We start from the raw sequence: 57671 nt of genomic DNA on the forward strand, positions 1-57671 counted from the left end.
CTTCGATGGTGTCGTCCTCCTCGGCGAGGATTTCCACGAGGGTGCCTGCGACCGGGGAGGGGATTTCGGTGTCGACCTTGTCGGTGGAGACTTCGAGCAGTGGTTCGTCGACCTCGACGGTGTCACCGACGGACTTCAGCCAGGTGGTGATGGTGCCTTCGGTGACGGATTCGCCGAGTTCCGGCATCTCCACATCGGTAGCGTCGCCGGAACCAGCCGCAGGCTTCTCTTCCTGCTTGGGTTCCTCTGCCTCGGCAGGCTTTTCGGTCTTGGGCTCGTCTGACTTCGGCTTTTCCTTGGCGGGTGCTGCGTTGGCGTCGCCGATGCGGGCGATGACTGCGCCGACTTCGATGGTGTCGTCCTCCTCGGCGAGGATTTCCACGAGGGTGCCTGCGACCGGGGAGGGGATTTCGGTGTCGACCTTGTCGGTGGAGACTTCGAGCAGTGGTTCGTCGACCTCGACGGTGTCACCAACAGACTTCAGCCAGGTGGTGATGGTGCCTTCGGTGACGGATTCGCCGAGTTCCGGCATCTCCACATCGGTAGCGTCGCCGGAACCAGCCGCAGGCTTCTCTTCTACCTTCGGTGCTTCCTGCTTCGGTGCTTCCTCAGCAGGTTCGTCGGATTTGGCGGAATCGCCGGAGTCATCGGAGGAAGGCTTCTCATCCGCGTCTCCCACGATAGCGATGACGTCACCCACTTCAACGGTGTCATCTTCTTCAGCCTTAATTTCAAGCAGAACACCCGATACAGGGGAGGGAATTTCCGTGTCGACCTTATCGGTGGAGACCTCGAGCAGCGGTTCGTCGACCTCGACGGTGTCACCAACAGACTTCAGCCAGGTGGTGATGGTGCCTTCGGTGACGGATTCGCCCAGTTCGGGCATCTCAACTGAGTGAGCCATTATGTTTAAGTCTCCTCTACAACTTTGCAGACGTTTATCCGCACCTAGCGTACCCGCTTCGCTGTTTTCGCGTTCGACTAGTGAGGGGTTAGGAATCACGTGACATAAGATGTGGTGCGTGTTCAATCTCTTTGGCTCCCGCAAGAAGCCCTCTGCCTTCAAGCCGCCGCGCGGTCCGGGGGAGACCGTGCGCCCGCACGACGCCCAGTACTTGAAGGAATGGGTGGCGGATAAAGGCTTCGTGGAGGGGTTTGTGGAGCCAGAGACGATGGTTAACGAGATGTCTGTTGTTCTCGTCGCTGAAAATGGGGAGTACACGCGCCGCAAAATTGGGGGTCCGAAGGGGATTGATGCGGTGGGCAAGTTGCTGGGTATTCCGCTTTACGACGTCGAGGAGACCGGCTACCCCGACCGCATGCGCAAACGCATTGAACAGGAACGCATCCTGCGTAAACGCGCTGAGCAAAGGGAACGCCGCGCTAAGTTTGAGCGCGGCGAAGACCCCAACCTGTAGTGGTTTAGATAGTTATTTTTCAGCCAGCTGTGTGAGCGTATCCACGATGGTGCGCACCGGAACACCCGTTGCGCGGGACGGTGTGTACCCGTGGGCGCCACCGGTGTTCCAGGCTGGGCTGGCAACGTCGATATGCGCCCACTGGATACCTTCACCCACGAACTTGGCTAGGTATGTTGCGGCGAATTCCATGCCGCCAAAGCGGTCCGCGTTGGTGTTCTTGATGTCAGCGACGGCGGACTTGATCTCCTCATCGTGCTCCTCCAACATCGGCATGGCCCAGCCCGGCTCGTCCAGTTCACGGGCAGTTTCTGCGATAGCATCACGCAGGTCATCCGAACCCATGACACCGAAGGTGCGCTTACCCAGGGCCACCATCTGTGCGCCGGTGAGCGTGGATGTTTCAATGAGATAGTCCGGGTTGTACTCGCTAGCGCGTGCAATGGCATCAGCCAGAACCAAACGGCCCTCCGCATCGGTATTGATCACTTCGCTGGTGATCCCCCCGTAATGGGTAATCACATCGCCGGGGCGCTGGGCGGATCCAGACGGCATGTTCTCCGCCATGGCCATCCACGCATCAATGCGGACCGGAATATTCAGCGCAGCGGCAGCACACGTTGCGGCTAATACAGCAGCAGATCCGCCCATGTCCATGACCATCTGCTCCATGCCGGAAGCCGGCTTCAAGGAAATACCGCCGGTATCAAAAGCGATGCCTTTGCCGACGAGCGCCACAGACGTCGTAGCACTCTCCGGCGCCCAGGTGAGGTGCACCAAGCGCGGTGGGTTCTCAGAGCCCTGGCCTACGGCCGTGATGCCGCCGAAACCCTTCGCCTCCAGTTCTTTCTCGTCGAGGACTTCTACCGTCAGGCCGGATGCCTCACCAACGGTGCGCGCGAGTTCCGCGTAATTGGAGGGGTAGAGCAGATTGGAGGGGGTGTTGACCAAATCACGAGCAAGTGTCACCGCATGGCAGATGCTCACTGCAGCGTCGAACTCAGCGTGGTTATCTTCTTTGCCCACGACGGTGATGAGGGAGGATTCATCCTTCTCCTCGTTCTTCTTCAACCCGTCATAGGCGTATCCGCCGAGCAGGAGGCCTTCCACGACGGGGCGCACACCAAAATCAGCACTAACGACGGCGCGCTCGGTTCCCTTGAGCGCACGTGCAGCAGCACCCATCGCGCGCCGCACAGCAGTGTCGGTGGAATGAGACCCATCATTATCACCCAGTCCCACGGCAATGAACAGGGTGCCGTCCACCACAACCTTGGTTACTTCACCCGCGGAACCTTTCGCACCAAGAGCCTCTAAGGCCTCAAGGAGACCCTCCTTGGTCAGCTGAGAAACCGGCAGTTCTAGACCCTCGCCGGATGACACCGGGATGATGCGTGCGGCGTCCTCGGGAACGTCGATAGCAAACTCGATCTGGGCAAGACGGCCGTGCGAGGGCAGAACGTCAATGAAATGGGGCAAAACAGCCATGGGGTGCTAGATCCTCCTTGTTATAAAGGTCTTTCTTCTTCGCCCCGATACTACTGACGGTGACCGTGTTCACCCGCGGAGTATGCTTCAAAGGCATGACACAGCTGGATTTCACCGTGACGAAGAATGAAAACCCGGCCACCGCTGAAGAGCGCGCCGCTATCCTTGCCAACCCTGCGTTTGGTAGGCAGTTCACCGACCACATGGTCAGCATTGACTGGACCCAAGACAAGGGCTGGCACAACGCACAGGTCCGCCCCTATGAAAACCTTTCTTTTGATCCGGCCAGCATGGTGTTCCACTACGGCCAGGCCATCTTTGAAGGCCTGAAGGCTTACCGCCATGCCGACGGCGCCATTGTGACCTTCCGCCCGGAGCAGAATGCTCAGCGCATGCAGAGGTCTGCAGAGCGCTTGGCCATGCCGGAGCTGCCGGAGGATGTGTTTATTGAATCCCTGCGTCAGCTCGTGGACATCGACCAGGACTGGGTGCCCGCTGCAGGTGGGGAAGCATCGCTGTACCTGCGTCCCTTTATGATCTCCACGCAGGTCGGTCTGGGTGTACACCCGTCGGACAGCTACACCTACATCCTCATCGCTTCGCCCGCCGGTGCTTATTTCTCCGGTGGTGTGAGCCCCGTCAAGGTGTGGATCAGTGAAGATTATGTTCGTGCCGCGCCGGGAGGAACCGGTGCTGCCAAGTTCGCTGGTAATTACGCAGCATCACTGCTTGCTCAGGCGCAGGCGGAAGACAAGGGCTGCGACCAAGTTGTGTGGCTCGATGCGATTGACCGCAAATATATTGAGGAAATGGGCGGCATGAACCTCATGTTCGTCTACGGCTCCGGCGATGACGCCAAGGTGGTCACCCCGGCTCTGTCCGGCTCTCTGCTGCCAGGCATTACTCGTCAGTCGCTACTTCAGGTTGCGAAGGATCTTGGTTACGCCACCGAAGAAGCCCGCATTTCTGTTGAGGACTGGAAAAACGATGTTGCCTCCGGCGCTATGACCGAAACCATGGCGTGCGGTACCGCTGCGGTGGTCACCCCGGTTGGGCACGTTGTGGGCAATAACGTTGACTTCACCATCAACGGCAACGAGGCAGGGGAGATCACCATGAAGATGCGTGAGCGCCTGACGTCTATCCAGCGTGGTGAGTTCGAAGACACCCACGGGTGGCTGCACACCCTCGTTCCTTCTAACTAAATCTAGTCAGCATGGCTAGGCGGTTTGGCTGCGCATCTCATCGCCGACCAACTCAACGGCAGAGATGATCAGCGGCAGAACGGCCGCAGCACCTGCACCTTGGCCGGTGGACATGTTGAGTGTGGCCACCGGTGTGAGGTCCAGTGCTTGCAGACAAATAGTGGTACACGGTTCGGGACTGGCCTGTCCCGCTATAAGCCACTGCTTGGTGCCTGGGGCGACGCGCTCGGCGACGTAGGCGGCGAGGGCGGTATAGGCGCCGCCGATAAGCACGGGCGTACGCCGCACCGCGCACTGCGCAATGAATGCGGTCAGCGCAACGAAATCTGGCGCGGAAATAGCCTGCAGAACGCGGGCAACATCATTGTGGAAACCGCGCGCGCGGAACATCGCATCGCGCACCGCGGACACCTTGACCTTCCACACTTCATCATTGATTCCGCTGCCACGCCCCACCGCGACAACTGGTTCGGTGAATGTGAGCGTGCCCAGAACGGCGGCCGCCACCGTCGTGTTAGCCACGCCGAGGTCACCGGCGACTAACAGGTCAACTCCAGAGTCAATCTCCCGATCCGCCGTGGCGGCACCGAGCTCAGAGGCGGCGAAGAACTCTTCTTGCGTCATGGCATCGGCGACATCAATCTGGCCGGAACCAGCGCGAATGGCAGCGGCATCATGCTTCAGGCTCACATCAACGAGGTGCACGGAAGCGTCTACGCGCTGCGCCAACGTGTTGACGGGGGCCGCACCGGAGCTGATCTCCTGTGCCTGGACGATGGACGCTTCCGGCGTGAATGCCGAAACACCGCGCTCGGCGACACCGTGATCACCCGCGAAAATGATGACACGTGACGTTGTGATTGGGCGTGGAGGAGCCTCACCCTGACACCCAGCCATCCACGCACCGATACTGGCCAAACGCCCAAACGACGCGGCCCGCGGGTTGAGCGTCATCGCCTCCTTCACCTGAGCCTGCGCGGAAAGGTCAGGGGAGGGAACCGGCGGGAAAGTGAAGCCGTCAGTGAAACGCACGGTGGGTCCTAGACGTTGTCGCCGATAGCAACCTGCGGTTTCGGCGTACGCCAGTTACGCGGCTGGGAAGCGCGCGAGAAAGCATACATACCCAAGCCGAAACCAGTCTCTGTGGAATCCGGGAACTTGGCGCGCACCGCCTTGTTTGCGCGCTTGCCAATGAAGATGCCTTCCGCGAACGTGGCCAGGATGAACACCATCGCAGCCACAGACAACACCGCAGCGACATCTGGGAAGAACTGGCCCAACAGCATGATTACCAGGAGGACAAGCGCGCCCGGCATGACAAAGTTGGACAGGAAACGCCTGGAATCAACCCAGTCACGTACATAGCGGCGGACCTCGCCCTTGTCGCGGTCGAGCAAGTAGCGCTCATCGCCAGCATCCATCTTCGCCTGGATGTCCCTATTCTGAGCACGACGCTCAGCGCGTTCCTGCTTCTTGTATTCCTTCCACTCCTCTTTGGGCATGGAAGCTTTCATTTCCTTGCGTTTCTGAGCAGCTTGAGCCCGGCTCATTGCATTCGGATCACGCACGATGCCACGCTTAATCTCCTGCTCATGGCGCTTCGGAGTCGGTCGCCCCTTCGGCGGGGTGTAGCCTTTCGGCAGCTTCTTCTCCGGCTCGCTAGCTGTGGTGGGCTCAGCAGTGGAAGAGTTAGTGCTTGCGGGGGCTTTGGGCGCATCAGATTTTTGCCAGGGGAGTTTCACGCTCTCTAGGCTACAAAATCATTTCACCCGGTTGGGAATATGGGGCAAGGGCAGATGCGTTATGGGGTACAAAGGGGTCTCACCTGGACAAGTTAGGGTGGACTAGCATCCGGGCTGGAAGCCAGCGTAGGCTCGGGACCCAACACGATAAAGGCTAAGGAGAGACGATCCATGACTGCACCGACTTCCGCCACCGGCGTAGAGCTCACTGAGGCTGCAGCAGCAAAGGCAAAGGCGCTGCTTGATCAGGAGGGCCGTGATGACCTGTCTTTGCGCATCGCCGTCCAGCCTGGTGGTTGCGCTGGCTTGCGCTATCAGCTGTACTTCGACGACCGTGACCTGGACGGCGACAAATCCGACGTTGTCGGAGGCGTACGTCTTGTCGTGGACAAGATGAGCGTGCCTTACCTGTCTGGTGCGAAGATTGACTTCGCGGACACGATTGAGCAGCAGGGCTTCACCATTGATAACCCGAACGCCGGCGGTTCCTGCGCCTGCGGTGATTCCTTCAACTAAAACTAAGCAACCGGGGCTGTCCTTGTGATTGGGGCAGCCCCGGTTTTTGTCTGTTCGGGGTGGCTCGGGGCCGCGGTACGGACAACCTGTCGCGTCGCCGCTTAGCGCCGAAGCCGGGCGGACTTAAAGGTCCACAGGGTAATCCTTCTGTTCAATACCTGGGTCGATGCGGTGTTCCACGAAGATACCGTGCCAGACCATGAAGGCGAGGACGGTCCACAGGCGGCGTGAGTGGTCGGAGACTCCATCGCGGTGCTCCTTGAGCATCTCCAGCACCGCAGGTTTGTTGAAGATCTCCTCGGTCTGGGACTCGTTGATGGTCTGCTGCGCCCAGCCGTACAGTTCATCGCCGGCTAGCCAGTGGCGCATAGGCACCGGGAAGCCGAGCTTCTTGCGGTGGAGGACGTGTGGCGGAACGATCTGCTCCATGGCCTTGCGCAATGCGTACTTCGTTGTGCCGTGGGCGATCTTCAGATCTGCCGGGATGGTCTCTGCAACGGCAAAGACTTCCTTATCCAGGAAGGGCACGCGCAGCTCAAGGGAGTGCGCCATGTTGATCTTGTCGGCCTTCACCAGAATGTCGCCGCGCATCCAGGTGAACAGGTCTAGGTGCTGCATACGTGCAACTGGGTCCATATTCTTGGATTCCGCATAGATCGGGGCGGTGACCTCACGGTGATCCCATTCCGGCTTCGCCCACGGCAGAACACGCTTCAGCTGCTGGTAATTAAAGGAGCGCGCATTGCCGTAGTAGCGGGTCTCCATCGGGGTTGTGCCACGCTCGAGCAGGGACTTACCCTTCATTCCCTCCGGGAGAACCTGGCTCAACTTGTTCAGCCCCTTTAAAAGAGGGGAGGGGAGCTTCTCAAACGGTGCGAGGGAAAGTGGCTCCTTGTAAATGGTGTAGCCACCGAAAAGTTCGTCCGCACCCTCGCCGGATAGCACTACTTTCACGTGCTTACGGGCCTCCTGCGCCACGAAGTACAGCGGCACCAACGAGGGATCAGCCACTGGGTCATCGAGGTACCACATGATTTTTGGGATCGCGTCGGCATACTCTTCAGGCGAAACAATCTTCACGATGTGCTCTACACCAATCGCCTCAGCGGACTCCGCAGCCACGTCGACCTCGGAGTAGCCCTCACGCTCAAAGCCAGTGGTGAAGGTTAAAAGATTCGGGTTATGGCGCTTGGCCAGCGTTGCAATTGCCGTTGAATCAATGCCGCCAGACAAGAAGGAGCCCACAGTGACATCAGCGCGCATGTGCTTTTCGACGGAATCCTCCAACACCGCCGCAATCCTGTCAAACAGCTTCTGTTCCTCCCCGGACTTCACCGAAATGACGTTGAACTTCGGTGCGAAGTAGCGCTTTGCCTCGACATTGCCACCGGGCTTGAGGGTGACAGTGCAGCCGGACTCGACGCGTCGAATAGCAGAGTGCAGGCTTTCAGGCTCTGGGACGTACTGGAGATCGACGTAATGCTCGATGGCACGGTAGTCCAAGTCGAGGTTCAGTCCGAGTTCTGGGGCCATTTCCAAGATGGCCTTCTTCTCGGAGGAGAAGACGGTGCCGGCTTCCGTAGTGGCGTAGTAGAGAGGTTTAATGCCGAACTGGTCACGCGCGGCGAACATGACCTTGTCCTGCGTATCCCAGATCACAATGGCGAACATGCCACGCAGGTGATTGACTACATCCGCACCCCAGTGGTGGTAGCCCACCACGATTGTTTCGGAGTCGCCCTCAGTATTGAATGTGTAGCCGAAGCCAGACAGCTCCTCGCGTAGCTCCACATAGTTGTAGATCTCACCGTTGAAGGTCAGCGCGTAGCGCTCGGGATTATCGGACGGACCCCAGCGCAGTGGCTGGTGGGAATGCTCAAGATCAATGATGGCCAGGCGGTTAAAGCCAAAAACTGCATCATCGTCATTCCACGTCCCTGCTGCGTCCGGGCCTCGGTGGCGGAAACAGGGGAGGGCCCGCTGTGCAGCATCGACAAAGCGAGGCGCATCGGAATTGCTGGTCAGCATGGCGAGTAGACCGCACATGGGTGGGTGCTCCTTAACTCACGAAAGTGATGGGAAATAGGTGGATAGCTCTCCCAACAATAGAAGCCGGATAGTCACACATGGGAATCACCGTGCGCGTGGCAGGTGAATGGGGAAGAACGCACCACCTTTAGCCCGTCCCCGATAGGGGTGCAACTTCCGGATGATGTTGTTTTGGGTATGTGTGATTGCGGTTACGTAATGGTCCCTAAAGTGTGTCATCTGTCCATGTCGGGCGTGTACGTGTGCCGGAAAGTGTGATTTGGAGAGGCCGGCGGGGGCAACCCATGTGCGACGCAGGTTAAACATGGGCGAGTGATCAACTATTCTGACGGGGTACGAATATTCTGTCTTGCTACGCGCAGCTCCTATTGCGGGGAATTGCATGCAGCATGGGCGATATTCACAGCTTTAATTAGCTGGCATACAGCGTTCAAAAGCGTTTAACAGCGTTCATCAGTGTGGACAGGAAGGCAGACACACGTGGAAACGGTAAAAAACCGCGGTCTAGCTAAGAAGTTCGGCGTCGCCGGCCTTCTGGCTTTGGCTGGCATTGCTCTTACCGGCTGTGAGGTTGCACCGCCGAGTTCCATGTCGAAGTTGCTCGACATGGGCTTCCCGGACCCGGTGACCCCTGAGGCTCACAGCATGTACAACTTCTGGGTATGGGTCTGGCTCGCAGCTTGGATCATCGGCATCATCATGTGGGCGATCTTCATCTACGCGATCTTTGCCTGGAATGGCAAGCGTCGTGAGAAGAAGGGGTATGGCGAGTTCCCGAAGCAGCTGCAGTACAACGTGCCGCTCGAGCTTGGACTCACCATCGTCCCGATCATCATCGTCATGGTGCTGTTCTTCTATACCGTTCAGGCACAGACCAAGGTCGTTGCCCTGGATAAGAACCCTGAGGTGACGGTTGACGTCACCGCATACCAGTGGAACTGGAAGTTCGGCTACGCACAGGTTGGTTCCTCGCTGTCGCCGACGGGCTCTGACTACGACGGACAGGACGTAGAGCGTCAGAAGCTCGCGGACGAGTCCAAGTTCGACGATGAGTCGATCCCCAACGCAAACCCGATCCACGGCCACTCCATGAGTGACCAGTCGTTCCTGCGTTACAACCTGATTGAGACGGTTGGTACTACTGAGGAGATTCCGGTTCTGGTTCTGCCGACCGAGACTCCGGTTGAGTTCCGCCTCGCTTCCGGCGACGTCTCCCACTCATTCTGGGTTCCGGAGTTCCTGTTCAAGCGCGATGCTTACGTGCATCCGGAAATCAACCAGCAGCAGCGTAGCTTCCAGATTGAGCAGATTGAGAAGCCGGGCGCATATGTCGGTCGCTGTGCTGAGATGTGCGGTACCTACCACGCAATGATGAATTTTGAGATCCGGGCGGTTACGCCGGACCAGTTCCGCGAGTACATGCGCTTCCGTAACGAGAACCCGGAGGCCTCCAATGCTGACGCCCTCGAGGCAATCGGCGAAGCTCCGTACGCAACGTCCACCCGTCCGTTCAACTCTGACCGCACCGGCACCCGCGATGGCAACAACGCCGTGCAGAACGTCTAAGAGAGGCTAGGGAAAAGAAATGGGAACTGGAGCAAAGATCTTCTACGCGCTCGGCACCTTCTTTGTCATCATGGCTGTCATCTACGCAGTGGCAACCAGCTACATCGGTGACGATGCTTATCTCTCGGGTTATGAGTGGGCGGGCGGTGTCGCACTGATCCTCGCCACTGCACTCGCCTTCATGCTTGGTGGCTACCTGCACTTCACCGAGCGTCGCATCGATATCCTCCCGGAGGACTGGGAGGAAGCTGAGGTTGAGGACGGTGCAGGTGTCCTTGGCTTCTTCTCTCCGGGTTCTATCTGGCCAGCTGCTATGACTGGTGGCGTTGGTCTCATGGCCCTGGGTATCGCTTTCTGGCAGCTGTGGCTTCTGGCTCTCGGTGCCGTTGTGCTCATCTGGGCAACGACGATGCTGAATCTTCAGTACGGCATCCCCCGCGAAAAGCACTAGGACTGAACGCGAACGCTGACCCCCGCACCCCATGTGGTGTGGGGGTTTCTGTATTTTGCAGGCTTGCGCCCAACCAAAGATGGAGGGAAAAGGGGTCAACCGAAAGTTCGCATAATTCACAGTTTCCGCAGGCGAAAAATATGAATCCCGTCACACTTGGGAACTACTTTCGTTTTTGAGGAACTGTGTTTCTGGGAGACTCCGAAACGCCAAAAAGGTCTCTGGGGATGTGAGTCAATTTTTGGCGCACGATGACCTGCGTGGATGGCTTTAAAAAACTCATGCCAGCAACTTCTTGATCAAAAGTTGGACGATGGCACGCTCGATGTGGAAAGAAAATTCCGTTGTTTTCGGCGGTGTTCACATGAAAAACTCGGGGGTGAACAAGGTGACTTTAGGCTTCGAAAGGGAGATACTGGTACCCGTGACGACTGCAACAACTAACCCAGGTATGGCGACTTCACCTGATCGTCTTCCTGCGCTGAACCGTCCGAACATGGTCAGCGTGGGAACGATCGTGTTCCTCGCCCAAGAATTGATGTTCTTCGCCGGACTCTTCGCGATGTACTTCACCTCGCGTGCGAACGGCATGGAAACTGGCGATTGGGCTAACCAGACTGCCCATCTGAACGTGGTCTTCGGACTCATCATCACGATCGTGCTGGTGACTTCCTCCGTGACCTCTCAGATGGGTGTGTTCGCCGCTGAGAAGGGCGATGTCTTTGGACTTCGCAAGTGGTTCACCGTAACCATTCTTCTTGGTGTGGTGTTCCTGGGGCTCGTCGCTTTTGAGTGGACCGAGATGGTTCTGCACGGTGTGACGCCGCAATCGAGCGTGTATGGCTCCGTGTTCTACATCATCACCGGCTTCCACATGGCTCACGTGACTGCCGGCATCATCGCTTTCATCGTGGTGATGCTCCGCGTGGCTAAGTCGAAGTTCACCCCGGCGCAGGCAACTGCGGCCATGGTGACCTCCTACTACTGGCACTTCGTCGACGTTATTTGGATCGGCGTGTTCGTTACTCTCTACCTCGTTCAGTAATAGCACCTTGTGTGTGATTGAACTGAACACCGATTTTCGCTAAGGGATCAACATGGATAACACCCCCAAGAAGGCGCGGAACCGCCGCAAGTTGCGCCGGTCCGCTGCTGGCGCCATGGCGCTGACCTTCGGTCTCACGGGTGCCGGCCTTCTGGCCGCAGCCCTGACTCCGGATGCTCAGGTTGCCACCGCACAGCGCGACGACCAGGCGATGATCCAAGAGGGCAAGGATCTTTACGATTACGCCTGCATTACCTGCCACGGTGCAAACCTGCAGGGTGTCAAGGATCGCGGACCGTCGCTTATCGGCACTGGTGAAGGCGCTGTTTACTTCCAGGTCAACTCCGGCCGTATGCCGATGAAGTCCAACGACGCACAGGCTGAGCGTAAGAAGCCGCGTTTCACTGAGGCGCAGACCCTCGCTATCGCCGCGTATGTTGCAGCAAACGGCGGTGGCCCGGAGCTCGTGTACAACGAGGACGGTTCCATTGCTATGGAGGAACTCCGCGGCAAGAACTACGACGGCACGATTCAGGCAGCTGACGTTGCCCGTGGTTCTGAGCTCTTCCGTCTGAACTGTGCCTCCTGCCACAACTTCACCGGTCGTGGTGGAGCACTGTCTTCTGGCAAGTACGCGCCGGTTCTGGATCCTGCTAATGAGCAGGAGATTTACCAGGCTATGCTGACTGGCCCGCAGAATATGCCCAAGTTCTCCGACCGCCAGCTGACGGCTGATGAGAAGCGCGACATCATCGCCTTCATCAAGTCCGCTAAGGAAACCCCGAGCCCGTCCGGCTGGGCACTTGGTGGCATCGGCCCGGTTGCTGAAGGCCTGGCAATGTGGATTATCGGTGTCACCCTCGTTGGCGCCGCTGCTATGTGGATTGGATCGCGCTCATGAGCAATGAAGTGAAGAAGAACTACACCAAGGCTGAGCTCGATAAGATGAGCAATGCCGAGCTGGCTGCCCTGGGCACCGAGCTCGATGACGTGACGGTTGCGTACCGCAAGGAGCGCTGGCCGATTGAGAATGATCCGGCTGAAAAGCGTGCTGCTGCTGGCATCATGACGTGGCTGATCATCTCCATTGTGATGGGTATCGCCTTTTTGGGTGTCTACCTGTTCTGGCCGTGGGAAGCTAAATTCCATGGCGATGAAGGACTGCTGCTCTTCTCGCTCTACACCCCGCTGCTGGGTCTGACCGCTGGACTGTCCCTTGCTGGACTTGGCTTCGCCATCATCCAGTACGTAAAGAAGTTCATCCCGGAAGAAGTCGCAGTTCAGCGCCGCCACGATGGTCGCTCTTCCGAGTTGGACCGTCGCACGACGACTGCCCTGCTTAATGACGCATGGCAGACTTCTACCCTGGGCCGCCGCAAGGTTATGAAGGGTCTGCTTGGTGGTGCTGGTTTGATGGCTGGTTTGGCCATCATCGCTCCGATGGGTGGTCTCATCAAGAATCCTTGGCGCGTTCGTCACGAAATGAACTACCTCGGCGATGGCACTCTGTGGACCCAGGGCTGGTCCATGGCCCGTAATGGTGCGAAGTTGTACCTCGGTCGTGATACCGGCGCTATTGCTGAGCTGCATGAGACCGGCAAGGGTGACCACTACAGCACTGCAGGCGTTTCTCGCCTGGTGCGTATGCGCCCGGAGGACTTGGACGCTGCTTCGATGGAGACGGTTTTCCCGCTCCTCGAGGAAGACGTCAACGATGGCGACAAATACGACGCCGAGCGCGATGTCTACGAGCAGCACATGCACTCGCTGCACGGTCCGCGTAATGCTGTCATGTTGATCCGTCTGCGTTCCGCCGATGCCGAGAAGGCTATTGAGCGCGAAGGACAGGAGGACTTCCACTACGGTGACTACTACGCGTACTCGAAGATTTGTACCCACATCGGTTGCCCGACGTCTCTCTATGAGGCGCAGACCAACCGCATTCTTTGCCCCTGCCACCAGTCGCAGTTCGACGCGTTGCAGCACGGCAAACCGGTGTTCGGTCCAGCAGCACGCGCTCTGCCGCAGCTGCCGATCGACATCGACGAAGAAGGTTACCTCATCGCCCGCGGGGACTTCATTGAGCCCGTTGGCCCGGCATTCTGGGAGCGTAAGTCCTAATGAGCACCAAACTCGCAAAAGCCGCGGACAACGCTGATTCGCGGTTCACAATCGCGGGCGTTCTCCGCCCACAGCTGAACAAGGTCTTCCCGACCCACTGGTCATTCATGCTTGGTGAGATGGCGCTGTACAGCTTCATCATCTTGCTGTTGACCGGTGTCTACCTGGCCTTGTTCTTCGACCCTTCCATTACGAAGGTCATCTACGAAGGTGGCTATCTGCCACTGAATGGCGTCGAAATGTCTCGCGCCTACGCAACTGCCCTGGATATCTCCTTCGAGGTGCGCGGTGGTCTGTTCATTCGCCAGATGCACCACTGGGCTGCACTGATGTTCATGATGGCGATGTTTGCCCACATGATGCGCATCTTCTTCACGGGTGCATTCCGTCGCCCACGTGAGGCTAACTGGATTATTGGTTCCACCCTGATCCTGTTGGGTATGGCAGAAGGCTTCATGGGCTACTCCCTGCCCGACGACCTGCTGTCCGGTGTTGGCCTCCGCATTATGTCCGCCATCATCGTGGGTCTGCCGATCATCGGTACCTGGTTGCACTGGGCAATGTTCGGTGGCGACTTCCCGTCCGACCTCATGCTGGATCGTTTCTACATCCTGCACGTGCTGATTCTGCCGGGCATCATCCTGGCTCTCATTGCGGCTCACCTGCTGCTTGTCTGGTTCCAGAAGCACACCCAGTTCCCGGGTCCTGGTCGTACCGAGAATAACGTCGTGGGCATCCGCATTATGCCGGTGTTCGCTGTTAAGGCAATCGGCTTTGGCATGGTCGTCTTCGCGGTGTTGGCCCTGATGGCTGGTGTCACAACGATTAACGCCATCTGGAACATTGGCCCCTACAACCCGTCCCAGGTCTCCGCTGGCTCCCAGCCGGATATCTACATGCTCTGGACTGATGGTGCTGCGCGTGTCATGCCAGCGTGGGAGCTCTACCTCGGTAACTACACCATTCCTGGTGTGTTCTGGGTGGCTCTGCTCGCAGGCGCCATGGTTGTCGCCCTGATTGCCTACCCCTTCATTGAGAAGAAGGTCACCGGCGATGATGAGCACCATAACCTGCTGCAGCGTCCGCGCGACGTTCCGGTTCGTACCGGTATCGGCGTTATGGGCCTGGTCTTCTTCCTGCTGCTCACGTTGTCTGGTGGTAACGACCTCTTCGCGTACCATTTCCAGATCTCGCTGAACGCCATGACCTGGATTGGCCGTATTGGTCTGTTGGTTTTGCCACCGTTGGCATACTTCATCACCTACCGCATTTGCATCGGTCTCCAGCGTTCCGACCGTGAAGTCCTGGAGCACGGTATTGCAACCGGTGTGATCCAGACCTTGCCTAACGGTGCATTCGTGGCAGTCCACCAGCCGATTGGTCCGGTGGATGGGCACGGGAACCAGATTCCTCTGGAGTACGGCGGTGCACGCGTGCCCAAGCAGCTCAACGAGCTTGGCTACGCAGATTCCGAGACGTCCGGTGTGTTCAAGGCCGATGACCCGGCGATTACAGCTCGTCGCAACGAGATTGCCCGCAAGAACCACTATGAAGAGGTTGAGACACTGCGTGCACTCGAGGCAGAGAAATCTGCCACTGACCGTGACGCTGGTAAGTAGAACAGTTAAGTAGTTCTGTCTCGTCAAGGCCCCTTTCCCTTCAGCGGGAAAGGGGCTTCTCGTATGTAACAGAACGATAAACTTTAGCATGTGATTAGAATCACACTACGGATTTTGTTTGAGGAAAAATGCCTCAACTAAGTGTTGAGAGTTTTTGAAATATATTGCGTAATTGCTGGTAGAGGGTTGTGTTGCGCAATGAAATCCTGAAGCCGCTATCTCTGGTGTGGTTGTGTGATTGCGAGGAAATTTAAATAACGGGAAAATAACGGGCGCGCCGCTAGACATTCTTCATGTCCATTTCGTAACCTAGTTGAGACCTTGCAGCCACAAGGCGGCAAGCGAAACCTAGACATCGTAAATACATACAGCCGAGTTCCTTATGTTTGATCACATGACATGAGGAAGCCGGGGAACCGAGAACTTCCCTGGGGTGAACGGGAGGCAAGGGGCACCAGAATGGCGCCGGAGTTTCCTGCGGTGACCTCTAGCACCGAACCCGTCAGCTAACCCGGTAGGCGACTGGAAGATATGGAGTTACATAGTGGCTAAGCATCGCCGCCAGACCACGTCCGCGTCCAAGCGTGGTCTTACTGCTGCATCCGCTGTTATTGCCGGCGCCACCCTCGTGAACCCGGCTAACGCTGACGCTGCAGAGGTTCGTGTACCGAACACCAACCTCTCTGCTGACGTCCCGGGCATTGAAAATGTGCCAGGTATTGAAAACGTGCCGGGTATCGATCAGTGGGTTCCCTCCCTCGCTGGAAAGGCTGCCCCGGGCGTGAACTTCAACGCTGCTGCGAAGGGTGCCGTTCCGGCACCGGTGCAGCCGCAGGGCCAGCGCATCGTCGATATCGCTAAGTCCAAGATTGGTTCCCCATACGTGTATGGCGCTGCCGGCCCGCAGGCTTTTGACTGCTCTGGCTTCACCTCTTGGGTTTATGCGCAGGCTGGCAAGTCCATCCCACGTACCTCTGGTGCGCAGGCCTCCGCCGGTCAGCGTGTGGCTATTAATGCTCTGCAGCCGGGCGACATCGTCGTCTACTACGGTGGCGCTTCTCACGTTGGCATCTACGCTGGCAACGGTCAGATCATCGATGCACTGAACTCTGGCACCCCGGTTGGCTACCGTCCGCTGGACTACATGCCGATTCACTCGGCTGTGCGTTTCTAAGCAAGAGAGTATGTCAACCCGGCTTCGGCCGGGTTTTCTCAATTGTCACACCTGTAACACGCTGCGAGTTTGGTGTGAAACACTGCTTGACCGAGCAGAATTAGCGCTATAAATTTATTTAAGGTTTGAGAACTTCAGGCTCTTTGGTCTGTCCGAGAAAGAGGTCGCTTTAAGTGGGCATGTGTCACGCTTCCTTCCGTTTCCGTCCGATGGTTGTGGCGGGTCTCATTGCCGGCTTTTCGGCGGTGCACTTGTCGGTGCCCGCACAGGCTGATGAGATTGAGCAGATAATTAATGAGCTCAGCTCTATCTCCGAGGAGGCTACGGCTAAGTCGGAGGAAGTGAAGAAGATTGAGGAAGAGATCTCCAAGGGGGAGGAGGAGGTTTCTTCTCTGCGCCGAGAGGCAGAGGATGCACGCCGTGACGCTGAGGATGCTAAGACGGCGCGTTCCGGTGCGCAGGGTGAAGTCGACGGCACCGCAAGAACCCAGTATCGCAACCTGTCCAATGATGCGCATTTGAACGCACTTCAGTCGGCTAACCCGCAAGAGGCGATTGACCGTTCTTCCTATCTTGGTTCGCTTTCGCGTTCAGCGCAGCGCACGTTGGAGGAGTCTCAGCGCCTGAATGAGATTGCTGCATCCCGCGCAACGGATGCCGATATTGCTGTGGCAGTTGCTGATTTCCGTCAGAGCGAGCTCGAGGGCAAGCGTGACAAGCTTGAGCGTGAGCGGGAGGACTTGGACAATAAGGTCAAGGAGATTGAATCCAAGGTTGATGGATTCACTCCGGAGGAGCGCGCGCGTTGGGAATCGAAGAATGGCCCAGTTGCGGTTAATGTGCCCGAGTCAGCTCATGCTTCGGGCGTGGTGTCAGCGGCGTTGTCAAAGGTGGGCTCGCCTTATGGCTGGGGTGCAGCTGGTCCGGATCAGTTCGATTGCTCAGGTTTGATGGTGTGGTCGTACGCGCAGAACGGCAAGTCGATTCCGCGTACCTCCCAGGCCCAGCTTGCGGGTGGAACGCGTGTGTCTATGTCTGAGCTCCAGCCAGGGGACATCATCGGTTACTACCCGGGGATCACGCACGTAGGCATGTACATTGGCAATGGCCAGGTGGTTCATGCGTCGGATTACGGTATTCCGGTTCAGGTTGTCCCCTTGAATTCAATGCCGGTGCAGGGTGCTGTCCGCTACTAGCCGGGTTCTGCTGGTTACGAATGATTACCCGCCGACAGTTGGCGGGATTCAGTCGTATTTGGAGCGGTTCGTCGCGGAGATTGTCGCGCGACGGGGGAGCGATTCCATCGTCGTGTTCGCGTCGACGCAAGATACGAAGGCTGCACAGCTTTTCGACGCTGCCCGGGATCACACCATTCACCGCTGGCCTCGTAAAATCATGCTTCCTACGTTGGCGACGGCGCGGGAGATGAAGCGGATTATCCGTGAACACCAGATTGACACTGTGTGGTTTGGTGCTGCGGCACCACTAGCGCTCCTAGCGCAGGCGGCGCGCAAGGCTGGTGCTATGCGGATTGTGTCTACCACCCACGGGCATGAGGTGGGGTGGTCCATGTTGCCTGTTGCTCGGCGAATACTGCGACGTATTGGAAACACGACGGACACGCTTACGTATGTATCCGAATACACCCGCAGGAGGTTTGCCTCCGCGTTTGGTGCACACCCGGACTATGTCGCTTTGCCCTCCGGAGTGGACACGGAGTTTTTCCGGCCAGCAACAGCTGAGGAAAAGAAGAGCACGCGTAGTGAGTTCGGCTATGGGGATGAACCACTCGTCGTCGTGGCTTCCCGCCTCGTTGCGCGTAAAGGCCAAGATCAACTCATCCGAGGGTGGAGCACTGTGCAGGCGCGGTTCCCCGAAGCACGCCTTGCCGTCATTGGGGAGGGGCCCTACCGGAAGAAACTTGAGCAGCTCGCAGACCCGTTGGGGGATGCAGTGACGTTCCTTGGGCGTCTGCCACGCATAAGCATGCGTGATCTTGTTGCAGCGGCGGACATCATGGCTATGCCGGCGCGCACCCGCGGCGGTGGGTTGGACGTGGAAGGGTTGGGCATTGTCTACTTGGAAGCGCAAGCGTGTGGTGTCCCAGTCATTGCTGGCACCTCTGGTGGAGCGCCGGAAACGGTCACGCCGGAGACCGGCATTGTTGTCGATGGAACACGAACTCAAGCGGTTGCGGAAGCGGTGGTGGAGTTGTTGGGGGACGGGGAACGTCGACAAGCAATGGGCCTCAGCGGACGTGAACATGTCGGCGGAGTTTTCTCCTGGCAAGCGTTGGGTGACAGGCTCGAAAGCGTACTCTTCGAGGGGCGGGGCTAGAATAATGCCCTATGTCTGAGGCAAAGCTGACCATCGGGTTCGATATCGGGGGCACAAACACCCGTGCCGGTGTCGTCGATGAGGGCGGCCGCATCCTTGCTGTTGAATCCACGGCAACCCCGCACACCTCTGAAGATCTCCGCAGTGCAATCGTGGGGATGGTGGATCGCCTGCGCCAGCGATACCCTTCCGGTGCGATTGGTTCTGTGGGTCTCGCCGTCGCCGGATTCCTCGACCCAGAGTGCGAAGTGGTTCGCTTTGCCCCGCATCTTCCTTGGCAGGACAACGCGCCTGTAAGGAAGATTCTGCAAGATGAACTACGGCTTCCCGTGCGATTGGAGCATGACGCGAATTCAGCGGCCTGGGGGGAGTATCGCTTTGGGGCGGCACAAGATGCGAAGACGTGGGTGTTATTCGCCATTGGCACAGGAATCGGCGCGACTCTCATGCACAACGGGGAGATCTACCGCGGTGCATTCGGCACAGCTCCAGAGTTTGGTCACCTAACTGTCGTTCCGGGCGGACGTGCGTGCTCGTGCGGTAAACAAGGCTGCTTGGAGCGCTACGCATCGGGTACAGCGCTGGTAGACACCGCTGTGTCGATTGCCACCAATGGAGGATTTGAATCCTGTGGCCTGTACCGGAAGGCCGTGGACAAGCGTGCGACGGGCAACGATGTTGTGGCTGCAGCGCGCACGGGCGACGCATTGGGATTAGCTACCATGAATCACTTTGCCCAGTGGCTCGGGCAGGGCCTTTCCCTGGTGTGCGATGTTTTGGATCCAGAGCTCATCGTTCTAGGCGGGGGAGTGAGCCGCGATGCGGATTTATTCCTAGACACAGCGCAGAAAACGATGGCACGTTCAGTGGTAGGTGCAGGCTTTCGGCCATTGCCGGCACTTCAAACGGCCGATTTGGGCTCGCAGGCAGGTATGATCGGCGTTGCTGACTTGGCCCGACACCAGATGTAGAGGAAATATGAACAACAAGTGGTACAAGTTCTTTAAGTACATCCTGATTGGGCCGTGGCTGCGTTTGTGGAACCGCCCCGAAACCCAGGGGCTGGACAATATCCCTCCGGAGGGCACGCCGGCGCTCATGGTGTCTAACCACCAAGCTGTGATGGATTCTTTCTATTTCCCGCTCGTGTGCCCGCGTCAACTGGTTCACCCGGCGAAGAAGGAGTACTTCACATCCCCGGGTTTCTCTGGTGCTGTACAAAAGTTTTTTATGACGGCTGTAGGGCAAGTCCCCATTGACCGTGAATCGAAGGACGCGGGTTCGGCGTTGTTGAAAGTGACGCAAGAGGTCTTCGACAACGGTGACCTGTTCTGCATCTATCCAGAGGGCACGCGCTCGCCGGACGGGCGGATCTACAAGGGGAAGACCGGCATGGCTCGTGTTGCCATGGCATCCGGGATGCCGTGTATTCCGGTAGCCATGATTGGTACCCGCGACGCGAACCCGATTGGCTCCTGGATCCCCCGCCCGACCAAGGTGCGTGTGAAAATTGGTGAGCCGGTGGACCCCCACCAATGGGCGCGCGATAACGGCTTTGAACCACATGATCCGGCAGTGTGGCGTCCGTTCACGGACTTCTTCATGGAGCAACTGGTCGAGCTGTCGGGTTACCCCTATGTGGATGCGTATGCAGCTGATGTGAAGAAGTCTCTCGAGGCAGGAAAGGGCTACCCGAAAGGCACTGAGCCTACGGGGGACCAGCTGAGCTAAGGCTTCTTGTGCGGTACTTCTACGACACAGAATTCATCGAGGATGGCGCCACCATCACTCTTGTATCCATCGGCATCGTTGCGGAGGATGGACGAGAGTACTACGCGGTGTCAACCGATTTTGATGGTGCGCGCGCAAATCGTTGGGTGCGGGAAAATGTACTAGCTAAGCTGCCTAATCTGGATAGCCCAGTGTGGAAACCACAGCGTCAGATCCGGGATGAGGTGTTCGAATTTCTCACTTTCGGTGGGCACCGTCCGGAACTGTGGGCATGGGTGGGCGCCTATGACCACGTTGTGTTTGCACAGCTCTGGGGGGACATGACCAAGCTTCCCAAGGATTTGCCACGCTACACCCGGGAGCTGAAACAGTACTGGGATATGGCGGGCCGTCCGTCCTTGCCACGAACACCTAGAGATAACCATGATGCGCTCGTAGATGCGCGCCACAATCTTCACAAGTTCCGAGCATGCCAGCGTGCACTTCCCCTCGATCGGCGAGGGTTTGTATTAAATAGATAGGCATACCGTCTGCGACGTGCTAGAACTTATAGAATGAGCTGGACAGTAGACATCCCCAAAGAAGTACTCCCTGATCTTCCTCCCTTGCCGGGCGATATTTTTGAATCGTTCCAGGGGGTTGTGAACCTCCCTGCGAAGCAGCAGCCCACTTGGGATGAGAATGCTGCCCTTTACGTTCGTAAGATCCTTGAATCTGTGCCACCGGTTGTTGTGGCGCCGGAAATTCATAAGTTGAAGAAGCAGCTGGCAGAGGTTGCAGAGGGTAAGGCCTTCTTGCTCCAGGGGGGTGACTGCGCTGAGACTTTTGAGTCCAACACCGAGCCTCACATTCGCGCCAACATTAAGACGCTGCTGCAGATGGCGGTTGTGCTGACGTACGGTGCATCCACCCCAGTGGTGAAGTTGGCTCGCATTGCTGGCCAGTATGCCAAGCCACGTTCATCTGATCTGGATGAGAACGGCTTGCCCAATTACCGTGGTGACATTGTTAATGGTGTGGACCCAACACCGGAGTCACGTGAGCATGATCCGGCGCGAATGATCCGTGCGTACGCGAACGCGTCTGCTGCGATGAACTTGGTGCGCGCACTGACCAACTCCGGTACGGCTGACCTGTACCGGGTGGAAGCGTGGAACCGTGAGTTTGTGGCTAATTCCGCTGCTGGTGCACGGTATGAGGCTCTGTCCCGTGAAATCACCCGTTCGCTGCACTTCATGGATGCGTGTGGCGTGAATGACCGTGAACTGCGTACCTCGGAGATTTACGCTTCCCACGAAGCACTGCTCGTGGATTATGAGCGCGCGATGCTGCGTCTGGCCAAGGATGAGAACGGTGACACGAAGCTCTACGACTTGTCGGCACACCAGCTCTGGATTGGTGAGCGCACGCGTGGCCTGGATGACTTCCACGTTAATTTCGCCGCACTTATTGATAACCCGATTGGTCTGAAGCTCGGCCCGTCCGTGACACCGGAGGAGGCTGTCCGTTACGCCGAGAAGTTGGATCCAAACCGCCAGCCGGGGCGCCTGACCTTTGTGGCTCGCATGGGGCACGATAAGGTGCGCGATGTCCTGCCGGGCATTGTCCAGGCAGTTGAGCGTGAGGGCCATAAGGTTATTTGGCAGTCTGACCCGATGCACGGCAACACGTTTACGGCTTCGAATGGTTACAAGACTCGTCACTTTGACAAGATCATCGATGAGGTTCAGGGCTTCTTCGAGGTTCACCGTCACCTGGGTACTCACCCGGGCGGTATCCACATTGAGCTCACGGGTGAGCACGTCACGGAATGCTTGGGTGGCGCGCAGGACATCACGGATATTGATTTGCCGGGCCGCTACGAATCCGCATGTGATCCGCGTTTGAACACTGAGCAGGCGTTGGAGCTTGCGTTCCTAGTGGCGGAGATGCTCCGCAACTAGAACACCGGTCGGATGAGTTCGGGGAGCTCCCCGTAGAATCCGGATCCGTACCACCAGCCACCGACGGCGACGACAGTGGTGGCTGCTGTCATGAGGAGTAAAGCGAGAAAGAGCCGGAAGCCGGATCTGTTTGTTTCCGGTCTTGGTATCGGGCGAGGTTTGCGTGGAGGAGGGGCCACGGGAACTCGCTTCGGAACTGGAGGATTCGTTGGAACCGACGGGACTTCTGGTACTTGCTCCGCAACGTGTGTGATCCTCGTGGGAATCGCAGCAACTCGGTGCGCGGCTGATTGTGTGGGCAGAGGGACCACGAAGTGGGGCAGGCGCAGGTTCGCCGAGACATCCTCAATGGCGTCGAGGAATTCACGGGCACCGGTGAAACGGTTGCGTGGGTTGCGGGCGGTGGCGGAGGCCGTTAGTTCGTCGAAAAGCTTGGGTACTCCAGCGATGCGGCTGCTGGGTGGCGGTACATCGTAGTGGAGTCGCGCGAAAGCGTGAGCAAGTGGGGTGTCACCGTGGAAGGGCACGGTGCCGGTGAGTAATTCGAAGAGGACAATGCCGGCGGAGTACACGTCCGTGGCCAGGCTCAGAGGTGTGCCATCAACCTGCTCAGGGGCGATGTAGGCCACGGTGCCCACGATCTGGTCGGTGGAGCGGTTTGATTCGCTGGCGGCTCGCACCAGTCCGAAGTCTGCCAACTTTACGGTGTGATCACCGGCGATGAGAATGTTGTCGGGTTTGATGTCACGGTGAACAAGTCCTCGGTTATGCGCGACACTAAGTCCGGTGAGCATGCCTCGCATGACCGCCGCGGCTGCATGTGGCGGCATGGGGCCGCGTTCAGCGAGGAGTTCGCGCAAGGTGCCACCAGTGATGAGTTCCATGATGAGGAAAACTTCCTCACCATCGGCGGAGAAATCATACACACCCACCAGGTTGGGGTGGCTGAGCTGCGCCATTGCCCGGGCTTCGCGGGAGAAACGGTTGAGAAACACCTCATCATCGAGGTAGCGGGAGTCCATGACCTTGGCTGCTACTTCGCGGTCCAGGCGTGTGTCTAAACAGCGATACACGGTAGACATTCCGCCCCGAGCAATGGGGCGGTCGATGACGTACCGGCCTTCAAGCACATGGCCGGACTCAAGTTCACTCATGTTTTCTAAGTATGGCGCACGGGTGGAATGAAGTGGTAGCTGACGTAGAGTGTTCACCGTGAGTACAGAAAATTACGACCTGGATGCGCTGCTTGCTGGCGAGTCACTTTTGACGTTTCCCGAGGTTGCGGAGCAGCTAGGTGTCCCCGTGACCAAAGTGCACGATTATGTCAATGCGGGCAAGCTTCTGTCCTGGAAGAAGGAAGGAAAGAAGGTCGTGCCTTCCACGCTTCTCGACGAAGAAGGGGGCCTTTCTAAATTCATCTCTGGCGCCATCACCGTGTTACTGGACGGCGGTTTCACCCAGGACGAGATCCTGGGTTACCTCTTCACCGCTGATGAGAGTTTGCCGGGCCGGCCGATAGATGCGCTTCACGGGCATGGGGCGCGTGAGGTTATTCGGCGCGCTCAGGCAATGGCCTTCTAGCCGCTAACCACGCAGCAATGGCGGTGAGCAGCATCCACCAGCCGTCGTAGAAGCGGTGGTTACCACTTCCCATGAAGGACAGGGCAACCACGACGGACGCTGCCACCGTGAGCTTGATCAGCCATGGCCGGGGCTTGAATGTGCCTACCAGCGTGAGGGATGAGGCAAAGTACCACGGCAGCGTGACGGCGTTAAACAGGAAGGCCACTTGGTACGCCAGGGTGATGCCCATGATCGCGCGGCGGTCAGACTGCCGGAAGATTGCCCACACCGCCACCAATCCGGCAAGCATGAGTAAGGAGCCGACGGTGCGGGCGCCGGTGAGGATGGTGTTGTACCTAAAGGTTTCGTCGACAAGCTGAATAAACGGCGCGACCGCATCGGCCATGAGCGTGGCGCCTGAGAGTGGGTTGACCACCTTCGAGTTGCCGGAGATCTGCGCCAACCAGCCCCACGATGTTCCGGACGCCCACGTCACCGCGGCGACGGCTGCAACAGACAAACCCACGGTAACAGCTCCGCCGAGGAAGAACACGCCACATCGTTTTGCAAGGGGAGTGCCCTGCGGTGCGTATCGGGCCAGCACCATCCACACGACAAAAGGCAACGCAATAGCTGCGGTGGCCTTCAGCGATACCGCCACGCCGATGAGTACGACACCAAAGCCAAAACGCCCGCGCAGGCAGGCCAGCAACCCCACGGAGACGAGCCCGACCATCACGGATTCGTTGTGCATGCCCCCCACCATGTGAATGATCATCACCGGGTTAGCCACACCGAGCCACAGTGCGAGCGCGGGATTGCCGCCAAGGTGCTCCGCGATGCGGGGGACAGCGAGCGCGATGGCAGCAAAACCCATGAGCGAGATGAGTTTGTACACGATGAGGCCGGCCGTGACATTATCGCCGACCAGCGTGGTTACCCCGTCGCCGATCCACAAATGAAGGGGGCCGTACGGCGTTGTGGTGTTGCGCCAGTCGTGAGACACCTCCAACAAGTACGGGCCAGGGTTGACGGCAGCGCCTTCCGAGTACGGGTCGAATCCATCGCGCACCATCGCGCCCTGCATCAGGTAGGAGTACACATCGCGCGACATGAGCGGCGCAGCAAGAATCAAAGGAGCTGTCCATGCCCACAGTGCCGTGTGAACAACCTTCTCCCGACGTTCGCTACCCAGCAATACCCATGCGGCTACCAGCAGGAATACACCTGTTGTCAGTGCCACGTCCATGAGACCGCGCGCGTGGCCATAGCTCAACGATGACCAGCCGAGCGCGTCTAGCACGCCTCCCCGGTTACGTGTCGCGCCTGCGCCAAAAGAGCCCAGCATCATCAGCGTTGAGCCCACGACACCGAGCGGGATAATCCAAGAGCGAGCTGCCAACGAACAATCCTTTACATACGTCGCGCAGTGGCTTTTTCAGCCATTGTCTTCAAGGCTTCCGCGGCATTGTGGTCCAGCTGCGCATGGTTAAGGGAGGAAAGCCCGGTTTCCGTTAAATGCGCAATTCGCTTTTCGACGTCCTCCACCGCCCCCGTTCCCTCAATAATCGCCGCGAGCTCCGCGATATCCTTCGGGTCCTGCACCACGCCGATTCCGGAGCGGAGTTTCTCCGCCGCCACCGGATCGGTCTGGTCCGCGGCCCGCAAAGCCAGGGAATACAAAACGGTGCGCTTACCCTCCCGCAAATCATCACCGGCGGGCTTGCCGGTGACCTCTGGGTCGCCGAAGACCCCCAGCAGATCATCGCGGAGCTGATATGCCACGCCGACGTCGCGACCATACCCACGCAGCGCGGTAATCGTTGTCTCATCGGCACCAGCCACGGCTGCACCCAAGTGCAGTGGGCGTTCAATGGTGTACGCGGCGGTCTTGTACACATTGACTGCGTTAGCTAGTTCCTCGCTTTCGGAGCCGGCTGCCTCCAAGGAAATATCTAGGATTTGGCCACCGATAACCTCACTGCGCATCCCGTGCCATGGTTCATGCGCCCGGTCCCGGGCAGCGGTGCTCAGTCCCGAGCCATGCCACATGTCATCTGCCCACACCAGTGCAAGGTCACCAATGAGAATGGCCACGTTCTGCCCAAAGACCTCCGCATCACCGTGCCATCCCTGTGACCGGTGGTTGGCTGCCGCTGCGCGGTGAACAGTGGGGTTGCCGCGCCGGGTATCGGAAGCATCGATGATGTCATCGTGGATAAGCGCACATGCCTGGATGAACTCGAGTGCACTGACAGCCCGCAGAACAGCTCTGGGGTCCTCCTCACCCTTTTCCAAACCTCCCGCAGCGGTGTAGCCAACCCAGCCAAAAGTCGGGCGAATGCGTTTTCCACCACCCAGAACAAAGTCGCGCAAAAGGCCCACGGCGTTTGCAACGGGGGCACCGATCTCAGCAACAGGTGGGGAAACCTGATTCAGAAATGCGTTCAGTTGGCGTTCCACCGCCGCCGGAACATCATCGAGGGTGGGGGCGGAACCGGAAGGGGTTTGTTCCACGAAACATGGCTCCTTTAACCAGTTGCGGGCGGTTAGCAATACCGCTCACTTTACAGCTAGGTGCGGGCAGTCAGGTCAGAGGCAGTTTCCTGCCCAGGATGGCAAAGGGGCGACTGTCGCCGGCGTAGGTGAAATGGCGCAAAACGTCCAGGAAGCCGAGGGAGCGGTAAAGCCCGAACGCAGCATTATTCTCACCTGGCACCTCCGGTGTGGACAGCAAAGCGTAGGGTTCCGTGGTTTTCTCCAGCAACATGTGCATGAGTTTCCGGCCAGTGCCCTTGCATTGCAGATCGGGTGCGACATGAATTTCGGCGACCTCAAAGTAGTTCCGTATCACCGTGATCATGGCAGGTGTCATCGCCTGCCGCTGAAATAAACCTCTTCTTAGCTGGAGGTCCCACCACCGGTCACGTGTGCCTTTGAAGCCATAGGCGATTCCAACCAGTGTGTCGTTTTTATAAGCAGTCACAGCAACAAAACCGGGAGAGGTGGCATCACGGCGCCACACAGCGATGCGCTGCTCACGTATTGCAGGCGGATACTTCATGGCTGCGATGTAGAGATCCACGAGTTCCGGCACCGACTCAGTGAACTGTGGTGCAGTGAGGTGGCGGAATGTCATAGGCACGTCACCATCGAACCATGACGCGACCCTGAGCGGCGTAAAAATGCATAACCTAGAACAAGTGTTCGAACATGTGAGAAGGGGTGTCGCACGGGTTTTCTAATGTGAGGGCAACAAAGCAGATCACAGTGAGGTGTTAAAGATGAACAGCATTATTTCTGCCACGACAGGTGCTACTTGTGGCACGGTTCCACGGGTAACCCAGTATGAAGCGTTTCTTGATTCTGCACGGGAACTTCTCGCGGATGCCCAATTGCGCATCGCTCGTGGTGAGTATGACCTTGCAATTGAAAGTGCTTATCGCGCCGCTTTGCGTACCGCGGGCGCTGCTATCTCGGAATCAGCAGCCGTGGCCAAGCGCAAGAGGCTGCCTACGAGCGCTTGGGACAAGCTGCGCATTACTGGCGCCCGGGGCGAGGTGTGGGCTGATGTTTTTAGTGGATACTCCGCACTGCGTGGCCGGGTTGCATCGGGTATTGAGCTTCGCCCGAATCCTGTGAAAGCGACTGCGCTTGTTGCTGATGCTGCGGATTTTTACGCAGAAGTCACCGGTGTGGGGGACGGTATGGCTGCAGCTTAGGGGCGTTTTTCGGGCGGTACTGTTATCCTGAGGAACAAACCTGCCCACTGAATCGTTATATCCTCAAAGTGGACATCGAGTGCACGGCTGGAGGAATCGTGGCCCTTTCTGAGCAAGAACAGCAGCAGCTCCGCGAGATTGAGGAGTCGCTCCTTGCGGATGACCCGAAGTTTGGGGCATCCGTTGCTTCCGCGTCTCGCTTCCAGGGTGGTCCTGAATCCGGGCGCTTAACAATGCGCTCTGTGGCTCTCATTGTGCTGGGGTTGTGCCTTCTTATTGGGGGCGTGGCTTTGGCGGCTCAAAGTCTGTGGTTTGTGAGCTTGAGCATTATTGGCTTCGTTGTCATGTTTGCTGGTGGCGTCTGGGCCCTCCACACTCCAGCTGAACCGAACGCACGCCAGACGGGCCGCGCCAAGCATCCTTCGCAGCGCGGTGGCATGAGTTCTCGAATGGAGGAGAACTTCCGTCGCAGGTTTGAAGGGCAGTAAGTAGCGCATCAATCCCCGCCTCTTGGCGGGGATTTTTTATGCGCCCACTTTCTCCCACCTATGTCCCCCACTATCACCCACCCTTAAACGGCACCTGGGAATTTATGGTTTTGTTCGCGGCGTTGAGCGCGATCTGATGGGGAGAATTGGCATTTAAGAGAATCTAGTTAACGGTTGTTATTCAAAAATGCGGACGTGTCTGCCACATTTTTTATGCCTCTTGACCTCGTATTTTTCTGGAAGTGGAAAGAAAGTTTGACGTGAGAGTGGAATTTGTGGGGGATTGTGGGTTAAAGTGGGGCGCAGTGAGAGGTTAGTGGGGCACTTCTGGCCTTTCGCGGATAAAAGTTCACAACCGGAGTCATCGAGCAAGAAAGGTGGGGCGCCGGATGTTTCTAGGCACCTACACCCCAAAGCTGGATGACAAAGGGCGCCTGACGTTGCCCGCTAAATTCCGTGAGGGTTTGGCGGACGGGCTGATGGTGACCAAGGGGCAGGACCATTCTTTGGCGGTCTATCCCCGCGAGGAATTTGCGGCACGTGCACGTAAAGCAGCCGCGGTTTCACGCACGAATCCGAAGGCGCGCGCCTTCATTCGTAACTTGGCGGCAAGTGCGGATGAGCAGACGCTCGACGGATCTGGTCGCATCACGCTGTCGCCGGCGCACCGGGATTACGCGCAACTATCTAAGGAGTGCGTGGTCATCGGTTCAGTGGATTTCTTGGAAATCTGGGACGCCGAGTCCTGGGCGAAATACCAAGAAAATACGGAAGCCGCTTTCTCTGCGGCTGATGAGGACGACATTCTCTCAGGCCTGCTTTAGAAAGTGGGCGATTAGCGGAGAGCGTGTATGACCTCTGCTCGGGGCGCGAGTCGTTCTGGTGTACTTCCCCGATATCAGAATGACCGCCCCGGGTAGGGCTCTATACGTTCCCCGCGAGTGCACGTAAGTGAACAACAAGCCGCGAATGAAGGGGGTGACCCGGTGGCAACAAACATGGCACATCATGTCAACCACGGGCACGTCCCTGTAATGCGCGATCGCATGGGGGAGCTGTTGCGTCCCGCGGTGGAAGCTTTCGGTACGAACGCTGTCATCGTTGATGGCACCCTAGGAGCCGGGGGTCACACTGAATACTTCTTGGAAATTTTCCCGCATGCTTCCGTAATCGGAATTGACCGTGATGGGAAAGCACTGCTCAAGGCCGCTGAACGGCTTGCGCCTTTCTCGGATCGTTTCCTGCCAGTGCAAGGTCGTTTTGATTGCTTAGAAGATTCGCTGGCACATGATGAAGGGGCGATTGTAAAGAAAGCGCGGGAGCATGGGCTTGCAGGTGCTTTCTTCGATCTCGGAGTCTCTTCAATGCAGCTGGACCAAGCTGAACGCGGTTTCGCATACAAGGTTGATGCGCCCTTGGACATGCGGATGGATTCCAGCAAGGGGATCACTGCAGCTGATGTTCTGAATACATACTCGCACGGGGATCTGGCGCGAGTGTTGAAGACGTATGGGGATGAGCGTTTCGCCGGCAAGATCGCATCCGCAGTGGTGGCCGAACGTGAAAAGGAACCGTTCACACGGTCCGGCCGTTTGGTTGAGCTGTTGTACCGGGTCATCCCAGCGGCGACGCGGCGCACGGGCGGGCATCCAGCGAAGCGAACTTTCCAGGCGTTGCGCGTGGAAGTAAATCGTGAGCTTGATGCACTGCAAAACGTTCTTCCCATGGTGGCTGAGGCTCTCGGTCCGGGTGGGCGTGCTGTGTTTATGAGCTACCAATCCCACGAGGACAAACTGGTCAAGCAGGCGTTTACTGAGCTCACTTCTTCTAAAACCCCGCCCGGGCTTCCCACTGAGCTGCCAGGGATGGAGGCCAAGTTCAAGGCCGTCACCCATGGGGCGGAGAAAGCCAGTGAAGAAGAAATAGAACAAAACAAGCGAGCGGCACCGGTCCGGGTGCGGGCCATAGAAAAGATCAGTAACTAACCAACCGAACCAACGATGAGCTCTGTGAAGGAAACAAGGACAATGGGAGCAAGCCAAGATCGCACTGCAGGCTACGCTGGCACCGCACTGCTCGAACGTGGACGAGGACGCACTACGCTCACCCCGCCGAAGCCCCGTTTTGCGCCGCATGTCCCGCGGCCAAGTCGGCTGGGGTCGAAGCAGGTCGTGTCGGTGCGTGGGCGCCGGGTAACCACAACGGAAACGAAGCGGAAGTTTTCGCGGATGTCTATTCTGTCGCTTCCGCTCCTGCTGCTGGGCATTTTTGGGGCTATGTTACTGTCTGCGTTGTCCACGCAGCAGACATTCACTATTCAGCAGCTGCAAAGTGAAGAGCGTGCGCTGAAGAATGAGATTGAAACCCTGAACCGTGATGTCGAAGACTCTCGTGCCGCTGCGGAAGTTGCTGCCAAAGCAGGGCAGGAGGGAATGGTTGTACCGTCGCAGGCTGGCATCATCACGGTGAATAGCCATGGTGAGGCAACTGAGGTTGGTCCGGCTGATCCGGAAAAAACCCTGCGTGTGGTGGATGTGAACGGTGACACTGTTCGTGTGGACCGTGCAACCAGTGACCGCAGCGCCACCGATAATGTTGCTGATAACCTCTCTCCATTGCCTGCTCCTGCAGTGCTGCAGTCCTTGCCGGGTGTGCAGTAATCCGATTTGTTTCCCGTCGCCGTGTGGCGGTGAACTTCTGGTGTGCGGGAGCCAGGCAAAATGAAGGGCGATTGAGCCTGAAATTTGAGAGGTAGGTGACCTGCGCCGTGACACGCATGGACCCGCAGCGGCGCCAACAACGTGGTGAGCCACAGAAAGTCATCACGGCTAAACGCATTCAACTGCTGACCGTGTTGTTTCTCGTGGTCGCTTTAGTTCTTGTTGGACGTCTTGCTTGGGTGCAGCTGAAGTGGGGGCCGCAGCTTCAAACTGTTGCTGCTGACCAGCGGACGCGCACGTTTGTGGATCCTGCGCGGCGAGGAGAGATTGTCGATAGGCAAGGCAATGTGCTCGCGTACACCATGCAGGCGCGTTCTTTGACTGTCTCGCCGGTGATTCTGCGGCGTGAGCTGGGGGAAAACGCGCGGAATGAGATGTACCAGGAAGGCGCTACCCGCGCGGAGGCTGAAGCTCAGGAAGGCGCCCGCGTGGAGGATATGCTCCGCCAAATGGCCAATGAGATTCCCCGCATGATTGGTCAGGGGGAAGACAACGAAGAAGACAAGAAAGACGGCGACAACAAGGTCAAAACCCAGAAAGTGAACTCCAAGGATATTCTGGAGAAGCTGCATGCCTCGACTGACTATGAAGTGTTGGTTCGCAATGTGGATCCAGATGTGGCGGCCGAGGTGGCTGAGAGATTTCACGGTGTTGCTGCTGATCACCAGGACATCCGCGAGTATCCGAACGGTGCTGTGGGGGAGAACATTATTGGCCGGGTGTCCATGGATGGCCAGGGGCAGTTCGGCCTTGAGGCTTCGAGCGACTCCATCTTGACTGGTATTAATGGCCGCTCCACGGAGGATGTTTCTGTGCATGGCCAGGTGATACCGGGTACGTTGCGCGATGTTGTGCCGGCCGTCAATGGTGCGAAGATCGACCTTACGATTGATCTTGATTTGCAAGCATACGTTCAACAGTTATTGGAGCAGGCGAAGGAGAACTCCCGGGCTAAGGGTGCGGAGGCGGTTGTTCTGGATGCGGCTACCGGCGAGGTGCTGGCCATGGCTAATACGGACACGATTGATCCGAATGGGGACCTTGAAAAGCAACTCAAGAACGGGCGAAGTTTTGACAACCCATCGATCTCGCATCCATTTGAGCCGGGTTCCGTGGCCAAGATCATTACGGCCACCGCGGCGATTGAAGAAGGCCTGACAACCCCGGATGAAGTCCACCAGGTCCCCGGCCAGATTGAGATGTCTGGCGTGACGGTGGCTGACGCGTGGGAGCATGGTGTGCTTCCGTACACCACCACGGGTATTTTTGGTAAGTCCTCGAACGTGGGGACGCTCATGTTGGCGCAGCGCGTGGGGGAGGAGCGCTTTGATGATTATTTGAAACGCTTCGGCATTGGCCAGGCAACAGGGGTGGAGCTGCCTAATGAGTCGGCTGGTTTAGTGCCTACCCGTGAGCAGTGGTCGGGTGGTACGTTTGCCAACCTGCCGATTGGGCAGGGAATGTCTATGACGACGTTGCAGCTGGCAAGTATTTATCAGTCGTTGGCTAATGGTGGTGAACGGATTGAACCCCGTATCATCAAACATGTGACATCCGCGACGGGCGAGGAGATTCCGCAGGAGGAGCCTCGTCGCACCCGGGTTGCCAGCGAGGAGACGGCCCGCACGATCGTGAACATGTTCCGTGCGCCGTTCCAGGAAGACCCAGCTGGTTTTAACAGTGGTACGGCGCAGGGGAACAACATTCCGGGCTACCAGCTGTCAGGCAAGACCGGTACTGCGCAGCAGGTGAACCCGGATACGGGGGCGTATTCGAACTCGGATTACTGGATTACTTTTGCTGGCATTGCCCCAGCGGATGATCCACGTTTTGTTGTGGCTGTCATGATTGATGATCCGGAGCGTGGGCCACTTGAGGGTGGCGCTGGTGGCCAATCTTCGGCGCCGGTGTTCACCCAGATTGCTAGCTGGCTTATTGCACGCGAAAACATTTCACCTAGCCGGGACCCGGGTGAGCTGATGGTCCTTCAGGCTCAGTAGAGGGGGAGAGAAAATGAGCAATCACATATCCATCAACACCATCGCGCAGATTGCGGGTGGTCGCGTTGAAAATGATGCCGCAGTAGAGATCAGCGGTATCAGTCTTGATTCGCGTGCTGTGGGATCGGGCGCGATATTCGCGGCTTTGCCAGGAACTCGCACGCATGGGGCGATGTTCGCGCATGATTCGGCAGCTTCAGCTTTCCTTACCGATGAGGAGGGCTGGGCGCTTCTGCAGGATGCGGGGGAGATACGTCCCGTGATTGTTGTGGAGAGCGTGCGGCCGATTCTGGGTCGTGTTGCTTCCGCCGTTTATGGGAATCCTTCGAGCAAGCTCACGGTTCTGGGAGTGACGGGGACGTCGGGTAAGACGACGACAACGTACATGCTTGAAGCGGGTCTGACGGCGGCAGACAAGAAGGTCGGCCTGATCGGCACGACGGGCACTCGCATCATGGGCGAAGATGTGCCAACCTCTTTGACCACCCCGGAAGCACCGAAACTGCAAGAATTATTCGCAGAGATGGTCACTCGCGGTGTCACACACGTGGTCATGGAAGTCTCCTCCCATGCGCTCGTCTTGGGGCGCGTTGGTGGGACGCAGTTCACCGCTGCTGGCTTTACTAATCTTTCGCAGGACCACCTTGATTTTCACCCGACGATGGAGGATTATTTTGAGGCAAAAGCATTGCTTTTCGACGCTTCTTTGAAGGCCTCCGTCATCTGCGTTGATGACGAGTGGGGGGAGAAGATGGCTGCTCGTGCACACAATGTGATCACCGTGGGAACGCGCAATCAGGCGGGTGTTGATTGTTCTGCACGGCTCATCAGTACCACTGATTCTGGTGCTCAGGATGTGGAGCTTGAGTTGAATGGCACTGTCCACCAATTTCGCCTTCCACTTCCGGGCGCGTTCAATGTTGCGAATGCTGCCCTGGCTGCTGCATTGGCACAGGCTGTTGGTGTAAATGTGGAGAAATTCCTCTCGGGTATTGAGGGGGCTGCGGTTCCAGGACGTATGGAACGTATTAACTGCGGACAGGAGTTCATCGCGGTTGTGGATTATGCGCACAAGCCTGCCGCAATCGCCGCTGCATTAACGACGTTGCGTGAGCAGGTCTCAGGCCGCATTGGTGTTGTTGTGGGGGCTGGAGGTGACCGCGACCAGTCGAAGCGGGCGCCCATGGGTGAAGAGGCTGCACGGCGCGCTGACCTCGTGATCATTACTGATGACAATCCTCGCAGTGAGGACCCAGCAACGATCCGGGCGGCTGTGAAGGCCGGCGCGGAGAAGGTTCAAGGGACTGAGGTCCGTGAGGTCGGCTCACGTTCGGAGGCGATACGGGAACTCGTGGCATGGGCACAACCTGGCGATGCTGTCATTGTCGTGGGTAAAGGCCACGAGGTGGGGCAGATCATCGGGGATGAAGTACACCACTTTGATGACCGTGAGGAAGTCCGTTCGGCCTTGGCTGGCGTGGGTTTTAAGGAGGATTAACCATGATTCCAATGACATTGCGTCAGATTGCGCACGTCACCGGCGGGACCTTAAGTCCTTCCGCTGATCCGGACGCAACCGTGACTGGATATGTTGAGTTTGATTCCCGCAAGATCGCTGACGGTGGGCTGTTCGTCGCACTTCCTGGCGCGAATGTTGATGGCCATGATTTTGCGGAGGCAGCCATGCAGCGCGGCGCGGTCGGTGCACTTGTTGCTCGCGATATCGGTGTCCCAGCGGTGATTCTGCCGCCAGTGGAACAGGTGGAGGGCGATAATTCGGACCTCGCAGCGGGTGATCCGGATGGTACGGCCCGAGCGGTTGTGGCCGGGATGTCGAAGTTGGCGCGATTTGTGGCTCAGGAGCTCGTCGATAAGCATGGGCTCTTAATTACCGGCGTGACAGGCTCTGCCGGTAAGACCTCGACGAAGGATCTTATTGCGAACGTTTTGGCGTGTGGCGGTGAGACCGTCGCACCACCTGGCTCTTTCAACAACGAGATTGGGCTGCCGTACACCGTGCTGCGCTGCACAGAGGACACAAAATTCCTCGTGGCGGAGATGTCCGCGCGTGGCATTGGGCACATTGAAAAACTTACACATATCGCGCCTCCCGCGATGAGCGTGGTGCTCAATGTTGGCAGTGCTCACCTCGGTGAATTTGGCTCCCGCAACAACATAGCGGTGGCCAAAGGCGAAATCGTTGAAGCGCTTCAGGCGGATGGTATTGCGATACTCAACGCCGATGATGAGTTAGTTGTCGGCATGGCTTCGCGCACTAACGCCAAGGTCGTAACATTTTCTACACAGACCAAAGCAGACTACTACGCCACGGGCATCGTCCTCGACGATGTGGCCCGGGCGACGTTCACCATGCACACTCCTGGTGGGGAGCATGAGGTTTCCTTGAAAGTCTTCGGCGCCCACCAAGTATCCAATGCTTTGGCTGCTGCCGCCGTGGGGATTGAATCTGGGATTGATGCAGCGGCGGTGGCGGAAGCATTGAGCAATGCCCACAGCGTGTCTGTTAACCGTATGGATGTGTCCACCTGTGCTGACGGCGTGACGGTGATCAATGATGCCTACAACGCCAATCCCGACTCGATGCGTGCTGGCATTGCAGCACTCGCATTCACTGCTGCCGCCCGCCCCGGTGTGCGCTCCATTGCGGTTTTAGGAGAGATGGGGGAGCTTGGTGAAGACTCCGTTGCAGCTCACACTGCGCTTGCAGATGACCTTGGCCGATACGGCATCACCCACTTGATTGCGGTGGGGGATACGCCTGAGATTCATGCGCTTATGACCGCGTCTGCGGACCATGGAATTGCGGTGGAGCAGGCAATTGATGTTGATGATGCGACCGCAATCGTCACAGGTATTCTAAGCACTGTTCCACCCGGCGAGGACCACTGGTACGAGCGGACCGACCGCGACGTCGTGCTTGTGAAAGCAAGTAATGCGGCCGGATTGTGGCGCGTAGCCGAGAAGCTGTTGAAAACGGAAAGGTAGCAAAAGGTATTCACCATGACCCAGATCATTATGGCGGGGCTGATTAGCTTCCTAGTAGCGATCTTCACTACACCACTACTGATCCGGTATTTCACCTCAGCGGGTAAGGGCCAAGAGATCCGTGAGGACGGTCCGAAGTCACACATCCGTAAACGCGGTACCCCAACGATGGGCGGCATTGCCATCTTGTTGGGCATCGTGGTCGCTTATCTTGTCGTTGGGTTTTGGGGCATGGCTACAGGCCACGGTGGGTTCGCTGCATCGGGCTTACTTGTTCTAGGTTTGACCGTGTCGCTGGGTCTGCTGGGCTTCGCCGATGATGGCATCAAGCTCTTTTTTAACCGCAACCTTGGCCTGAATAAGACCGCGAAGCTGGTTGGCCAGCTTGCTGTTGCCCTGCTGTTCGGTTTCCTGCTGCTTCAGTTCCCGAACGAACAAGGCCTGACACCGGGCTCCACGCACGTAAGTTTCATCCGCGATATTGAGACGTTTGATGTCGCTGTCGGCGGGGCCGTAGTTGGCACCTTCCTCTTTCTCATTTTTGTCTACTTCCTCATTGCCGCTTGGTCGAATGCCGTGAACCTTACGGATGGGCTGGATGGCTTGGCTGCGGGTTCGACTGCTTTGGTGATGTTCGGGTACATGATCATGACGTTTTGGCAGTTCAGAAATTCCTGCTCTGTTACACCCGGTCCTGGCTGCTACGACGTCCGCGACCCGCTTGACCTTGCAGTCCTATGCGCTGCTGGTCTTGGTGCATGCGTTGGCTTCCTGTGGTGGAATGCTGCACCGGCCAAGATCTTCATGGGGGATACCGGATCATTGGCACTGGGCGGTCTGGTTGCCGGAGTATCCATCACCAGCCGCACTGAGGTACTCATGGTCATCGTTGGCGCACTTTTTGTCATGGAGGCCGCATCCGTGGTTATCCAGGTTGCTTCCTTCAAAACCACCGGTAAGCGTGTCTTCCGCATGGCCCCGTTCCACCATCACTTTGAAAACGGTGGGTGGGCAGAAACCACTGTGGTGGTCCGCTTCTGGCTTATCTGTGGTATCGCTGTTGCCCTTGGCCTGGCAATTTTCTACGCTGACTGGCTCACCGCGACGGGAGTGAGCCTGGTATGACGCGATACCTTATTGCCGGCGCCGGTGTTTCCGGCCAAGGCACCGCAAGATTGCTTCGCGTGGCAGGGTTGCCGTTTGACATCGTCGACGATGATCCAGCAAAAACCGACATACTGCGCTCCAATGAAATCTCCTTTGCGGACTACGACACGGTGGTGACTTCTCCTGGATGGCGTCGGGATTCACCGCTACTTGTTGCCGCCAAAGAGGCTGGTTGCGAGGTGATCGGTGACGTTGAATTGTGCTACCGGCTAGATAAGCAAGGGGTCTTTGGCCCGCCGCGTGATTGGTTGGTGGTCACGGGTACGAATGGTAAAACCACCACGACCGGCATGTTGGCTGCGATCATGCAGGAGGCTGCGCACTATACCGGCAAAAAGGCCGTCGCGTGCGGCAACATCGGCGTCGCCGTGGGCGATGCGTTGATCATGGAGGAGCGGGCAGACGTCCTGGTCGCTGAGCTGTCTAGCTTCCAACTTCACTGGTCTGAGCACCTCACACCTGATGCTGCTGTGCTGCTCAACCTGGCGGAAGACCACATTGATTGGCATGGCTCTTTTGAAGCTTATGCCCAGGCAAAAGCAAAAGTCTTCACTGCGTCCACCGCTGTTGCCGGTATCGACGATGAGCGCGTGCGGGACTACGCGCCAGCTCATGCCATCGGCTTCACCGTGAACGAACCACAAGCAGGGCAAGTGGGCATTATCGACGGGGGTATTGTCTCCCGCATCGGTGACACACCCGTGCGGATCACCGCTATCGAGGGCATTGAACCGCCCGGCCGTGCTGGCGTGCTCGACGCGCTGGCTGCATCCGCAATCGCGATTACTCGAGGCGCTGCCCCGGAGCAGATTGATCGTGCTCTGCATTCCTACACGGTGGCAGGCCACCGTGGTGCCGTTGTCCACAAAGACAGTGACAACGACATCGTCTGGATTGATAATTCCAAGGCAACTAACCCACACGCAGCTGATTCCGCGTTGAAGGCAACCACGTCGAAGATCGTGTGGGTTGCTGGGGGGCAACTGAAAGGTGCGGATGTTAGCTCACTCATTCAAGACCATGGAGAGAAGTTCCGTGCGGTCGCTCTATTGGGTGTTGATGGCTTGAAAATAAAGCATGCAGTGGAAACTTTTGCTCCTTCGGTTCCCACCTTTTATACGGATTCAACTGACCCGGTTGAGGCGATGGAGCAGGTCGTAAATTTTGCCACTGAACAGGCGCTTCCTGGTGATGCGGTGATTCTTGCTCCTGCGGCGGCAAGTTTGGATATGTACACCGGTATGGCACAACGTGGAAATCTCTTTGTCCAAGCTGCGCGCGCCAAAAAGGAAAAAGCGAACGAATAGGGCAAAGTAGGCAACGATGACCACTACAGCCACATCCGCAACACGCGCTACACGGAACCAGTACTCCTCGGGCATGGCCCGCGCTCTGTCACGCCTGAACGCGTGGATGGACTCGCGCCCCCTGATTGATTACACGATGGTGCGCACCATCGTCCTTGTTCTCGCCGGTCTTGGCGTTGTCATGGTGACCAGTTCGTCGATGACATGGTCAGTGTTTAATGACGAATCCGTGTGGGCCCAACCCCTCAAGCAGGCCGCAGTTGTTGTTATGGGCTTGGTTGCCTTTTGGGTTGCCCTGCAAATCCCTCCGGAGAGAATTCGCAAGATCGCTGCGGTGTTCATGGGAGTAGCTATTCTCCTACTCATCCTCGTGCTTGTCCCAGGTATTGGTACTGGCCGTGATGAAGTGGGCTCCCAGTCGTGGATTTACATTGCTGGCTTCCAGCTGCAGCCGTCTGAGATTGCCCGCGTGGCCATATGTGTGTGGGGTGCGTCCATCTTGGCTAATAAGAATCCGCGCAAGTTGCTCAAAGTGACCAATGGGTTCACGCCATTCATTATCGTTTCGATGCTGTGCATGGGCCTCATTGGTGCTCAGGGTGACATGGGTATGATGGTGTCCTTCGCTATCGTGGTTGCTTTGATCCTGCTATTTGCTGGTGTGACGTGGAAGTTCATCGGTATCGTCGCAGGCTTCGGTGCCGCACTTCTCGTTCTCATCATGGCTGCTGGCGGATATCGTTCCAACCGTCTCCTCGTGTATTTTGATGCGCTTTTCGGGCACTTTGAGGACACTCGCGGTGTGGCGTTCCAGTCCTATCAAGGCTTCTTGTCCTTGGCCGATGGTTCTTTCTTCGGCGTCGGCCTGGGCCAGTCACGCGCAAAGTGGTTCTATCTCCCGGAGGCGAAGAATGACTTCATCTTTGCAGTGATCGGTGAGGAGCTCGGGCTATGGGGCGGCGCACTGGTGATCACCTTGTTCGCCATGTTGCTGTTTTTCGGTTTGCGTACCGCGCGCCGGGCACAGAACCAGTTCCAAGCTCTTCTGGCTGCGTCAATCACCACCGGTATCGTGTCGCAGGCGTTCATCAACATCGGCTATGTCATTGGTTTGCTGCCGGTTACGGGTATTCAGTTGCCCATGATCTCTGCTGGTGGCACTTCGGCCGTTATCACCCTTGGTGCGATGGGCTTGGTTGCCTCCGTGGCCCGCCATGAGCCGGATGCAGTGTCCTTCATGCAAAATTACGGTCGCCCGCTGTTTGACCGGATGTTTTTCCTCGCCGAACCTAAGGCGCCACGTCCTGCTGTGCGCCGAGCACCGCGTCAGGCACCACGCCGTGTCCGTGAGGTGCCAGCACCGACCCCGGTTACGGCTCGCCGTCGCACGCAATACACTGACACTCGACGCGCAAGCTAGCTACGTAGAGGAGAAACGTGTCTTTCAACGTCGTTGTTGCTGGTGGTGGGACAGCCGGGCACATTGAGCCGGCACTGGCTGTGGCGGAGGTGTTGCGTGATGAGTTTGATGCATCTGTCACTGCTCTAGGCACGGAGAAGGGGTTGGAAACGTCCATTATCCCCGCCCGCGGCTTTGAACTTGATCTTGTGGATCCGGTGCCGATTCCGCGTAAGCAGCCCCTCAAGCTTCTCGGTGTTCCAGCGAAACTTATTAAGTCGGTGAACCAAACCCGCATGGCGCTGAAGCGCCGTGAGGCTAATGCAGTCTTTGGTACCGGTGGTTATGTTTCTGCTTCCGCCTACCTTGCGGCGAAGTCTTTGGGTATTCCTTTTTATGTCCTTGAGACAAACGCGCTAGCCGGCATGGCTAACAAGCTGGGGATCCGTCTCGGAGGCATAGGCTTTAACGCGGTGCCGAATTCCGGCATGCCCGGTGAGGTTGTTGGGGTTCCTGTTCGTCCGGGTGTGGGGAAGGATGCAGACGGCGCGAAGGCAGAGCGTGGTTACAAGATGTGGAACCTTGATCCGAACAAACCAACGGTGCTAGTTACCGGTGGCTCCCAAGGTGCGCGCAGTATTAATACAGCGTTGTCCGGGGCTGTGGAGCGCCTCACCGCGGCCGGATACCAGGTGCTTCACGCATACGGGCGTAAAAATGATGCGCCTGAACCGCACGAGGGTTACACTGCCGTGCCTTATATTGAAGACATGGAAGCTGCGTACGCAGTCACCGATGTAGTGATATGCCGTTCCGGCGCCATGACAGTTGCGGAGAATTCCGCTGCCTGCGTGCCTGCGATTTACATTCCGTTGCCGCATGGCAATGGTGAGCAAGGTCTCAACTCTGCGCACCTCGTCGAAGCAGGCGCTGCAATGCGTATTGACGATGCTGCGCTCACCCCCGATGCCCTCGTCACCGCGGTCACAGAGATTCTTAGTGGCAAGGGTGAAGAAATGAAGCAAGCGTTGTCCAGTACCCAAGCTGGCAATGCATCACAGACTATTGCCCGTCGGATCATGGGAAAGGATTCATAGTGAGCGACGCAGTTGATCTTTCACGCGTTCATTTGATTGGTATCGGTGGCGCTGGCATGTCCGGCGTGGCCCGTATCCTCCTTGATCGTGGCAGCATTGTCACTGGTTCCGATGTTAAGGACTCACGCCCAGTCCGTGCACTACGCACTCAAGGTGCGCAGATCGCCGTGGGGCATGATGCACGTAATCTGACGCTCGCCGGGGACCCGCCCACTGTTGTGGTGACTAGTTTTGCCGCGATTCCGAAAGATAACCCGGAACTCGTAGCGGCAGCCGAGTTGGGTATTCCCGTTATTCGTCGCTCGGATCTTCTGGGGGAACTGATGGAGGGCTACACCCAGATGCTCTTTGCCGGCACGCACGGGAAAACCTCTACCACTTCCATGGCGGTTGTTGCCTTGCAAGCTGCAGGGGAGGACCCGTCCTTTGCCATCGGTGGGCAGCTCAACCGTGCTGGCACGAATGCTCACCACGGCAGTGGCAGTGTTTTTGTGGCTGAGGCAGATGAATCAGATGCTTCGTTGCTGCGCTACAAGCCGGACATTGCCGTGATAACCAATATTGAGCCGGACCACTTGGACTACTTCGGTGATGAAGCGTCCTATTTCCAGGTTTTCGATGACTTCGCAGACCGCGTTACGGATACGGGAACCCTCGTTGTGTGTCTTGATGATGAAGCAACGGCGCAGTGTGGTGAACGCGCTCTTGACCGCGGTATCAATGTCGTTGGGTATGGCACGGTGACGCACCCACGGATTCCCAACCATGCTCGTGTCACTAGCGAGCGCATGGAAGACACCACTACGTTTGTCACGGTGGATCTGAACGGCACGCCCTTTGAGTATTCATTGGCTATTCCGGGGCGCCACATGGTGCTGAATTCTGCGGCTGCATTGTTGGCGGGAGACATTGCGGGTGCAAACCCGGTCAAGCTGGCTGAAGGTTTGTCCGGTTTTACCGGTGTGCGGCGTCGTTTTGAATTCCGTGGGGAGCTGCCAAGTGGCACCCGGGTTTACGATGACTATGCGCACCACCCGACTGAAGTTGCCGCGGTGCTCTCCGCGGCAAAGGCTGCGCATGACCGCGTTGTGGTTTGTTTCCAGCCGCATCTGTACTCGCGGACGGTCAACTTTGCTCAGGAATTTGCTGATGCGCTCTCGCTCGCGGACGCTGCCGTAGTTCTGGATATTTTTGGTGCCCGTGAAACGCCAGTGGAGGGTGTTGATTCGCGTGTCATCACGGACAAGATGAGCATTGAAGCTATTTACGATCCGGACTTCTCACACGCACCACTATCGGTAGTAAAGGTGACGCGCCCAGGTGATGTGGTGATCACCATGGGGGCTGGAAGCGTAACCATGCTCGCAGATCCGTTGTTGGCTGCCCTAGCGGAGGCAGAACAGTGAAACGCGTAGCGGCGATCAGCGCCGCTATCGTGGTGGCACTGGCGGTGTTGTGGTCGGTGGTGTACTTCACACCACTCATGTCGGTGAAGCACTTTCAGGTTGAAGGCAACGCTCACATCAGTGAAGAAGACGCTGTGAGAGCCTCCGGAATTCGATCCGGTACACCTCTTGCCCAGGTCAAGCTGCGAGACGCAGCAGCCGGCGTTGTTGCCTTGCCATGGGTGAAGTCCGCTACCGCGTCACGCGGGTGGCCATCAACGATCAAACTGACGGTGATAGAGAATGACGCGGTGGCGTTCTTCTCTCAGGAAGATGGCGCGCATTTGCTCGATGCGGACGGGCGTGAGTTTGCGGTGGATGTTCCTCCAGAAAATGCTGTGGAACTCACGGGGGCCGCTGGCACTGATGAGGCGGTGCGTAAGGGGGCGGTAGACATCGCTGGCGCATTGAGCGACCAGGGTCGAGAAAATGTTGAAGCGATTGAAGCGCGTGGAAAGCATGACTATGTCCTGCATGTGAAAGAGGGCAGGACCGTCACCTGGGGTGCGTCCGAAGACAACCGGAATAAGTCATTGGCGCTTGATACTGTGCTGCACCGTGAGGGAGCAGAGTTCAACATTACGAACCCGCAGTTGGTCACTGTTCGTTAAAGACCCAGGTCACAAACCCTAAAGTAAAGGTTGAGGGTAACGACACGCCGAAAAAATTAGCCGAAATTCGCATTCGGTTGGTCATGATGGAAAGCGTTGTCCGAATTGTTGTACAAGAACCCTGAAAGGCGAGTTCCATCCATGACCTCTCCTAGCAATTACCTCGCCATGATCCGCGTCGTCGGTGTCGGTGGCGGTGGCGTTAACGCTGTGAACCGCATGATCGAGGAGGGCCTGAAGGGTGTTGAATTTGTAGCTATCAACACTGACTCCCAGGCGCTGCTGTTTACTGATGCGGATACAAAGCTTGACATTGGCCGCGAGGCGACACGCGGCCTTGGTGCCGGCGCTAACCCGGAGGTTGGCCGCACCTCTGCTGAGGATCATAAGCAGGAGATTGAGGAGTCTTTGAAAGGCTCCGACATGGTGTTCGTCACTGCCGGTGAAGGTGGAGGCACCGGCACTGGTGCTGCACCGGTCGTCGCTGGTATCGCGAAGAAGATGGGTGCTCTCACCATTGGTGTTGTCACTCGCCCCTTCTCTTTCGAAGGTAAGCGCCGTACCCGTCAGGCACTGGAGGGGATTGAGACCCTTAAGGAAGTCTGCGACACCGTCATCGTCATCCCGAATGACCGTCTGCTGCAGCTGGGCGACGCTGAGTTGTCCATGATGGAAGCGTTCCGCGCTGCTGATGAGGTTCTGTATAACGGTGTCCAGGGCATCACCAACCTCATTACCATCCCGGGCATGATCAACGTTGACTTCGCTGATGTGCGCTCCGTTATGGCGGATGCTGGCTCCGCTTTGATGGGGGTCGGCTCTGCGCGCGGGGACAATCGCGTGATGGCTGCTACTGAGCAGGCTATTAACTCGCCGCTGTTGGAGACCACGATGGAGGGCGCTAAGGGCGTGCTCATTTCTGTCGCAGGTGGCTCAGACTTGGGGCTCATGGAGGTCAACAACGCCGCCTCCATTGTCGAGGAGAAGGCCGACGATGACGCGAACATCATCTTCGGCACGATTATCGACGACAATCTGGGTGATGAGGTCCGCGTAACCATCATCGCGACTGGCTTTGATGAGAAAGCGAATGCCCGCCCCGAGGAGGAAGCGCCAGCCACCGGTAGCTCCCTGTTTGACGCTGAGCCGAATTCCGAGAAGAAGACGGAAGACGAGGACGAGAACGAAGCAGAGAAGCCGGTTGAGAAGGCCCCCGAGGCGCCGCGGCGGACCGAATATGCTTCACGTCACCGCTATGACGAACACCGTGGTGGCCTGTTTACCAACTCGGAGCATGATTCCCGTGGGGCCCGTGACTCCGAGCCGTACCGCCCGGCCCGCCGTGATGTGGATGACCTCGACGTCCCGGACTTTCTGCGTTAATGCACACCACTGATACCTCCAAGCGCCCCGTCCGCATGGTTTTTACTGGCCGTGCGGCGGGGAATCTTGCTTCTCACGTTGGGGATGATCCAGAAGCGGTTTCAGCGAACCGTCAACGCCTAGCCGACTCTCTCGGACTCAAGACAGAGCAGTTCGTGTGGATGGAGCAGTTGCATACGAATACGGTGACCGTCGTCGATAAGCAGCAGGATGCTCCAGTTGAGGCAACCGATGCCATCGTTACTACGGCTGAGAACCTTGCGCTGTGCGTACTCGTCGCAGACTGTGTGCCGGTCTTGCTCGCAGACCCCTATGCAAAGGTCATCGCTGCGGTGCATGCTGGCCGTATCGGTGCACGCAATGGCATTGTGAAGAACACTGTGGAAGAAATGCTGAAACTGGGCGCTGCTGCGGGCTCTATCCACGCGTTGCTTGGCCCGGCTGCTGCGGGGGAATCTTACGAGGTGCCCCAAGAGATGACCGAGGATGTGGAGAATCATCTGCCTGGCTCGAAGACACGCACCAAGAAAGGCACTCCCGGAATTGATGTGCGTGCGGGGCTTATCCGGCAACTCCTATCACTCGGGGTGACTCAGGTTGATGCGCACCCGGCAGACACGATTACAGACGAAACATTCTTTTCCTACCGGCGTGACAAAGAGACTGGCCGCCAGGCAGGAGTTATCTGGTTAACAGGGGGCAAATAATGGATCGTTTAGCGGAACTGAAAAACAACTTGGACACCATCACGCGTGAGGTGCGCGAGGCAGAACAGAAGGCCGGACGCGAGCCGGGCAGTGTCACCATTTTGCCGGTGACCAAGTTCCACCCTGCGCAAGACATTGCGCTGCTCGCGCAGCTTGGTATCACCATGGTGGGGGAGAACCGCGAACAAGAAGCAAAGCAGAAGAAGGAGGAACTAGGCGATCTCATGGAGATTGCCATGATCGGCCAGATTCAAACCAAGAAAGCAAATTCGGTGGCGCGGTGGGCAAGTTCCGTCCACTCGCTCGATTCCGTCAAACTTGCCCGCGCGCTCAACCGTGGCATGGACAACGCGGAGCGCACCGAACCGCTGCCATGCCTGATTCAGATTTCCTTTGATGATGACGCGAACCGCGGCGGGGTCGCGCGCGAGGAACTCCCCGCACTCGTTGAGGAAGTCGCGGGATTAGAGAATGTGCTTATCGACGGCTTTATGGTCGTTCCTCCAATCGGTGTTGATCCGGTGCCGGTCTTCGAAACGTCGAAAAGCATTGCGTTGCAGTATGAAAATGAACTTGGCCGTCCAATGAAGCTCTCCGCTGGCATGTCCGCAGATTTTGTTGATGCAGTAGCTTCTGGGTCCGACATCGTGCGTGTCGGAACCAAGCTGCTTGGAACGCGACCCGTACTCTAAAAACAACCATAAACCGCCTGCGAACAGGAGACTTAACCCTATGTCTTTCTCAAATAGCCTGAAAGAATTCTTTGGTCTCGGCCAGTACGATCCTTCGGTCGACCCTTATTATGATGACCCGGCATATGAGGAAACCGGTACTTCCTACAGCCGTGCTCCCCGCGACTACACCGCGGCCATTATCAGTGTCCGCCCGCGCGATTATAACGACGCGAAGGATATTGGTGAGCCATTCCGTGACGGCGACGCAGTGGTTATGGACCTGTCCTCTGTGGACAAGCCGACCGCGATGCGCCTGATCGACTTCGCTGCAGGACTGTGCTTTGCGGCACGCGGCAAGATGCACAAGCTGTCCCGCACCGGGGATGACCTGCTGGTCTTCGCTATCGTTCCGGAAAACGCCCGCACCTCTGTGGGTGAGCTGGAGCGTGCAGCTCACCTGCGTTAGGGTGTATTGCCGTGACTATGATCGGCGCTATTCTCTATGCCCTCATTGGGTTGTACACCTTCATGGTGATCGTCCGGCTCATCATTGAGATGATCCAGTCCTTCTCTAAACACTTTTCTCCGCCGAGATGGTTCATGGTTGTTGCGGAATTCTTTTTTGTCACCACAGACCCTCCGCTCCGATTTCTTCGCCGTTTCATCCCGCCCCTTCCGCTGGGTGGGGTTGCATTAGATGTCAGCGTAATTGTGCTGTTCATCGCCCTAATGTTGCTGAGTGCGGTGGTGCGACTCAGCTTTGGAATCTAAACTAATTGGATGACTCACCCTCGGGTTCACGTTGAGGGTGAGGATGCTGTGGGCTAGGCTTTACCTTGCTATCGTTCATCTATCAATTAAAAGACGTGCCTCGAGCACATCTATCCGAAGGGAACTCACATGCCGCTGACACCAGCAGACGTGCACAATGTCGCTTTCAGCAAGCCGCCGATTGGCAAGCGCGGTTACAACGAGGACGAGGTTGATCAGTTCCTGGACCTCGTCGAAGATACTCTTGCTCAATTGCAGGATGAGAACGATGAACTGCGCGCTCGCCTCGAAGATGGTGGCGCTACGCGAGGGAATCAGGTAGATGAGGCTGCTATCCGCCGCGAGGTGGAGGAGGAGCTGCGCAAGAAGTATGAGGCCCGCATTGAGCGCGCCGAACATGAGGCAAAGCAGGCTAAGGCGGCTCAGTCGCAGGCGGCCGCTTCGCAGGCTTCCGTTGATGATGAGGCAAATGTTCAGGCTGCCCGTGTCCTTGGCCTGGCGCAGCAGACTGCAGACCGTGTGGCTAACGAGGCGCAGGAGGAAGCCCGCCGTGTTCTTGAGGAAGCACGTGCTAGCGCCTCCTCCCAGCTTGCAGAAGCGGAGAAGAACGCTACTGCTACTACCAAAAATGCAGAGCTGCAGGCTAACCAGCTGCTGTCCGAGGCGCAGCGTAAGGCTGAGGAGACCACGAATGAGGCTAACTCCCGTGCCGAGGCTCAGATCCGCAAGGCGGAGGAGCAGGCAGCGCAGCTGCGTTCTGAGGCTGAGCGCAAGCACAGCGAGATTATGAGCACCGTGAAGCAGCAGCAGGCAGCCCTTGAGACGCGCATTGCCGAGCTGCGTACTTTCGAGCGCGAGTACCGCACCCGTCTGAAGACTTTGTTGGAGTCTCAGCTTGAGGAGCTGGAGACGCGTGGTTCTTCCGCACCATCTGGTGAGCAGAAGTAACACGCGGTGCTTTACCCGCCCGAAAGGGCGGGTATTTTTCTGTGCGCTACACTGTCAACTGTCCAACTGTCACGCAGTGATCCGGCTATCACCGGGGAGCGTTCCGGAAGAACGGCGCAAGCTCATTAGAACCGGAAAATCCACTAATGAAGTGGGGAACTTGTACGTTCCCAAGCGGGGTGGTACCGCGCGAGTTATCGCGTCCCCGCGGCTGAAGTGGAGGATTCATGGAAAACACTGCCCGCGTGTACCCGAAAGTGGACACGACCGGGGGGTCACAGAAGTTCCCTGAGATGGAGCAGATCGTCCTTGATTACTGGAAAAAGGACGACACGTTCCAGGCCAGCCTGAAGAACCGTGAAGGCGCAGAGGAATATGTTTTCAACGATGGCCCGCCTTTTGCTAATGGTTTGCCACACTACGGCCACCTTCTGACCGGTTACGTGAAGGATATTGTTCCGCGTTTCCGCACCATGACCGGCTACCATGTTCCGCGCGTGTTTGGTTGGGACTGCCATGGCCTGCCGGCTGAACTGGAAGCAGAGAAACAGCTGGGCATCACTGACAAGGCACAGATCCAAGACATGGGGCTGGCCAAGTTCAATGAGTACTGTGCCCAGTCCGTCATGCACTATGCCGGCGAGTGGGAGGACTACGTCACGCGCCAGGCACGCTGGGTTGATTTTGAGAACGGCTACAAGACCATGGACATCGAGTACATGGAATCCGTCATGTGGGCGTTCAAGACTCTCTATGACAAGGGGCTGATCTACCAAGGTTTCCGTGTGCTGCCGTACTCCTGGGCTGAGCACACTCCGCTGTCCAACCAGGAGACGCGCCTGGATGATTCGTACAAGGAACGCCAGGACCCAACGGTGACCGTGACGTTGCCGCTCACCGGTGCACGTGAGGGCTTCCCCGCAGCGAAGACGTGGGAAAACCATCCGGAGCTTCACACCGCCGAAGCTCTCGCTTGGACGACGACGCCATGGACCCTGCCGTCCAACCTTGCTCTGGCCGTTGGTCCGGAGATTGAGTACACCCTGCTTCGCGTGAGGGACGGTGACTTCGCCGGCCGTAGCTTCCTCATCGCCACCGCCCTCATCGGCTCGTACGTGAAGGAACTGGGTGAGTACGAGGTCGTGTCCACCTTCCAGGGCAGCGAACTCGAGGGTTTGACGTACAAGCCAGTCTTTGATTACTTTGCTGACCAGCCGAATGCCTTCATGGTTCTGGTGGCTGATTACGTTTCTACGGAAGACGGCACAGGTATTGTCCACCAGGCTCCGGCCTTTGGTGAGGACGATATGATTACGTGCGAAAAGTACGGCGTTGACCTGGTCATCCCTGTTGATGCTGATGGTAAGTTCACCAGTCTTGTTCCTGACTACCAGGGCAAGCTTGTTTTCGACGCGAACCGGGACATCATCCGCGATCTGAGGGCAGCGGATCGTGTTCTGCAGGACAAGGTCATCGTTCACTCCTACCCGCACTCCTGGCGCTCGGGTGAACCGCTGATCTACATGGCTCTGCCAGCATGGTTTGTCAAAGTTGTGGATATCCGTGACCGCATGGTGGAACTCAACCAGACCATTGACTGGATCCCCAGCCACGTGCGCGACGGTCAGTTTGGCAAGTGGCTCGAGGGGGCCCGTGATTGGAATATCTCCCGTACCCGTTACTGGGGCTCACCGGTTCCGGCATGGGTGTCTGACAATCCGGAGTACCCGCGCGTGGATGTGTACGGCTCTCTCGATGAGCTGGAGAAGGACTTCGGTGTTCGTCCGGAATCGCTGCACCGACCGTACATCGATGAGCTGACCCGCCCGAACCCGGATGATCCGACGGGCAAGTCCATGATGCGCCGTGTACCGGATGTTTTGGACTGCTGGTTTGAGTCGGGCTCTATGCCGTTTGCTCAGTACCACTACCCGTTTGAGAACGTCGAAGAGCACGATGTGCGTCAGCCGGCAGACTTCATCGTGGAGTACTCCGGCCAGAGCCGTGGCTGGTTCTACGTGCAGCACGTGTTGGCCACCGCACTGTTCGATCGTGTTGCCTACAAGCAGGTTGTCGCCCACGGCATCGTCCTCGGTTCCGATGGCCAGAAGATGTCCAAGTCGAAGGGCAACTACCCGAATGTCAATGAGGTCTTTGACCGCGATGGTTCTGATGCCATGCGTTGGTTCCTCATGTCCAGCCCGATCCTGCGTGGTGGCAACCTCATCGTGACGGAGCAGGGCATCCGTGACGGTGTCCGCCAGGCAATCCTGCCATTGTGGAATGCTTACTCCTTTCTCCAGTTGTACGCGGATAGGGAAGCGGAATTCTCTACCGAGTCCACCAACGTGCTTGACCGCTACATCTTGGCCAAGCTGCACGACATGGTGGACAACACCAAGAAGGCTCTGGATGCCACGGACATCTCCGGCGCATGCGAGGAGGTCCGTCTCTTCGCCGACACCTTGACCAACTGGTACGTGCGCCGTTCCCGTGACCGTTTCTGGGTTGGCCAGGACGAACATCCGGAGGCATTCAACACCCTGTACACGGTGCTGGAGATCCTGTGCCGCGCAACCGCACCGCTGCTGCCGTTTATCTCTGAGGTGATGTGGCGTGGTCTGACGGGTGGTCGGAGTGTGCACCTGGAGGACTATCCGAAGGCACAGGATATTCCGGGTGATGAGGCTCTGGTGGCATCCATGGATGCCACTCGCGCAGTCTGCTCCGCTGCATCGTCTGTGCGGAAGTCGAACAAACTGCGTAACCGTCTGCCGCTGCCACAGCTTACGGTGGCACTGCCGAACGCTGATTCCCTGCAGAGCTTCCAGGACGTCATCCGTGATGAGGTCAACGTGAAAAACGTGGAGCTGACTACTGACGTGGATGCAGCTGGTTCTTTCGAGGTTGTGGTGAACGCTAAGGTCGCTGGCCCGACCTTGGGCAAGGATGTTCAGCGCGCCATCAAGAACGTGAAGGCAGGCAACTACGTTCGCGAGGGTGAGAACGTCGTCGTCGATGGTGACATTGTTCTGACGCCGGAGCTCTACACCGAGCGCCTCGTTGCAGAGAACCCGGATAGCACCGCCCGCGTGGACGCTGGTGATGCAGTGGGTCTGGTTGTCCTGGACACCAACGTCACCGAGGAGCTCGAATCTGAGGGCTGGGCAGCGGACGTCATCCGTGGCCTGCAGGATGCCCGCAAGCAGGAAGGCCTTGAAGTCTCCGACCGCATCTCTGTGGTCCTGTCCGTTCCGGCGGACAAGGAGCAGTGGGCACGCACTCACGCCGACCACATCGCCGCGGAGACTCTGGCCACCTCCTTCGACGTGGTCACCGAGCCGGTCAAAGGGCACGACGTGGTCGATGGTGTGACTGCAAGCGTGCAGAAGAACTAGAGGAATGTCTCGCTGGGTGTTGCACATTGACATGGACGCGTTCTACGCGTCCTGCGAGCAGCTCACCCGGCCGACTCTTAAAGGCCGCCCCGTGCTCGTTGCTGGTGTGACGGGCAGGGGAGTGGTCGCCGGCGCTTCCTATGAGGCACGCAAATACGGTGCTCGTTCCGCCATGCCGACATACCGTGCGGTACGTCTCGTCGGCTCTAAAGCCGTCCTCGTTGCTCCACGTCGCGCCGTGTATTCCACGGCGTCGCGCCGGGTGTTCGAGATCATTGCCCGCCACGTTGATGTGCTCGAGCAGCTCTCCATCGATGAGGCGTTTATGGAGCCCGCTCATCTCCAAGGCGCCGCCCCGGATGATGTTGAGCAGTGGGCGAACCTTCTCCGCGAGGAGATCCGGGAAGAAACAGGCCTGCCCAGTTCGATCGGGGCGGGCACAGGCAAGCAATACGCGAAGATTGCCTCTGGGCTGGCTAAACCCGACGGTGTTTTCATCATTCCGCGCAACAGTCAGACAGAAATTCTCCAACCCCTTCCCGTCAATGAACTGTGGGGAGTCGGCCCCGTCACTGGCGCGAAACTCACCAACGCCGGGGTAGAAACCATTGGGGATTTCGCGCGCCTTACGGAGAAAGAAGTGGATATTGCGCTCGGGGGTGTCGTGGCCAAGCAACTCTGGCAGCTCGCCCGCGGCACTGATGATCGGCCCGTCGCGCCACGCGCAGAAGCCAAGCAAATCTCGGCGGAGCACACGTACCCGACTGATTTGACCACTACAGCGGAAGTCGAGGCCGCTATCAGACGTGCTGCGAGTGAGTCGCATCGCAGGTTGCTTATCGACGGCCGCGGGGCCCGCACCGTCACCGTCAAACTCAAATTAGCTGACTTTCGCATTGAATCCCGCTCAATGACGTTGCCGTATGCGACAGACGATGCAGACACCTTGACCGCTGTCGCCTTCAAAATCGCGCGGTACCCTGACGAGGTTGGCCCTATCCGTCTAGTGGGAGTAAGTTTCTCCGGCCTAGAAGCCATCATGCAGGACACGCTTTTCCCGGAATTAGACCAGGAGATCACGCCACACCAGGTGATTCCTGAAGAAACCGGCGTTTCTGATCTTGCTGAGCTAGCCACGCCGATACCTGAACCGACACACACCGAATCAAGTTGGCGTGCCACCCAGGACGTCACGCACCCGGAGTACGGCCATGGTTGGATACAGGGCACCGGTCACGGATTTGTCACCGTACGGTTTGAAACTCGCGCGACAGGCCCTGGCAAAGTGGTTAACCTCCGTGCGGACGACCCAGACCTTAAACCAGGCGACCCGATTGACTCGTTGGCGTGGGACGACTGGCTGGAATGATAAAACGCGCGACTAGCCCTCCAGCTTCTCGTGGCGCAAGCTCCAGCCTCCCGCCGTGTGAGGTGGCAATACTGTCTGTCAACGTGAGACCCAAGCCGTGACCAGATCCGGTAAAAGGCTCTACAAACGTGGCTACTTCATCTTCCGTCAACACCGGCCCGGAACTTTCCACCGTCACGGTGGCCTGCCCGTTACGCACATTCAGCGCACCCGCGACATACTCCCCGTGAGTGTGCGCATTGCGCACGAGGTTCGATACTGCGTGCTGTAACAAAATAGGATCTCCCGTGACGGTGACTGCTTCCGCTTCGATCCCGCAGTCACGGCAAATTGCACCAAAATCAATCGCATCAACAGTGGGCATTTCCGCGCGGGCAAGATCAAGCAGTGCGTTCACTGTTTTGGCATTACCGGCATTGACCTCACGGATTCGTACCAAAGCTTCACGCAGTTCGGACTCGTCCTGGCCTGCCAAAGCCACATCCGCGATGGTTTGAATAGTGGAGATCGGGGTTTTCAGTTCGTGTGAGGCATTCGCGGAGAAACGCTTCTGCGCGGTGATGGAATCAGCCAGAGTATCTAGCATGGTGTCCAACGCCTTTGACACATCCCCGAGCTCATCGGCCGCGCCGGAGTATCCGGTGCGCTCCTTCATATCGCCCGCGGTCACTTTGCGGGCAGTGGAGGCAATCGAGGACAGCGGCGTGATCACCCACCCGGCTACGAACCATCCGATGACACCGGCCAGAATGGTCAGCACCAGCAAACTCACCAGTGAGGCAGTTAACATGGCGCGCAGAATCTCGCTGGTCACCGGAACTGCGCCGTCGATTACTGCGGAGTCCGGGAACTCCGCGCGGAAGGGGACCGGCGTTAATTTCAAGTAACCGTACACTAGCGCGATGAGTGCCAGGCCCACCGATGCCGTCGTGGCTACGAACATTGCTGTGATGCGGGAGCGCAGACTCATGGGACGTAGTACCCCTCACCAGGTCGAGTAAAAATCACCTGTGGTGCGCCAAGCTTTTTGCGCAGGTAAGAAATGGTCACGCGCGGAGAGTTTGTAAACGGATCCGCATTCTCATCCCAGGCTTGCTCCAACAAGTCCTCGGCGGACAGCACTGCTCCACCTGCTTCCATGAGTACTTCCAGAACTGCGAATTCCTTCGGGCTGAGAGCAATCTCTGTATCTCCTCGCATGACGCGCCGCCGCACGGTATCCATCCGCACGTCCCCGGACACGAGAACAGAATCACGCTTCGGGGAACTGCGCCTTCCCAGTGCAGCCACGCGGGCGATGAGTTCCGGTAACTCAAACGGCTTCGGCAAATAATCGTCCGCCCCTAAGTTAAACCCACTCAAACGATCATCGAGGGTGCCAGACGCCGTCAACATGAGCACACGGATGTGGGGATAATCACTAACAATGCGCGCGCAGATTTCATCACCGTGCATGCCCGGTAGGTCGCGGTCCAGCACCACGACGTCGATGCCGCCGCCGGAACTTTCAAGCTTTTCCACGGCCGCGGAGCCGTCGTAAAGCACCTCCGCATGCATTCCTTCCCTGGTCAGAGCGGTGTGCAACGCGTCGGCGAGATAGACCTCGTCTTCAACGATGAGTACATGAGGGGACATGAAAAATGATCTTAACGCTCTCGCAACATCGCCCTCCGTAACGTGCGAAGCATGCGGATAGTAGGAATTGATGTGGCACGCGCAATTGCCCTCATTGCCATGGTGGCGGCGCACCTGACAGTGACTGGTGCGAACACCTTGGGCATGGCGGGGCAGTTGCTCTACGGGTTTCCGGCGGCGCTGTTTGCGTTCCTCGCAGGAATATCTATGGGCTTGATGCGACCGCACCCGGTTACTTTTTTGGTGCGCGGGCTCATCCTCATCTTTCTTCACTTTGTGCTGGTCCCTTTCGCCGGAACCATCGAGGTGGTCCTACTTCCGCTGGGCCTTTCAATGATGCTTCTCGCTTTCATTCCTTCCTGGAGCACGCCACGTCTGGCTGCAGTGGGCATTGCCGCTATTGCTCTCAGCGCGACAACGAGCCAGCTGGGAGGAATCTTCGGCGCGCCCTATCCACTCGCCATGTGGGTTGCCCTCATGGTTGCCGGCATGCTGTTTAACCGGATCAAGTCATTCGGCGGCGCTGTTGTTGTCGGAGTGATCTTGGCAATTGCGGATCTGTACCTCCGCATGAATGTTGTGCTGCCGTTCTGGCTTGATGCCAATGGTCATACGGGTGGGGTTGTTGATGTTGTTGGCTCAATTGGAATGTCGGCAGCAGTGGTCGGTATGTGCCGTCTGCTGTACTCCGCCATCCCAGCATCCCTGGTGCTTCAACCGATGGGTTCGATGACGCTCACCTTGTACTGCCTTCACATTGTGACTTCGGAGTACTTGTCTTTCGTAGTCACGGTGGTGGCGGCAGCGGTCATCGCTGTGGTGTGGAAGCACTTCTTTAAACGCGGCCCGCTTGAAACCGTGGTCGCGAACATTACTAAAACCGCTAAGGAGAATTATGAAACTCGCACGCACAGCAGCGCTCGTAGCAACGGCTAGCCTGCTCAACCCAACTCTTGCTCTTGCTATGGAGAGCAAAGACATGGCCGGCAACACCGCTGAAGCCAACACTGTTGTCTCGCTGCGTATGCAAGACGATGAGCCAGAAGACGGCACCTGCACCGGTACCGCCGTCGCCCCGCACTGGGTGCTCACCGCGCGTCACTGCATGGAAATGTTTGATAAGGCCGGAGGCAGCGTCCGCACTCTGCAGGGCGAAGACCAGCGTGTCTACGAGGTGGACCGTTGGGAGAAGGCGCCGATTGGTGATATCGGCCTGGTCCACACCGTCCAGGACATGCAGCTGGACTACTACGCCGAGGTGTCCAAGGAAACCCTCGCTGACGGTGACGTGACCCTCTACGGTTGGTCCTCCGATGGTTCTGGCGGGTCCACTCAACTACCCATCGCAGAAGGTACCTCCAAGACAAGCGATGAAGCGCCCGCGCTTTTCGACGCCCCCAATGCCGCCGTCGTCGACCTTGCGGATGAAGCCCGCATCCAGCCGGGTGACTCTGGCGGACCAATTTTCCAGGACGGTCGCGTCTCGGCTGTGATGTCTGCAGGACTGTTCAGTGATCCAGACAACCCGTCTGAGGAGGAACTGCTGAGTAATCCGAAGGTAGCCGTTGCCCCGGTAGCAGCACAATACGAGTGGATTGACAACATTATCCAACAGCCGGAATCAGACATGGTGGAGGAAAGCAACGACACCAAGACATGGTGGATCGCTGGTGTTCTTGGAGTGATCGCCCTGATTGGTGCCGGAGCACTACTGTTCAAGCGCCGATAATCTCCGCTGGATGGACCCCAGCCTGCAACGCAACCGCCAAAGCGATGCGGGCCTGACCCGCGCGCAACCAACCGGAGGGAATCACCCCGAACTTCCCCAGGGTGTTTCCTCCTCCGGGACCACCGTAGGCAAAATCTACCTTGCCGAAGGGCACGGAAGTCGACATGACTACGGGAAGCGACAGATCTGCCAGCGCTTCGCCCACCTCGGTGGAGACATTGCCAGCTCCAAGGCCTTCGATGACGATGCCGTCAGCCCCCTCAACCCCATCGAGAATGCTCGCCGGCGCGCCGGGATAACAGGTGATGATGGGCACGTTCATCCCCGCCAATGACACCGGCGGAAGATGGTACGGGTATGTCGGAGCATCACCGGTAGCAACAAACGGATTCAACGCTCCCGTATGAGCCTTAATCAGTCCGCGGGCAGACAAAACCTTCCCGGCAAAAACCACGTGTGCGCCGGGGGTCAACGATTGCACTGCAGTTCTCAGGTTCTCAAACCCATCTGGTTCCTCGTGATCCGCTGGCCGCATCGCACCAGTGATCACTATGGGGCGTTCGAAGAAGAGATCAAGCGCAAATGCGGTATCTACCAGTGAATCTGTTCCATGCGTCACCACAACCCCTGAATGGTCTACCAGTTCCTCTTGTACGGCCTCAACCACTGCGTCAATATCCGCGAATGTCATCGCCGATGAATCGAGCGCAGTGATGTCACGCGCCGAAACCCCCGAAAGACCCGCGCACTCCACCAAGTCCGCCGCGGAAAGGGTGGGGGTTAATCCGCCCTCACTGTCGCGTGTACAGGCAATCGTCCCACCAGTGGAAATTACTGAATCTTGCACCATATTCCCAAGAGTGCCACAGGCGCGTCAGTTGGACCCACGTGACCAAACCGGTAACGTGAAAACGGTGAAAACAAGCAAATTTGTAGCCATCGTGACCGCCTTCGGTGCCGCAGTGACTCTCGCGGCATGCTCGAACGACGATTCAGGGAAGGAAGAAGCCACCGCAACCACAGCGAGTAGTGGTGCCGAGCAAGCACCGGCTGCGGAGACGCCTACTGCAGCCGAACTGAATGAGATCCTTGCTCGAGCCACTGACCCAAACCTGCCGATGGAGGAACGCACTCGCACCGTTCAGGGCGGTGAGAACGCGGTTGAAATCTTCGATGTGATGACACAGGCAAAGCATGAATCTGGCGCTGATTTCCAGGTTGTGGAGCCTATCCTGCCGGGGTACACCCCGACTGAGGTGCTCGCCGCAGTGAACTTCACCCAGCCGGATCAGGGCCCGACTACCGCGGAGAACGTGTCCTTCGTTTACGAGGATGGAACCTGGAAGCTGTCCCAGTCCTGGGCATGCACCCTCATCCACAACACCGTTGCTCCTGACCAGGTCCCTGCCATGTGTGGGGCACAGGCACCGGAACAGGCACCGGAAGAAGTACAGATCGAGGACCAGGCACCTGCTCCAGCACCGGAACAGGCACCCGCCCTTTAGTCCTTTAGGTTTCCTCGCGCCACACCTCGTCCGTCCACAGCGTGGACAGAGTGAGGATCGTGGCGCGTTGATCTTTTTCAGCGATACGCCTGCGCCATTGGCGGCGCACCCACCGGTCGTGGGACGTGATGATGACGGTGCCTTCGAAGTCCAACAGTGCTTCCTCAAGCTCTTCGGCAAGGGCGAGGGAGAGGTGGTTCGTGGGCTCGTCGAGAAGCAGCAAATCCGGCGGGGAGGACAAGATCAACCCCAAGGAGACGCGGCGACGTTGGCCGAGGGAGAGGTCCTGCAGCGGTTGTTCTGCTTGCTCCTGTGTCATGAGGCCCATCTCGACGATCTCCGGGAGCATATCCAGCGCCGTCACCGAGGGGTCCGTCCAGGTGTCATCCTGCTCGAGGCGTGCCACCGTCATCTCTTCCGGCATGTGGAGTTCGCCGGAATAGTCGGTGAGCTCACCGTCCAGGATTTTCAGCAGTGTGGACTTGCCAGCGCCATTCGGTCCCTCCACGAGGAGCTGCTGGCCAGGCTGCACCTTGATGGTCAGCGGTGCTAACCGATCTTCAACCGCGAGATCCTTCGTCACTACCGCGGGCACACCGAGAGAGGTAGCAGTGTGGGATGG

Annotated in this window: 55 protein-coding genes and 1 riboswitch (1 of these 56 running past the window's edge); of the genes, 42 read left to right on the forward strand and 13 right to left on the reverse strand. The window is 57.8% G+C overall.

Translation table 11 applies throughout. The features are described 5' to 3' along the window. A partial coding sequence (locus F4V54_RS00005; RefSeq protein ID WP_346265108.1) for a biotin/lipoyl-containing protein occupies positions 1-904 on the reverse strand: 904 nt, incomplete at its 3' end. A 118-nt stretch (positions 905-1022) separates the two neighbouring features. Between F4V54_RS00005 and F4V54_RS00010 the strand changes: the two genes are divergently transcribed. After that, on the forward strand, positions 1023-1418 hold the full coding sequence (locus F4V54_RS00010; protein ID WP_034662065.1) for a hypothetical protein: 396 nt from the start codon (positions 1023-1025) through the stop codon (positions 1416-1418). Between the two features lie 12 nt (positions 1419-1430). On the opposite strand, the gene F4V54_RS00015 is transcribed toward F4V54_RS00010, so the two are convergent. Next, positions 1431-2906, reverse strand: a complete 1476-nt coding sequence (locus F4V54_RS00015) for a leucyl aminopeptidase (RefSeq protein ID WP_150385836.1) — start codon at positions 2904-2906, stop codon at positions 1431-1433. Between the two features lie 95 nt (positions 2907-3001). Here F4V54_RS00015 and F4V54_RS00020 point away from each other — a divergent pair, with 95 nt between their 5' ends. Continuing rightward, positions 3002-4111 carry a branched-chain amino acid aminotransferase gene (locus tag F4V54_RS00020; RefSeq protein ID WP_150385837.1) on the forward strand — a complete coding sequence of 370 codons (1110 nt, stop codon included), beginning with the start codon at positions 3002-3004 and terminating at the stop codon, positions 4109-4111. Positions 4112-4126: 15 nt separating this feature from the next. Here the strand turns inward: F4V54_RS00020 and F4V54_RS00025 are convergent, their stop codons facing one another. Both F4V54_RS00025 and F4V54_RS00030 read right to left on the reverse strand, forming a co-directional pair. Further along, complete coding sequence (locus F4V54_RS00025) at positions 4127-5143, reverse strand: nicotinate-nucleotide--dimethylbenzimidazole phosphoribosyltransferase (RefSeq protein WP_249041174.1); 1017 nt, start codon at positions 5141-5143, stop codon at positions 4127-4129. 8 nt (positions 5144-5151) lie between these two features. Beyond that, entirely contained in the window at positions 5152-5853 is a 702-nt protein-coding gene (locus F4V54_RS00030; protein ID WP_150385838.1) for a DUF3043 domain-containing protein, read from the reverse strand. A 171-nt stretch (positions 5854-6024) separates the two neighbouring features. Between F4V54_RS00030 and F4V54_RS00035 the strand changes: the two genes are divergently transcribed. Then, positions 6025-6369 (forward strand): HesB/IscA family protein, encoded by a 345-nt coding sequence (locus tag F4V54_RS00035; protein WP_034661932.1) that lies wholly within the window; start codon positions 6025-6027, stop codon positions 6367-6369. A gap of 123 nt (positions 6370-6492) precedes the next feature. On the opposite strand, the gene asnB is transcribed toward F4V54_RS00035, so the two are convergent. Continuing rightward, a complete protein-coding gene (asnB, locus tag F4V54_RS00040) occupies positions 6493-8415 on the reverse strand; it encodes an asparagine synthase (glutamine-hydrolyzing) (protein ID WP_150385839.1) in 1923 nt (640 codons plus the stop codon). A 483-nt stretch (positions 8416-8898) separates the two neighbouring features. Between asnB and ctaC the strand changes: the two genes are divergently transcribed. From ctaC to F4V54_RS00110, 13 genes are all read left to right on the forward strand, one after another. Continuing rightward, positions 8899-9984, forward strand: a complete 1086-nt coding sequence (gene ctaC / locus F4V54_RS00045) for an aa3-type cytochrome oxidase subunit II (RefSeq protein WP_102723899.1) — start codon at positions 8899-8901, stop codon at positions 9982-9984. 19 nt (positions 9985-10003) lie between these two features. Continuing rightward, entirely contained in the window at positions 10004-10435 is a 432-nt protein-coding gene (ctaF, locus tag F4V54_RS00050; RefSeq protein ID WP_034661924.1) for an aa3-type cytochrome oxidase subunit IV, read from the forward strand. A gap of 424 nt (positions 10436-10859) precedes the next feature. Then, a complete protein-coding gene (gene ctaE / locus F4V54_RS00060; RefSeq protein WP_180969879.1) occupies positions 10860-11480 on the forward strand; it encodes an aa3-type cytochrome oxidase subunit III in 621 nt (206 codons plus the stop codon). A 52-nt stretch (positions 11481-11532) separates the two neighbouring features. Further along, positions 11533-12381, forward strand: coding sequence for a cytochrome bc1 complex diheme cytochrome c subunit (gene qcrC / locus F4V54_RS00065; RefSeq protein WP_034661921.1), 849 nt, complete (start codon positions 11533-11535; stop codon positions 12379-12381). Next, a complete protein-coding gene (qcrA, locus tag F4V54_RS00070; protein WP_102723898.1) occupies positions 12378-13601 on the forward strand; it encodes a cytochrome bc1 complex Rieske iron-sulfur subunit in 1224 nt (407 codons plus the stop codon). The genes qcrC and qcrA overlap by 4 nt, the downstream gene beginning before the upstream one ends. Next, positions 13601-15220 (forward strand): cytochrome bc1 complex cytochrome b subunit, encoded by a 1620-nt coding sequence (gene qcrB / locus F4V54_RS00075; protein ID WP_034661916.1) that lies wholly within the window; start codon positions 13601-13603, stop codon positions 15218-15220. The genes qcrA and qcrB overlap by 1 nt, the downstream gene beginning before the upstream one ends. Positions 15221-15579: 359 nt before the next feature. After that, positions 15580-15756, forward strand: a riboswitch (cyclic di-AMP (ydaO/yuaA leader). Positions 15757-15764: 8 nt separating this feature from the next. Then, positions 15765-16394, forward strand: coding sequence for a C40 family peptidase (locus tag F4V54_RS00080; protein WP_034661913.1), 630 nt, complete (start codon positions 15765-15767; stop codon positions 16392-16394). Between the two features lie 179 nt (positions 16395-16573). Then, positions 16574-17590 carry a C40 family peptidase gene (locus F4V54_RS00085; protein ID WP_150385840.1) on the forward strand — a complete coding sequence of 339 codons (1017 nt, stop codon included), beginning with the start codon at positions 16574-16576 and terminating at the stop codon, positions 17588-17590. Then, entirely contained in the window at positions 17577-18731 is a 1155-nt protein-coding gene (locus F4V54_RS00090) for a glycosyltransferase family 4 protein (RefSeq protein ID WP_102723932.1), read from the forward strand. Before F4V54_RS00085 ends, F4V54_RS00090 begins: the two co-directional genes overlap by 14 nt. Before the next feature lie 11 nt (positions 18732-18742). After that, positions 18743-19702: an ROK family protein gene (locus tag F4V54_RS00095; protein ID WP_150385841.1), complete on the forward strand. Its 960-nt coding sequence runs from the start codon at positions 18743-18745 to the stop codon at positions 19700-19702. A 7-nt stretch (positions 19703-19709) separates the two neighbouring features. Next, on the forward strand, positions 19710-20462 hold the full coding sequence (locus F4V54_RS00100) for a lysophospholipid acyltransferase family protein (protein WP_150385842.1): 753 nt from the start codon (positions 19710-19712) through the stop codon (positions 20460-20462). A gap of 8 nt (positions 20463-20470) precedes the next feature. Continuing rightward, positions 20471-20983, forward strand: coding sequence for a polyadenylate-specific 3'-exoribonuclease AS (locus F4V54_RS00105; RefSeq protein ID WP_102723894.1), 513 nt, complete (start codon positions 20471-20473; stop codon positions 20981-20983). A 33-nt stretch (positions 20984-21016) separates the two neighbouring features. Beyond that, complete coding sequence (locus tag F4V54_RS00110) at positions 21017-22405, forward strand: class II 3-deoxy-7-phosphoheptulonate synthase (RefSeq protein ID WP_034661904.1); 1389 nt, start codon at positions 21017-21019, stop codon at positions 22403-22405. Here F4V54_RS00110 and F4V54_RS00115 read toward each other — a convergent pair. Then, the gene (locus F4V54_RS00115) at positions 22402-23559 is read right to left on the reverse strand and encodes a protein kinase domain-containing protein (protein WP_150385843.1); all 1158 of its coding nucleotides are present in this window, start codon (positions 23557-23559) and stop codon (positions 22402-22404) included. The genes F4V54_RS00110 and F4V54_RS00115 overlap by 4 nt on opposite strands. A 49-nt stretch (positions 23560-23608) precedes the next feature. On the opposite strand from F4V54_RS00115, the gene F4V54_RS00120 reads away from it, so the two are divergent. Then, positions 23609-23986 carry a helix-turn-helix domain-containing protein gene (locus F4V54_RS00120; RefSeq protein ID WP_150385844.1) on the forward strand — a complete coding sequence of 126 codons (378 nt, stop codon included), beginning with the start codon at positions 23609-23611 and terminating at the stop codon, positions 23984-23986. On the opposite strand, the gene F4V54_RS00125 is transcribed toward F4V54_RS00120, so the two are convergent. From F4V54_RS00125 to F4V54_RS00135, 3 genes are all read right to left on the reverse strand, one after another. Further along, positions 23955-25370: an alpha-(1->6)-mannopyranosyltransferase A gene (locus tag F4V54_RS00125; protein ID WP_282958565.1), complete on the reverse strand. Its 1416-nt coding sequence runs from the start codon at positions 25368-25370 to the stop codon at positions 23955-23957. The genes F4V54_RS00120 and F4V54_RS00125 overlap by 32 nt on opposite strands. Positions 25371-25381: 11 nt before the next feature. After that, positions 25382-26485, reverse strand: coding sequence for a polyprenyl synthetase family protein (locus F4V54_RS00130; protein WP_150385845.1), 1104 nt, complete (start codon positions 26483-26485; stop codon positions 25382-25384). Positions 26486-26555: 70 nt separating this feature from the next. Continuing rightward, complete coding sequence (locus F4V54_RS00135; protein WP_150385920.1) at positions 26556-27107, reverse strand: GNAT family N-acetyltransferase; 552 nt, start codon at positions 27105-27107, stop codon at positions 26556-26558. Positions 27108-27252: 145 nt separating this feature from the next. Between F4V54_RS00135 and F4V54_RS00140 the strand changes: the two genes are divergently transcribed. From F4V54_RS00140 to F4V54_RS00245, 22 genes are all read left to right on the forward strand, one after another. Then, positions 27253-27690 (forward strand): SAV_6107 family HEPN domain-containing protein, encoded by a 438-nt coding sequence (locus F4V54_RS00140; protein ID WP_150385846.1) that lies wholly within the window; start codon positions 27253-27255, stop codon positions 27688-27690. Positions 27691-27788: 98 nt separating this feature from the next. Beyond that, the gene (locus F4V54_RS00145) at positions 27789-28178 is read left to right on the forward strand and encodes a DUF3040 domain-containing protein (protein ID WP_034662052.1); all 390 of its coding nucleotides are present in this window, start codon (positions 27789-27791) and stop codon (positions 28176-28178) included. A gap of 389 nt (positions 28179-28567) precedes the next feature. After that, positions 28568-29002 (forward strand): division/cell wall cluster transcriptional repressor MraZ, encoded by a 435-nt coding sequence (gene mraZ, locus F4V54_RS00150; protein WP_034661885.1) that lies wholly within the window; start codon positions 28568-28570, stop codon positions 29000-29002. Between the two features lie 174 nt (positions 29003-29176). Continuing rightward, positions 29177-30163 (forward strand): 16S rRNA (cytosine(1402)-N(4))-methyltransferase RsmH, encoded by a 987-nt coding sequence (gene rsmH, locus F4V54_RS00155; protein WP_150385921.1) that lies wholly within the window; start codon positions 29177-29179, stop codon positions 30161-30163. Positions 30164-30205: 42 nt separating this feature from the next. Beyond that, positions 30206-30838 carry a cell division protein FtsL gene (gene ftsL, locus F4V54_RS00160; RefSeq protein WP_150385847.1) on the forward strand — a complete coding sequence of 211 codons (633 nt, stop codon included), beginning with the start codon at positions 30206-30208 and terminating at the stop codon, positions 30836-30838. 116 nt (positions 30839-30954) lie between these two features. After that, positions 30955-32898 carry a peptidoglycan D,D-transpeptidase FtsI family protein gene (locus F4V54_RS00165; protein ID WP_150385922.1) on the forward strand — a complete coding sequence of 648 codons (1944 nt, stop codon included), beginning with the start codon at positions 30955-30957 and terminating at the stop codon, positions 32896-32898. A gap of 13 nt (positions 32899-32911) precedes the next feature. Continuing rightward, positions 32912-34396, forward strand: a complete 1485-nt coding sequence (locus tag F4V54_RS00170) for a UDP-N-acetylmuramoyl-L-alanyl-D-glutamate--2,6-diaminopimelate ligase (protein WP_034661882.1) — start codon at positions 32912-32914, stop codon at positions 34394-34396. A gap of 2 nt (positions 34397-34398) precedes the next feature. Continuing rightward, complete coding sequence (locus tag F4V54_RS00175; protein ID WP_150385848.1) at positions 34399-35904, forward strand: UDP-N-acetylmuramoyl-tripeptide--D-alanyl-D-alanine ligase; 1506 nt, start codon at positions 34399-34401, stop codon at positions 35902-35904. 15 nt (positions 35905-35919) lie between these two features. Then, positions 35920-37029, forward strand: a complete 1110-nt coding sequence (mraY, locus tag F4V54_RS00180; protein WP_034661876.1) for a phospho-N-acetylmuramoyl-pentapeptide-transferase — start codon at positions 35920-35922, stop codon at positions 37027-37029. Next, positions 37026-38378 carry a UDP-N-acetylmuramoyl-L-alanine--D-glutamate ligase gene (murD, locus tag F4V54_RS00185; protein ID WP_150385849.1) on the forward strand — a complete coding sequence of 451 codons (1353 nt, stop codon included), beginning with the start codon at positions 37026-37028 and terminating at the stop codon, positions 38376-38378. The genes mraY and murD overlap by 4 nt, the downstream gene beginning before the upstream one ends. Before the next feature lie 16 nt (positions 38379-38394). Next, positions 38395-39798: an FtsW/RodA/SpoVE family cell cycle protein gene (locus tag F4V54_RS00190; protein WP_211359437.1), complete on the forward strand. Its 1404-nt coding sequence runs from the start codon at positions 38395-38397 to the stop codon at positions 39796-39798. 17 nt (positions 39799-39815) lie between these two features. Then, positions 39816-40874 (forward strand): UDP-N-acetylglucosamine--N-acetylmuramyl-(pentapeptide) pyrophosphoryl-undecaprenol N-acetylglucosamine transferase, encoded by a 1059-nt coding sequence (locus F4V54_RS00195; protein ID WP_150385850.1) that lies wholly within the window; start codon positions 39816-39818, stop codon positions 40872-40874. Further along, positions 40871-42280: a UDP-N-acetylmuramate--L-alanine ligase gene (murC, locus tag F4V54_RS00200; RefSeq protein WP_150385851.1), complete on the forward strand. Its 1410-nt coding sequence runs from the start codon at positions 40871-40873 to the stop codon at positions 42278-42280. The genes F4V54_RS00195 and murC overlap by 4 nt, the downstream gene beginning before the upstream one ends. Continuing rightward, positions 42277-42930: a cell division protein FtsQ/DivIB gene (locus tag F4V54_RS00205; RefSeq protein ID WP_249041175.1), complete on the forward strand. Its 654-nt coding sequence runs from the start codon at positions 42277-42279 to the stop codon at positions 42928-42930. Before murC ends, F4V54_RS00205 begins: the two co-directional genes overlap by 4 nt. Before the next feature lie 141 nt (positions 42931-43071). Further along, complete coding sequence (ftsZ, locus tag F4V54_RS00210; protein WP_034661860.1) at positions 43072-44313, forward strand: cell division protein FtsZ; 1242 nt, start codon at positions 43072-43074, stop codon at positions 44311-44313. Continuing rightward, positions 44313-45020, forward strand: coding sequence for a peptidoglycan editing factor PgeF (gene pgeF, locus F4V54_RS00215; RefSeq protein WP_150385852.1), 708 nt, complete (start codon positions 44313-44315; stop codon positions 45018-45020). The genes ftsZ and pgeF overlap by 1 nt, the downstream gene beginning before the upstream one ends. After that, positions 45020-45712: a YggS family pyridoxal phosphate-dependent enzyme gene (locus F4V54_RS00220; protein WP_034661842.1), complete on the forward strand. Its 693-nt coding sequence runs from the start codon at positions 45020-45022 to the stop codon at positions 45710-45712. The genes pgeF and F4V54_RS00220 overlap by 1 nt, the downstream gene beginning before the upstream one ends. A 40-nt stretch (positions 45713-45752) precedes the next feature. Next, positions 45753-46160 (forward strand): cell division protein SepF, encoded by a 408-nt coding sequence (locus tag F4V54_RS00225; RefSeq protein WP_034661839.1) that lies wholly within the window; start codon positions 45753-45755, stop codon positions 46158-46160. 17 nt (positions 46161-46177) lie between these two features. Then, positions 46178-46465 (forward strand): YggT family protein, encoded by a 288-nt coding sequence (locus tag F4V54_RS00230; protein ID WP_084576392.1) that lies wholly within the window; start codon positions 46178-46180, stop codon positions 46463-46465. Positions 46466-46594: 129 nt separating this feature from the next. Next, the gene (gene wag31 / locus F4V54_RS00235; protein ID WP_150385853.1) at positions 46595-47413 is read left to right on the forward strand and encodes a DivIVA-like cell division protein Wag31; all 819 of its coding nucleotides are present in this window, start codon (positions 46595-46597) and stop codon (positions 47411-47413) included. A gap of 227 nt (positions 47414-47640) precedes the next feature. After that, entirely contained in the window at positions 47641-50811 is a 3171-nt protein-coding gene (gene ileS, locus F4V54_RS00240) for an isoleucine--tRNA ligase (protein ID WP_150385854.1), read from the forward strand. A 4-nt stretch (positions 50812-50815) separates the two neighbouring features. Continuing rightward, positions 50816-52180 (forward strand): DNA polymerase IV, encoded by a 1365-nt coding sequence (locus F4V54_RS00245; RefSeq protein ID WP_150385855.1) that lies wholly within the window; start codon positions 50816-50818, stop codon positions 52178-52180. Here the strand turns inward: F4V54_RS00245 and F4V54_RS00250 are convergent. After that, on the reverse strand, positions 52128-53150 hold the full coding sequence (locus F4V54_RS00250) for a sensor histidine kinase (RefSeq protein ID WP_150385856.1): 1023 nt from the start codon (positions 53148-53150) through the stop codon (positions 52128-52130). The genes F4V54_RS00245 and F4V54_RS00250 overlap by 53 nt on opposite strands. After that, the gene (locus F4V54_RS00255) at positions 53147-53815 is read right to left on the reverse strand and encodes a response regulator transcription factor (protein ID WP_150385857.1); all 669 of its coding nucleotides are present in this window, start codon (positions 53813-53815) and stop codon (positions 53147-53149) included. The genes F4V54_RS00250 and F4V54_RS00255 overlap by 4 nt, the downstream gene beginning before the upstream one ends. A gap of 51 nt (positions 53816-53866) precedes the next feature. Between F4V54_RS00255 and F4V54_RS00260 the strand changes: the two genes are divergently transcribed. Continuing rightward, a complete protein-coding gene (locus tag F4V54_RS00260; protein ID WP_150385858.1) occupies positions 53867-54751 on the forward strand; it encodes an acetyltransferase domain-containing protein in 885 nt (294 codons plus the stop codon). Further along, positions 54711-55544, forward strand: coding sequence for a trypsin-like serine protease (locus tag F4V54_RS00265; protein ID WP_102723877.1), 834 nt, complete (start codon positions 54711-54713; stop codon positions 55542-55544). The genes F4V54_RS00260 and F4V54_RS00265 overlap by 41 nt, the downstream gene beginning before the upstream one ends. On the opposite strand, the gene F4V54_RS00270 is transcribed toward F4V54_RS00265, so the two are convergent. Beyond that, entirely contained in the window at positions 55531-56394 is an 864-nt protein-coding gene (locus tag F4V54_RS00270; protein WP_034661815.1) for an asparaginase, read from the reverse strand. The two genes, F4V54_RS00265 and F4V54_RS00270, sit on opposite strands and share 14 nt — an antisense overlap. A gap of 64 nt (positions 56395-56458) precedes the next feature. On the opposite strand from F4V54_RS00270, the gene F4V54_RS00275 reads away from it, so the two are divergent. After that, positions 56459-57049, forward strand: coding sequence for a WKL family lipoprotein (locus F4V54_RS00275; RefSeq protein ID WP_034662030.1), 591 nt, complete (start codon positions 56459-56461; stop codon positions 57047-57049). Positions 57050-57053: 4 nt separating this feature from the next. Here F4V54_RS00275 and F4V54_RS00280 read toward each other — a convergent pair whose 3' ends face one another. After that, a protein-coding gene (locus tag F4V54_RS00280) for an ATP-binding cassette domain-containing protein (protein WP_150385859.1) crosses the window boundary here: on the reverse strand, positions 57054-57671 show its 3' end. The gene runs 1044 nt beyond the window's last position; only the last 618 of its 1662 coding nucleotides appear in the window; its start codon lies beyond the right edge, outside the window — the gene reads right to left on this strand; the stop codon is at positions 57054-57056.

The sequence above is a fragment of the Corynebacterium tuscaniense genome, assembly GCF_008693065.1.
GTDB classification, from domain to species: domain Bacteria; phylum Actinomycetota; class Actinomycetes; order Mycobacteriales; family Mycobacteriaceae; genus Corynebacterium; species Corynebacterium tuscaniense.

Bases quoted from the DNA above. Each gene is read 5' to 3' on its own strand.
- F4V54_RS00015 (WP_150385836.1), bottom strand. From the start codon at position 2,906: ATGGCTGTTTTGCCCCATTTCATTGACGTTCTGCCCTCGCACGGCCGT.
- F4V54_RS00020 (WP_150385837.1), top strand. From the start codon at position 3,002: ATGACACAGCTGGATTTCACCGTGACGAAGAATGAAAACCCGGCCACC.
- F4V54_RS00035 (WP_034661932.1), top strand. From the start codon at position 6,025: ATGACTGCACCGACTTCCGCCACCGGCGTAGAGCTCACTGAGGCTGCA.
- asnB (WP_150385839.1), bottom strand. From the start codon at position 8,415: ATGTGCGGTCTACTCGCCATGCTGACCAGCAATTCCGATGCGCCTCGC.
- ctaF (WP_034661924.1), top strand. From the start codon at position 10,004: ATGGGAACTGGAGCAAAGATCTTCTACGCGCTCGGCACCTTCTTTGTC.
- qcrC (WP_034661921.1), top strand. From the start codon at position 11,533: ATGGATAACACCCCCAAGAAGGCGCGGAACCGCCGCAAGTTGCGCCGG.
- qcrA (WP_102723898.1), top strand. From the start codon at position 12,378: ATGAGCAATGAAGTGAAGAAGAACTACACCAAGGCTGAGCTCGATAAG.
- qcrB (WP_034661916.1), top strand. From the start codon at position 13,601: ATGAGCACCAAACTCGCAAAAGCCGCGGACAACGCTGATTCGCGGTTC.
- F4V54_RS00085 (WP_150385840.1), top strand. From the start codon at position 16,574: ATGTGTCACGCTTCCTTCCGTTTCCGTCCGATGGTTGTGGCGGGTCTC.
- F4V54_RS00095 (WP_150385841.1), top strand. From the start codon at position 18,743: ATGTCTGAGGCAAAGCTGACCATCGGGTTCGATATCGGGGGCACAAAC.
- F4V54_RS00100 (WP_150385842.1), top strand. From the start codon at position 19,710: ATGAACAACAAGTGGTACAAGTTCTTTAAGTACATCCTGATTGGGCCG.
- F4V54_RS00110 (WP_034661904.1), top strand. From the start codon at position 21,017: ATGAGCTGGACAGTAGACATCCCCAAAGAAGTACTCCCTGATCTTCCT.
- F4V54_RS00115 (WP_150385843.1), bottom strand. From the start codon at position 23,559: ATGAGTGAACTTGAGTCCGGCCATGTGCTTGAAGGCCGGTACGTCATC.
- F4V54_RS00135 (WP_150385920.1), bottom strand. From the start codon at position 27,107: ATGACATTCCGCCACCTCACTGCACCACAGTTCACTGAGTCGGTGCCG.
- F4V54_RS00140 (WP_150385846.1), top strand. From the start codon at position 27,253: ATGAACAGCATTATTTCTGCCACGACAGGTGCTACTTGTGGCACGGTT.
- mraZ (WP_034661885.1), top strand. From the start codon at position 28,568: ATGTTTCTAGGCACCTACACCCCAAAGCTGGATGACAAAGGGCGCCTG.
- rsmH (WP_150385921.1), top strand. From the start codon at position 29,177: ATGGCACATCATGTCAACCACGGGCACGTCCCTGTAATGCGCGATCGC.
- ftsL (WP_150385847.1), top strand. From the start codon at position 30,206: ATGGGAGCAAGCCAAGATCGCACTGCAGGCTACGCTGGCACCGCACTG.
- F4V54_RS00165 (WP_150385922.1), top strand. From the start codon at position 30,955: ATGGACCCGCAGCGGCGCCAACAACGTGGTGAGCCACAGAAAGTCATC.
- F4V54_RS00170 (WP_034661882.1), top strand. From the start codon at position 32,912: ATGAGCAATCACATATCCATCAACACCATCGCGCAGATTGCGGGTGGT.
- F4V54_RS00175 (WP_150385848.1), top strand. From the start codon at position 34,399: ATGATTCCAATGACATTGCGTCAGATTGCGCACGTCACCGGCGGGACC.
- mraY (WP_034661876.1), top strand. From the start codon at position 35,920: ATGACCCAGATCATTATGGCGGGGCTGATTAGCTTCCTAGTAGCGATC.
- murD (WP_150385849.1), top strand. From the start codon at position 37,026: ATGACGCGATACCTTATTGCCGGCGCCGGTGTTTCCGGCCAAGGCACC.
- F4V54_RS00190 (WP_211359437.1), top strand. From the start codon at position 38,395: ATGACCACTACAGCCACATCCGCAACACGCGCTACACGGAACCAGTAC.
- ftsZ (WP_034661860.1), top strand. From the start codon at position 43,072: ATGACCTCTCCTAGCAATTACCTCGCCATGATCCGCGTCGTCGGTGTC.
- pgeF (WP_150385852.1), top strand. From the start codon at position 44,313: ATGCACACCACTGATACCTCCAAGCGCCCCGTCCGCATGGTTTTTACT.
- F4V54_RS00220 (WP_034661842.1), top strand. From the start codon at position 45,020: ATGGATCGTTTAGCGGAACTGAAAAACAACTTGGACACCATCACGCGT.
- F4V54_RS00225 (WP_034661839.1), top strand. From the start codon at position 45,753: ATGTCTTTCTCAAATAGCCTGAAAGAATTCTTTGGTCTCGGCCAGTAC.
- F4V54_RS00230 (WP_084576392.1), top strand. From the start codon at position 46,178: ATGATCGGCGCTATTCTCTATGCCCTCATTGGGTTGTACACCTTCATG.
- wag31 (WP_150385853.1), top strand. From the start codon at position 46,595: ATGCCGCTGACACCAGCAGACGTGCACAATGTCGCTTTCAGCAAGCCG.
- ileS (WP_150385854.1), top strand. From the start codon at position 47,641: ATGGAAAACACTGCCCGCGTGTACCCGAAAGTGGACACGACCGGGGGG.
- F4V54_RS00245 (WP_150385855.1), top strand. From the start codon at position 50,816: ATGTCTCGCTGGGTGTTGCACATTGACATGGACGCGTTCTACGCGTCC.
- F4V54_RS00250 (WP_150385856.1), bottom strand. From the start codon at position 53,150: ATGAGTCTGCGCTCCCGCATCACAGCAATGTTCGTAGCCACGACGGCA.
- F4V54_RS00255 (WP_150385857.1), bottom strand. From the start codon at position 53,815: ATGTCCCCTCATGTACTCATCGTTGAAGACGAGGTCTATCTCGCCGAC.
- F4V54_RS00260 (WP_150385858.1), top strand. From the start codon at position 53,867: ATGCGGATAGTAGGAATTGATGTGGCACGCGCAATTGCCCTCATTGCC.
- F4V54_RS00265 (WP_102723877.1), top strand. From the start codon at position 54,711: ATGAAACTCGCACGCACAGCAGCGCTCGTAGCAACGGCTAGCCTGCTC.
- F4V54_RS00270 (WP_034661815.1), bottom strand. From the start codon at position 56,394: ATGGTGCAAGATTCAGTAATTTCCACTGGTGGGACGATTGCCTGTACA.